The organism is Kushneria sinocarnis, assembly GCF_003633775.1.
Classification (GTDB): Bacteria; Pseudomonadota; Gammaproteobacteria; order Pseudomonadales; family Halomonadaceae; genus Kushneria; species Kushneria sinocarnis.
Map to the genome: position 1 here is coordinate 286788 of NZ_RBIN01000004.1, position 57671 is coordinate 344458.

Genomic DNA, 57671 nt, shown 5'->3' on the forward strand with positions numbered 1-57671 from the left:
CGGGCATGCCCGAGAGCACGCCTCGACTCATTCGCGGGCAGCGGCGATACCACTCTCCGGCTGCTGCGGTCTCCGGCTACAGCTCGCTCCAGAAGAACAGCCCCGGCAGTGCCGCCAGCAGCGCTGTCACAAGCAGGGCGGCCACCATCAGTACGGCAAGCAGCTTTTCATGACGTTCATGGCGCCTGTGCAGACGGCGGAACAGGGTGATGCGTGAACGCATGGAGCCACCTCCGAGTGAACCCTGGTCACCGGTAACCGGCGACTGCCCGATTGTTGCATGTCATTACCTTTACTTCACATGACGCCCGCCGTCAACGGGTAGCGTGGCACCGGTGATGTAACCGTTGTCGAGCAGATAGCGCACACTCTGCCAGATCACCCCCGGCCCGGGCGGCGCCGGAATCATCGAGCGGGCATTGAGATGCGCCAGATATTCGGCATCATCCGTTTCGTTGAGCATGATGGCCGCCGGCGCAATGGTATTGACCTTGATCTCGGGACCGAACAGCGCTGCAAACGATCGGCTCAGGTTTTCCAGCCCGGCCTTGGTGGCCGCATAGGCCACATGCCGGCGCGACCCCCGGCTGGCCGCGAAGTCGGTCATGTGGATGATGTCGCGCATCGGTTCGCGGCAGGCCATCAGCAGTTCCTGCACGTGCAGGTTGATCAGATAGGGCGCCTGCATGTGAATGCGAAACATCCGCTCGAAGGTATCTCCGGCCTGGTCATCGAAACGATCGGCTTCCCACAGCGAGGCGTTGTGAATCACCGCCCGCAGCCGCGGCGTACTCTCCCTGAGCGCCTCGATGAACCGCATGATGCCGGATTCGCTGGAGAAATCCGCCTGTAGCGCCGTGATACCGCGCCGGCGCAGCGCCTCCACGGCTTCGCGTTCACGCCGATAGGTAATGATGACCGGGTGCCCGTCATCCTGCAGCCGTTCGGCGCAGTAGCGGCCCAGCCGCTGGGCGCCGCCGGTAATCAGGATCGGCGCCTGGCTCATGGCGTCCCTCCCCGGGCGGGCTGACGCGGTGCATAGCTGAAGACATCGGAGAAGACCCGTTCGGTCAGCGGCTCCAGCGCCTCGAGGGTATCCACCACGGCGTAGACCATGCCCGGCGAGCCGGCGATGAAGATGCTGGCCTCCCGCGTGCTGCCGACCCGCTCATGCAGGGCGCGATCAATGCGCTCCACCACGCCGTCGAAGTCCTCCTCGCCGGGGAGCTCGACCACCGGTGTAAAACGCACGTTGGGGTACTCGTCGACCCAGCGGCGCACCAGCGACTCGAGATAGAGCTCCTCGCGCTCGCGACCGGCCCACCAGAGATGAATATCGTGGCCGGGGTCGTGGGCCAGCGCCGCCTCGATGATCGATTTCATCTGGGCAAAGCCGGTACCGGCGGCAATCAGCAGCAGCGGCCGCGGATCGCCGAGCTCGAAGCTGCACTCGCCGCCCGGCAGCCGAGCATCAATCATCTCGCCGACCCGCAGCCGCTCGAACAGTGTCTGCGAGTTCTCGCTGGCAGCGACATACTGCACATGCAGTTCGATCAGGCCATCGCTGCGGGGGGCGCTGGCGATCGAGAACGGCAGCCAGGCACGGCCGCTGTCGAGCTCCAGATACTGCCCCGGGGCATGGGTGACCACGGGCTGGTCGGTACGCAGGAAGACGCGATGGACATCGGCTCCCAGGGTCTCGATGGTTTCGATTCGACACGTGATCGTGATCACCCGGTTACCTCCGTCACTGCCACTGCTGATTCGCTCATGAACGCCGCTCCGGCTCGTCCAGCCACAGTTCCTGCCAGCGCGAGCTGACCCGTTCACGCACCGCCTCGTCCATCACGATCGGCCGCCCCCATTCGCGCTCGGTTTCGCCCGGCCACTTGTCGGTGGCGTCCAGCCCCATCTTCGAGCCCAGACCGCTGACCGGCGAGGCAAAGTCGAGATAATCGATCGGCGAATTGTCGACCATCACGGTATCGCGCTCCGGATCCATGCGCGTGGTGATCGCCCAGATCACATCCTGCCAGTTGCGCGCATCGATATCGGCATCGGTCACGATCACGAACTTGGTGTACATGAACTGCCGCAGGAAACTCCAGACCCCCATCATGACCCGTTTGGCATGGCCCGGATACTGCTTGTTCATGGTGACCACGGCCAGCCGATAGGAGCAGCCCTCGGGCGGCAGATAGAAGTCGACGATCTCCGGGAACTGCCGTTGCAGGATGGGCACGAACACTTCATTGAGGGCCACGCCCAGTACCGCCGGCTCATCCGGCGGCCGGCCGGTATAGGTGGAGTGGTAGATGGGATCGCGCCGATGGGTGATGCGCTCGACGGTAAAGACCGGAAAGGTGTCGACCTCGTTGTAGTAGCCGGTGTGATCGCCGAAGGGCCCCTCGGGCGCCATGTCATCGGGGTAGATGAAGCCTTCGAGAATGATCTCGCTGGAGGCGGGCACTTCCAGCTCGGCGTGTCCGCAGGCCACCAGCTCGGTCTTCGAACCGCGCAGCAGCCCGGCAAAGGCATACTCCGAGAGGGTATCCGGCACCGGCGTCACCGCCCCCAGGATGGTCGCCGGGTCGGCGCCGAGCGCCACCGCAATCGGAAACGGCTCGCCGGGGTGCGCGTGACACCAGTCACGAAAATCCAGCGCACCGCCGCGATGGGAGAGCCAGCGCATGATCAGCCGATTGCGGCCGATCTTCTGCTGGCGATAGATGCCCAGGTTCTGCCGTTCCTTGTGGGGTCCCTTCGTGACCACCAGCGGCCAGGTCACCAGCGGGCCGGCATCCCCCGGCCAGCAGTGCTGGATCGGCAGCCGGTCGAGATCGACCGCCTCTCCTTCGAGTACCACCTCCTGACAGGCCGCCTTCTTCACCCGGCGCGGCCCCATGCTCATCACCTGGCGAAAGATCGGCATCTTCTGCCAGGCATCGCGAAAGCCCTTCGGCGGCTCCGGCTCCTTGAGGAAGGCCAGCAGTTCGCCGACCTCGCGCAGCGCCTCGACGCTGTCCTGGCCCATGCCCAGCGCCACGCGCCGGGGCGTGCCGAACAGGTTGCCCAGCAGCGGCATGTCACTGCCCTTCACGTTCTCGAAAAGCAGCGCCGGGCCCTCCTCACGCAGCACCCGATCGCAGATCTCGGTGATTTCCAGGTGCGGATCGACCTCGGCGGTAATCCGCTTCAGCTCGCCCATCTCCTCGAGCCGGGCAATGAACTCCCGCAGATCGCGATACTGCATGATTGATCCTGTCCCGAAATGCAAAGGGGCAGCATAGCATGCCGCCCCGGTAGCTGTTGCCAGCGTTCCTGCCGGTGATTTCCGGACCGCGCTGCCTAGCGCCGCTTCATCGCCTCGAAGAACTCAAGGTTGGTCTTGGTATCCTTGAGCCGGTCGATCATGAACTCGGTCGCGGCCACATCCTCCATCGGGTTGAGCAGCTTGCGCAGGATCCACATGCGCTGGATCTCGTCCTCGGAGCAGAGCAGATCCTCGCGCCGGGTGCCCGAGCGGCGGATATTGAGCGCCGGGAAGACCCGCTTCTCGGCCAGCTTGCGATCGAGGTGGACTTCCATGTTGCCGGTGCCCTTGAACTCCTCGAAGATCACTTCATCCATCTTCGAGCCGGTATCCACCAGCGCCGTGGCCAGGATCGTCAGGCTGCCGCCCTCCTCGATGTTACGCGCGGCGCCAAAGAACCGCTTGGGCTTCTCCAGCGCATGGGCGTCGACACCCCCGGTCAGCACCTTGCCGGAAGACGGCACCACGGTGTTGTAGGCGCGGGCCAGACGGGTGATGGAATCGAGCAGCACCACCACATCCTTCTTGTGCTCGACCAGCCGCTTGGCCTTCTCGATCACCATCTCGGCCACCTGCACGTGGCGCGCCGGCGGCTCATCGAAGGTCGAGGCCACCACTTCGCCCCGCACCGTCCGCGACATCTCGGTCACTTCCTCGGGCCGCTCGTCGATCAGCAGCACGATCATGTAACACTCGGGATTGTTGCGGGTGATCGAGTTGGCGATGTTCTGCAGGATCATCGTCTTGCCGGCCTTGGGCGGCGAGACGATCAGCCCGCGCTGACCCTTGCCGATCGGCGAGGTGAGATCGATGACGCGCGAGGTAATATCCTCGGTCGCGCCATTGCCGATCTCCATGGTCAGCCGATCCTGCGGGAAGAGTGGGGTCAGATTCTCGAACAGGATCTTGTGACGGGCGTTTTCGGGACGCTCGAAGTTGATCTGGCTGACCTTGAGCAGCGCGAAGTAGCGCTCCCCCTCCTTCGGCGGCCGGATCTTGCCGGAGATGGAATCCCCCTTGCGCAGATTGAAGCGCCGGATCTGCGAGGGAGAGACGTAGATATCATCCGGCCCGGCCAGATAGGAGCTGTCGGCACTGCGCAGGAACCCGAAGCCATCCTGCAGGATTTCCAGCACGCCATCGCCGTAGATGTCTTCACCGCTTTTGGCGTGCTTCTTGAGAATGGCGAAGATGATGTCCTGCTTGCGCGAGCGGGCCAGATTGTCGATACCCATGTCCTGGGCAACTTCCAGCAGCTCGGGGACGGACTTTTGCTTGAGTTCGGTAAGATTCATCGGCTTTGTTCAGAATCGCTCTTGTCGACATGACAATGGCAGTGCTGCCAGGAACAGGCGGCGGCTGGCGGATCGGCGACCCGCCGGCGAAAAGGTGCCCGCTGAACGGAAGCACTCGACAGGCGGGCTCGGCGAGACGAGCTCATGAACTGAGCACGGCTGCTACGAGTCTCGTGTTGAGGAAGGTCACCCCGGATTGAAACCTGATGCTTCGTTTCGCCTGAACGCTTTCCGGCTCGACCGGCCCGTGTTCGGTGAAAAGCCTGATCGAACGAAAAGGAAGGTGCGGGCTGACCGGCGCAGGGGGGACCACATGAGCCATGCGGTCGGAAGCCTTCTGAAACAGGCGAACGCGATGATGGTAGATCAGCCATGCTGTATAATGCAACCCCCGGTGACTGCAAGGGCACGATGCACTTGCGGGCCGTATCCGGTCATGGGCAACCGGGCACAACCGGCCAGCTCCGGGGCGGGCATCATGCCCCGTGCCGTCATGGTGCGGCAATTGACAAGCTTCGGGCATCTGCGCACTCTGCCAGCTGCAGAGAGCGGACTCCATCAACCCTGAGAGGTACTTCCGGCTCATGGCGGCGTCATCCTCGCACTCCACGCCCCGGCGACTGGCAGCAGTCGACCTGGGCTCCAACAGCTTCCACCTGCTGATTGCCGATCATGTCGATGGCCGCCTGCGCGTCCTTGACCGGCGCAGCGACAAGGTCCAGCTGGCAGCCGGGCTGGACGACGAGGGCTATCTCGGCGAGGACGCCATCGAGCGTGCGCTGGCCTGTCTTGAACGCTTCAGCACCCTGCTCTCCGGTATCGCGGCACGGGACATGCGCATCGTGGGCACCAACGCCCTGCGCAGTGCCGTCAACAGCGAGCACTTCATCGAACGGGCGCAGCAGCAGCTCGGCCATGCCATCGAGATCATTGCCGGTCGCGAAGAGGCCCGGCTGATCTATCTCGGCGCAGCCCATGCGCTGGCGGAAGTTCACGGCCGCCGGCTGATCGTCGATATCGGCGGGGGGTCGACCGAGCTGATCATCGGCGAGGACTTCGACCCGCTGGCGCTGGAAAGCCTTGCCATGGGCTGTGTCTCCTACACGCGGCGCTTCTTCGGCGACGGCCGGATCAGTGAAAGGAGCATGCGCCGGGCCGAGCGGGAAGCCCTCTCCGAACTCGGCAACATTCAGCAGCCCTATCGGCGACTCGGCTGGGAGGACCCGATCGGCACCTCGGGCACGATCAAGGCGATCGCCGCCGTGATCGAGGCCGATGACCCGGGCAGTCGCGGGATGATTACCCGCGCCGGCATCGACCGGCTGCGTCAGCGACTGATCGAGTGCGGCTCGCTCGACCGGATCCGCATGAAGGGCCTCAAGGATGACCGGGCACGCATCTTTCCCGCCGGCGTCGCCATCCTGGGCGCCATCTTCGAGGCGCTCGACATCGACCGCATGCGCTACGCCAGCGGCGCCCTGCGTGACGGGGTACTGCTGGATTTCATCGGACGCGACACCCCGCACGATTCGCGACGCTTGAGCGTGGCGCAACTGGAAAGCCGCTTCAGCATTGACGGGCGTCAGGCCGACAACGTGGCCCGCACCCTCGAGCAGCTGTTCGGCCAGGTGCGCACGGCCTGGGGGCTGAGCGATGAGCAGGCCACCTTCCTGCACTGGGGGGCCCGGCTGCACGAGCTCGGTCTGACCATCGCCCACAGTCACTTTCACAAGCATGGCGCCTACCTGGTCGAGCACAGCGACCTGGCGGGCTTCTCCACCCCCGAGCAGCGGCTGCTGGCATGGCTGGTGCGCGCCCATCGCCGACGCTTCCCGAGCCGGGAACTGGACCGCTTTCCCGGGAGCGAGCGCAGCCGGGCGGCGCGCCTGGCCCGGCTGCTGCGGCTGGCCGTGGTGCTCAACCATGGCCGGCCCGATGCCCCACCCGCGCCGGTCACCCTGACCGCCGACGGCGACCGACTGCTGCTGACGCTGGAGGCCGGCCGCCACAGCAGCCTGGTGATCGATGATCTCGGCCGTGAACAGGCCTTTCAGCAGAGCGCCGGTTTCGACCTCGAGGTAACGGTCAGCGGCACCGACTGACCGCCCTCACTCGCGACAATCCATCAGCCGCCAGCCATCCGCGGCCAGTGCCATGCCCTCGCCGAGCAGTGCCACCACCTCACTGCCGCGGCGGGCGATCGCCACCCGCTCACGCCGCCACGGCGGAATCGACGCCTCCTGCAGCAGCTGCTTGACGCGCCGGTGCCGGCCGCCACGCTGCAGCCGCTCACCGCCAAGGCGCGGCCCCAGGCTGACCACCACGGCGGCACCATCCTCACGTACCAGCCGCCAGTCGAGGCGGCCTGCCGGCGTCGCGATGCCGGGCTCGCCCTGCCAGTCGCACTGCCACCCGGTCGGCAGCGGGGCCACGGGCGGCTGCAGGAAGAGCTCCCCGCGCCATACCCGGGCTTCGGCACCCGACCAGTCGAGATGAATCCGGCTGTCGCGCCGCGCTTCGGCGCACTGTTCGAGCAGGCTCTCCAGCCGTGGCCGCGACGGCAGCGGCAGCGCCAGACGACGCAGGCAGCCACGAATCAGCAGCCGCTGCCGCGGACGTGACAGCGCGACGATTCCCGCCAGCGGCAGACGCCCGGGCGCCTGCCCCAGACGGGCCAGGTCCAGACCAGCCAGTTCATCGAGCAGCTCATCGGCCTCGCCCAGCTGATCGGCGCTCTGCGCCAGACATGCCTCCGCCATCCAGCGCTCGCTCAGCGCCGGCATCACCCGGTGGCGGATATGGTTACGATCGAACCGGTCATCCCGGTTGCTCGGATCTTCCTGCCAGGCCAGGCCATGGCGGTCGGCATGTTCGGCGACTGCCGCCGCCTCCAGGCCCAGCAGGGGGCGCACGAGACGGCCGCCGCCCAGCGCCCGGGCCCGCGGCATGCCGCTCAGGCCGGTGACTCCGGCACCGCGCATCAGGCGCAACAGTACGGTCTCGGCCTGGTCACCCCGGTGGTGCGCCAGCCAGAGGACATCATCCCGACCCAGCCGCTCGGCAAAGGCGGCATAGCGGGCGCGGCGCGCGCCCGCCTCGATGCCGTCGGTGGTATCCACCGTGACCGGAACCACGCTCAAAGGGATCGCCCACTGCCGGCAGAGCGCGCGGCAGAAGCCGACGAAATCGGCCGCAGCGGGCTGCAGGCCGTGATCGACATGGAGGGCTGTCAGGGCGGGACGAAGGCGGGGGGCAAGCCGATTGCGGGCGAGCACTGCCAGATGCAGCAGCACCACACTATCGCGGCCACCGGAGAGGGCCACATGCAGCGTCCCTCCGCTCGGCAGCTCGCCCATGGCGCACCGGACAGCGCGCTCGGCAGCGGTTTCGGCGGCCATGGGGCAGGCCGATTATTCGAAGGCGCCGTAACTCATCAGCCGGTTGTAGCGCCGCTCGATCAGGGCATCCTCGTCATGCGCATCGAGTCGCTCGAGCGACGCCAGCAGGGTCTGACGGATACGGTCGGCGGTTTCCGGAACATGGCGATGAGCGCCCCCCAGCGGTTCCTCGACCAGCGTATCGACAAAGCCGAGCTCCTTCAGCCGGGTTGCGGTAATCCCCATCGCCTGTGCCGCTTCGGAGGCCTTGTCGGAACTCTTCCACAGGATCGAGGCGCAGCCCTCCGGCGAGATCACCGAATAGGTGGAATACTGCAGCATCGCCAGCTCGTCGCAGACCCCGATGGCCAGCGCCCCGCCGGAGCCGCCCTCGCCGATCACGGTCGAGAGGATTGGTGTCTTCAGCCGCGACATGACCGCCAGATTGTGGGCAATCGCCTCGCTCTGACCACGCTCTTCGGCATCAATGCCGGGATAGGCACCGGGCGTATCGATGAAGGTCAGCACCGGCATCCGGAAGCGCTCGGCCATCTCCATCAGCCGGCACGCCTTGCGATACCCTTCGGGGCGCGGCATGCCGAAGTTGCGCCGCACCTTGTCCTTGACGCTGCGACCCTTCTGGTGGCCGATCACCATCACCGGCCGGCCTTCCAGGCGGGCGATGCCCCCGACCAGGGCGGCATCGTCGGCAAAGTGCCGATCGCCGTGCAGCTCATCGAAATCGGTAAAGATGGCGTCGATGTAGTCCAGCGTGTAGGGCCGCTGGGGGTGACGCGAGAGCTGTGACACCTGCCAGGGGGTCAGGTCACGGAAGATCTGCTCGGTCAGCTTGCGGCTCTTGTCCTCCAGCTTGGCGATCTCGTCATGAATGCTGATCTGGCTGTCGTTGCCGACCAGACGCAGTTCCTCGATCTTCGCCTCAAGCTCGGCGACCGGCTGTTCAAAGTCCAGATAATTCGGATTCATAGGGCAGATTCACAGGGCTCTTGTCATCTCGGACCGCCTGGGCCCGGAGCGCAGGGGCCAGTAAATGGCGCATTATCGCATGGCACATGATGCGTGCAACCGCACCAGCATGACTCAGGACTGACGATAGGCCAATGTGACATCAGGATGGCCTTCCACTTCCGCCAGAGCCATCAGCAGATCATCACAGGGCGAGACCCGCCAGCCGCTGCCCAGCTCGAAGCAGCCGCTGGCCCGGTCATTGCTGTAGTTCAGCCGCACCGGCAGGCCGCTGTCATCGAGATGGCGCGACAGCTGCTCGCGCAGCCCGGCGGAGAAACGGCCGTTGAGCCGGCGGCCATCGATACTGAGCTCGATGGCCTCGCCGAAGCGCGCACGGGCCGCCGCCATGGGCGTGACCTCCTTGCCGCGCAGGCGCAGTCCGCCCGAGTAGTCATCCAGGCTGACCTCACCTTCCAGGATGATGACCTGATCGGGGGCCAGCTGATGGCGAACCTGATCATAGAGTTCACCGAACAGCGAGGCCTCGATGCGACCGGTGCGATCGTCCAGGGTCACGAAGGCAATGGTATCACCACGCTTCGATTTCATGGTCCGCATCGCCACGATCAGCCCGGCAACCCGTTGCGGTTCGCGGGCAGGCTTGAGATCAACGATCCGGGTCGACACGAACCGCTTGAGTTCGGCCTCGTACTCATCGATAGGGTGGCCGGTGAGATAGAGCCCGAGGGTCTCCTTCTCCCCGGCCAGCCGCTCACGATCCGGCCAGTCCCGGACCCGCCGGTAATCGGCATAGCAGTCGCTGTCATCGGATGCTGCAGCGGTATCGAAGGCCTCACCGAACATGTCGATCATGCCCGCGCTGGCATTGGCGTGACTCTGCGAGGCGGCGCGCAGGGCATCTTCCAGCGCACCGGCCAGCACCGCCCGCGACGGGCCGAGCTGGTCCAGCGCCCCGGAGCGGATCAGCGCCTCGATGGTACGCTTGTTGATCCGCCCGGCATCGATGCGCCGGCAGAAGTCGAACAGATCACGAAACGGCCCGCCGGCCTCCCGGGCCTCGACGATGGCGCCGATCGGGCCTTCGCCCACGCCACGGATCGCCCCCAGCCCGTAGACCACACGGTTGTGCTCATCGACGCTGAAGCGGTAGGCCCCGATGTTGACGTTGGGCGGCGTCACCGTCAGCCCCATGCGCCGGCACTCCTCGATCAGCGGTACCGCCTTGTCGAGGTTGTCCATCTCGGTGGAGAGCACCGCGGCCATGAACGGCGCGGGGTAGTGTGCCTTCAGCCAGGCCGTCTGATAGGAGACCAGCCCATAGGCTGCCGAGTGTGACTTGTTGAAGCCATAGCCGGCGAACTTCTCCACCAGATCGAAGAGGTTGCCCGCCAGATCCTCGTCGATGCCGTTATTCCGGCACCCTTCGAGAAAGCCGACACGCTGCTTGGCCATCTCCTCGGGCTTCTTCTTGCCCATGGCGCGGCGCAGCATGTCGGCCTGACCCAGGCTGTAACCCGCCAGCACCTGGGCGATCTGCATCACCTGCTCCTGATAGAGGATGACGCCATAGGTGGGCTCCAGCACCGATTTCAGCCACTCGTGCTGATAATCCGGGTGTGGATAAGCCAGTTCGGCACGCCCGTGCTTGCGGTTGATGAAGTCATCCACCATGCCGGACTGCAAAGGCCCCGGGCGGAACAGCGCCACCAGGGCGATCATGTCCTCCAGCGAGTCCGGCTGCAGCCGCTTGATCAGCTCCTTCATGCCGCGCGATTCGAGCTGGAAGACCGCGGTCGTTTCGGCCTTCTTGAGCATCTCGAAGGTAGGCACATCGTCGAGCGGGATGGTGCCGATATCCAGCGCTCCCTGACCTTCGCGGGCGCGTACGTCATCGACCATTTCCAGCGCCCAGTCGATGATGGTCAGGGTACGCAGGCCGAGGAAGTCGAACTTGACCAGGCCGGCTTCCTCGATATCGTTCTTGTCGAACTGCACCATCAGGCCGCTGCCATCATCGTCACACAGCAGCGGCGCAAAGTCGGTCAGCTTGGTCGGCGCGATCACCACCCCGCCGGCGTGCTTGCCGGTGCCCCGGGTGATGCCCTCCAGCCTGAGGGCCATGTCCCAGATCTCCTGGGCATCCTCGTCGGCCTCGAGATACTCGCGCAGCGCACTCTCCTGGCCGTGCGCCTTCTCCAGCGTCATGCCGACCTCGAAGGGAATCAGCTTGGAGAGCTTGTCGCCCAGCGAATAGGGCTTGCCCTGGGCGCGCGCCACGTCGCGCACCACCGCCTTGGCCGCCATGGTGCCGAAGGTCACGATCTGCGAGACCGCATCGCGACCGTAGCGGTCGGCCACGTAATCGATCACCCGGTCGCGCTTCTCCATGCAGAAGTCGACGTCGAAGTCGGGCATCGAGACACGCTCGGGATTGAGAAAGCGTTCGAACAGCAGATCATATTCGAGCGGATCGAGGTCGGTGATCTCCAGCGCATAGGCCACCAGCGAGCCCGCCCCCGACCCGCGCCCCGGACCGACCGGCACGTCGTTGTCCTTGGCCCAGCGGATGAAGTCCATCACGATCAGGAAGTAACCGGGGAAGCCCATCCGATTGATAATGTCGAGCTCGAAGTCGAGGCGCTCACGGTAGGCCGGTTCGTGCTCGGCGCGCTCGCGTCCGGGGTAGATCGGATGCGTCCCCTCGAACAGCAGCTCCAGCCGCCGCGTCAGCCCGTCATGGGAGATCTCGCGGAAGAACTGCTCCATCGACTGCCCTTCCGGGACCGGATACTCCGGCAGGAAGATTTCGCCCAGACGCACGTCGGCATTGCAGCGCGCCGCGATCATGACGGTGTTTTCGAGCGCCTCGGGGATATCGGCAAACAGCTCCGCCATCTCCTCGCCGCTGCGAAAGTACTGCTCCTCGCTGTAGCGCCGCTCGCGCCGGGAATCGTCGAGCGCCCGGCCCTCGCCGATCGCGACCCGGGTCTCGTGGGCCCAGTAGTCCTCGCGATCGAGAAAGCGCACGTCATTGGTGGCGACCACCGGAGTGCCGGTGGACGCTGCCAGCTCGACGCTGGCATGCAGGCACTCCTCGTCGAGGGCACGGCCGGTGCGCTGCAGCTCGAGATAGAAGCGATCGGGAAAGAAGCGCTGCCACTCGGTCAGCAGGGACTCGGCGGTCTCGCGGTGCTCGGCCAGCAGAAAACGCCCGATCTCCCCTTCGCGGGCGCCCGAAAGCGCGATCAGTCCCTCGCTGCGTTCGAGCACCCACTCCTTGCGCAGCACCGAGCGGCCCTGGGCCTGCCCTTCCTGCCAGCCGCGCGAGATCAGTTCGGTGAGGTTGCGATAACCGTCATTGTTCATCGCCAGCAGCGTCAGCCGCCAGGGATGGGCCTCGTCAAAAGGGTTCTGCAGCCACACATCACTGCCGATGATCGGCTTGAGACCGGCCGCACGGGCGCTCTTGTACGCCTTGACCAGCGCAAACAGGTTGCTCTCGTCGGTGATCGCCAGTGCCGGCTGACCCACCTCACGGGCTCGCGCGATCAGCGGCTTGAGCCGGATCAGCCCGTCGGTCAGGGAGTATTCGCTGTGCAGTCGCAGATGGACAAAGGGTGTTGTCATGGTGCCACTCTTGATTCACCGCCCGGCCCGCAAGACAGCACTCAAACGGCATCCGGAGCGGTCGGGCCAATGGTCATGTTCGTGTTCACAGCCGGAAAGCGATCCTGCAACCGCCGCACCGGGGCAAAGGAGCGCCGGTGCTCGGGCAGCGGCCCCAGCCGCTCGAGGGCCTCGAGATGCGCTCGGGTCGGATAGCCCTTGTGGGCGGCCAGACCGTACTCCGGGTGCTGCGCATCCAGCGCCACCATCCGGGCGTCGCGAGCGACCTTGGCGACGATCGAGGCTGCCGCGATCGCCTCGACCCGGGCATCGCCGCGCACCACGGCCTCGCCCGGCACATGATGACCCGGTAGCCGATGACCGTCCACCAGCAGGTACTCGGGCTGGATGGCCAGCCCGTCGATGGCGCGGCGCATCGCCAGATGGGTGGCGTGATGGATATTGAGCGTGTCGATTTCGGTACTGGAGGCTTCCCCCAGCGATACCGCCAGGGCCTGCTCGCGAATCAGCCGATCGAGCTCTTCGCGGCGACCGGCCGTCAGCTTCTTGGAGTCCGCCAGACCGGTAATCGGCCGCTCGGGATCCAGCATGACGGCTGCCGCCACGACCGCACCGATCAGCGGGCCGCGACCGACCTCGTCCACCCCGGCCAGCTTCCAGCCGCTATAGCTGATCGTGAAGGGCGGATCCTCGCGGCCACTCCGCGTGCTGCTCATGTCATCTCTCCGTGATTGCGGTCAGCCGTCTCATCGGCAATCGGCGCCACCATCTCCAGCACTGCCTCTGCGGCGCGGGCGCTGGCATTGCGCTGCAGGGTTTCATGCATGGTCACGAAGCGCTGGCGCAGCGCTTCACCGCTGGCCGGGTCGGCCAGCCAGCCGTGCAACGCCCCGCTGACCGCCTCGGGTGTGGCCTGCTGCTGAATCAGCTCCGGCACCAGACCTTCACGGGCAATCAGATTGGGCAGCGAGATCCAAGGTGTTTTGACCATGTAGCGAGCAATGCGGTGTGTCATGGGCGCCATGCGATAGGCCACCACCATCGGGCGATGGCAGAGCATCGCCTCCAGCGCGGCGGTGCCGGAGGTCAGCAGCACGGCATCACTGGCGGTCATCGCCGCCCAGGCCTGGCCATCGAGCAGCCGGATGCCGTGTTCAACTGCCCCCAGTGCCTCGAGCTCCTCGCGTCGCGCCGGGGTGGCAGCCGGCATCACTACCTCGAGTTCGGGCAGCGTCTGACGCAGCCGCTCGACCGCTGCCAGAAAGGTCTCGCCGAGATAACGGATCTCGCTGGCCCGCGAACCCGGCAGCACCGCCAGCAGCGGTGCCTCAACCGGCAGGCCGAGCCGATGACGGGCCGCAGCGCGGTCATCCGCCAGCGGCAGTTCTTCGGCCAGCGGATGGCCGACAAAGGTCACCGGCACCTCGTGCTCGCGATAGAAATCGGCTTCGAAGGGCAGCAGGGTGAGCATGTGATCGACCGCTGCCCGAATCGTCTCGATCCGTCCCTGCCGCCACGCCCAGACCGAGGGGCTGACGTAGTGCACGGTTTTCATGCCCTGCCGGCGCAGCTGACGCTCCAGCCCCAGGTTGAAGTCCGGAGCATCGATGCCGATCATCACGTCCGCCTGCCAGGCGAGCGCCTCGCGGCGCAGTCGGCGGCGCACTCCGATCAGCCCCGGCAGATGGCGCAGCACCTCGACCAGCCCCATGATCGACAGGGTTTCCAGCGGATAGAGCGTCGTCATGCCCTGCGCGATCATGCGCGGTCCGCCGATCCCCAGGAACTCGATCGCCCCGTGACGGCGGCGCAGCTCCTGCATCAGGGTGGCCCCCAGCAGATCACCGGAGAGTTCACCGGCCACCATGAACACGCGCAGGGTCATATCAGGCCTCCGGACCGCCTGGCTAGCGTGTAAGGCCCCGTCTGGCGGCCCTCAGCGACTCGACGAACTGCTGCATGGCCGGCGACAGTGACTGCTGGTCGAACTCCTCGAGTACCTCGGCCAGGGTGCGCCGGCTGCGGAATACCGCGCGATAGCCGCGACGCAGCTCGCTGATGGTATCGCTGTCGAAACCGCGACGCTTGAGCCCTTCGGCATTGAGTCCGTGGGTGCGCGCCGGATTGCCGGTCACCATGACAAAGGCGGCGATATCCTTGGTGATGATCGAGCCACCCCCGCACATGGCATGGGCACCGACATGACAGAACTGATGAATGGCAGCCAGCCCGCCGAGGATGACATGATCGCCGAGGGTTACATGTCCCCCGAGGGTCGCCTGATTGGCCATGATGACGTGATCGCCGATGATGCAGTCGTGCGCCACGTGGGCATAGGCCATGAACCAGCCATGATCGCCAATGGTGGTCTCGCCCCGATCCTGGACGGTGCCGCGGTGCACGGTAACCCCTTCGCGAAAGACATTGTTGTCTCCCACGATCAGCCGGGTCGGCTCACCGCGATACTTCTTGTCCTGGCACTCTTCACCCAGCGAGGCGAACTGGAATACGCGATTGTTGCTGCCCAGCGTGGTCGGCCCCTTGATGATGACATGCGAGCCGATGACACAACCGCTCCCGATCTCGACGTCGGCCCCGATTACGGAAAACGGCCCCACCTCGACATCGTCAGCCAGTCGTGCGCCGGGATCGATGATGGCGGTTGGATGAATCAAGCGACCTTCCTCTCGGCACAGATGATATCGGCTTCACAGACGACCTCACCCTCGACATGCGCGCGACAGGCAAACTTCCAGATGCCGCGCCGTGCCCTCAGCATGCGGGCTTCGAGGGTCAGCCGGTCACCCGGGAAGACCGGCCGCTTGAAGCGCACGTTGTCACTGCCGACATAGTAATAGATGTACCCATCCGCCGGTCGCTTGTCGACGGTCTTGAAGCCCAGGATGCCGGCCGCCTGCGCCAGTGCCTCGATGATCAGGACCCCCGGCATGATGGGATGACCGGGAAAGTGGCCGTTGAAGAAATGCTCGTTGTAGCTGACATTCTTCCAGGCCGTGATGCATTCACCCAGCTCGATCTCGACCACCCTGTCGACCAGCAGAAACGGATAACGGTGGGGGAGATATTCCTGGATCTCGTTGATGTCCATGACCATTGGCACGCAACCTCTGAAATAACGAAATGCCTGCCGGACCGGCAGGCATGCGATGGGCGACCGCAAGGGCCGGCCATTGTACACGGGTCTCGAAGCATCGGCAGCCGCCGCCTGTCGAGGATGTTAGTGTGACTCTCCCTTCTCCCGGGAACTGCCTTCGCCCCGTTCCAGGCGGGCCAGGCGACGCGCCATCCGATCCAGCTGCTTGAAGCGCACGGCGTTGCGTCGCCAGAGATCATTGGGCATCGAGCCGGTGCCGGAAGAGTAGACACCGGGCTCGTGGATGGAGTTGGTCACCAGGCTCATGCCGGTGATCTGCACGCCGTCGCAGAGCTCCAGATGACCGGCCAGACCGACCCCGCCGCCCAGCTGGCAGTGCCGCCCCACCCGGGTGGACCCGGCAATGCCGACACAGCCGGCCAGCGCACAGTGCTCGCCGATATGCACGTTATGGGCAATCTGGACCTGGGAGTCGATCTTGACCCCGTCGCCGATCACGGTATCGCCCAGGGCGCCGCGATCAATGCTTGAACAGCTGCCGATCTCGACATCGTCGCCGACCACCACACCGCCGATCTGCGCGATCTTGTGCCAGGCCATGCCGTCGTGGGCGAAGCCGAAGCCATCGCCGCCGACCACTGCCCCGCTGTGGATGATTGCCCGCTGACCGATGACCACGCCGTGGTAGAGCGTCACGTTGGCATGCAACAGCGAGTCGGCCCCCACCGTACAGGCCTCCCCGAGCGAGCAGCCGGCACCGATCACGGTGCGATCACCGAGGGTCACGTGATCACCGATCACGGCATTGGGGCCGATCGACACCTCGTCGCCCAGACGCGCACTGTCCGATACGCTGGCCGCGGGATGAATGCCGGGCTGATGGCCGGCCAGCGGCGGGGCGAACAGGTGCGAGAGCCGGGCGTAACCGAGATAGGGATTATCAAGCGCCAGCGCCGCTACCGGGCACTCCGCCACCAGGTCGGGTGGCAGCAGCACGGCAGCCGCGCGGGTTTCGTCGAGAAACCGCAGGTAGGCCCGGTTGGCCAGAAAGGCGATGTCATCGGGCCCGGCATCGGTAAGCGTGGCCAGTCCGCTGACCCGCTGCGTACCGTCGCCATGCAGGGTCGCCCCCAGCACCCGGGTCAGTTCCTCGAGGGTATAGGTCTGGCTAGTCATCATCTTCATCGAGTGGAAGGCAGCGCCACCTTACTGGAGCGAATTGAAGGTGCTGGTGACTTCCTTGGTCAGATCGAGCGAGTCAGCGGAGTAGACGACGCTCTGACGGTCCACCAGTACCTGTACATCATGACGCTCTACCACCTGCTCGATCGCCCTGTCGAGCTTGGGCTTGGCCTGCTTGAGAAACGCCTGTTCAGCCTGCTGGCGCTGCTGCTCGAGCTGCTGACGCTGCTGCTGGAACTGGCTGCCCTTCTGCTGCAGCTGCTGGGTCAGGTTCTGACGCTCGTTGTCGGACATCACGTCGCCGTTCTGCTGCAGACGCTGCTGGAGCTGCTGCACCTGCTGACCAAGCTGCTTGACCTGCTGCGGCTGATTGCCCAGCTGATTCTTGAGCTGGTTCATCGAGCGCTGGGCAGCCGAAGTGTTCATCAGGGCCTCACGCCAGTCGACCACGGCCACATCAGCTGCCTGGGCGGCGATCGAGACGCTCCCCAGCATGCCGGCCAGGCAGAGGGCTGCAATCTTGCGCATGTCATAACTCCTTGTGGTTCAATTCCTGCACCGGGCACCGACTGCCCGGCACCGCCATCAGAACGTCTGGCCCAGCGAGAACTGGAAGAACTGGGTATCGTCGCCACCCTTGTCCTTGATCGGCTTGGCAACCGAGAAGGTCAGCGGCCCCACCGGCGTCAGCCAGGAGAGCCCCACGCCCGCCGAGACGCGCAGGTCATTGAGATCGACCCCGGACGAGCACGACGAGCTACGACCGCTTTCCACCGGCAGGCAGTCCGACAGGTAGGTATTACCGGTATCAACGAAGAAGGAGGTCTGCACCTGGCGCCGATCCTCGATGAACGGCGTCGGGAAGATCAGCTCCGCCGAACCCTCCAGCAGGATGTTGCCGCCGAGGGTATCATCATCCCCGTCGGCACGCTCGGTGGTCGGCTGACCCAGGGTGTTGCTCTCGAAGCCGCGCACCGATCCCAGTCCGCCGGAGTAGAAGTTCTCGTAGAACGGATAGGTGTCGGTCTTGCCGTAGCTGTCGGCATAGCCCAGCTCGGTACGGAACTTGAGCGCCCACTCTTCGGTCTGGATCGGGAACAGCTTCTGACCCTGATAGCGCAGCTTGTAATACTCGGCATCGCTGCCCGGCCCGGTGGCTTCGGCGCTCGCCTTCTGATAGCTGCCCGCAGTCGGCAGGATACCGCGGTTGAGGTTGTTGCGTGTCCACGCGGTGGAGAGCTTGTAGTTGTTGAAGGAGTCACCCTCGTCATCCACATAGCGCGCGATCTCGGAGGGCGAATCGTCGTAGTCCTTGACCTCGAGATGTTCGACCCCCAGTCCGAAATTCAGCCGCGACAGCTCACTGACCGGATAACCGAAGTTGACCCCGCCCCCGATGGCATCGGTGGAGTAGGTCGAGATGTCGGCATCCTCGTAATCGGTCGAGCGATAGTAGAGGTTGAAGCCGCGCGACACGCCATCGAGCGTCCAGTAGGGATTGGTGTAACTGAAGTTCAGATTGGTGTAGTAGTCGCTCTTCTGGGCGCCGATATCGACCCGGTTGCCGGTGCCGAGGAAGTTGCGCTGGGAGAGCGAGGCCCCGTAGATCAGCCCCTCGGACTGGGCATAGCCGAGACTGGCGGAAATGCTGCCGGAGGGCTGCTCCTGGACATTGTAGGTCACGTCGAGCTGATCCGGCTCATCCGCCACCCGCTGGGTATTGACGTCCACCTGCTTGAAGAAGCCGAGCCGCTGCAGGCGCTGCTGCGAGGTCTTGATGTCATCGGTGGAGGCCGGCGCCCCCTCGAGCTGCACCATTTCGCGACGCAGCACCTCATCAGCGGTCGTGGTGTTGCCCTTGAAGTTGATGCGCCGGACATAGGCGCGGCGACCGGGCTGCACGTTGAAGGTCACGTCAACGGTCTCCCCATCATCGTTGACCTTCGGTACCGCATTCACCTGGGCAAAGGCAAAGCCGCGGGCGCCCAGCTCCCGGCGCAGCGCCTCGCTGGAAGCAGTCAGCTGCGACTGGGAGAAGATGTCGCCGGATTCGGCGGTCACCAGCGAACGGGCCTCGTCGCGACCCACCTTCAGGTCGCCGGCAAAACCGATGTCACCGATCCGGTAGCGCTTGCCCTCATCGACATTGATGGTGACATAAATGGTCGACTTGTCGGGGCTGATCGAGACCTGGGTGGAATCGATACTGAAATTCACGTAACCGCGATCGAGATAGTACGAGCGCAGCCGATCCAGATCGCCCTGCAGCTTTTCGCGGGAGTACTGATCGCTGGAGAACCAGCCGAAGAACCAGCCGGGCTTGTCCTCGAGCTCGAACTGATCGCGCAGGGTATCGTCATCGAACGCCTGATTGCCGACGACGTTGATCTGGCGAATCTTCGCCACTGCCCCTTCGTCGATGTTGATGTCCACCTGGACCCGGTTGCGGCTGAGCTGCTCGACCTGCGTTTCGATCCGGGCGCTGTAGCGTCCCTGCTGCTGGTAGACCCGCTCCAGCTGACGCTGCATCTCCTCGAGGGTCGAACGCTGCAGCACCTGGCCTTCCGAGAGGCCGGCTTCACGCAGTCCGCTGCGCAGATCCTCCTCGGGGATCTTGGAGTTGCCGTTGATCTCGATCTGGGCAATCGAGGGGCGCTCCTGGACATTGACCACCAGCACATTACCGTCGCGGCCGAGACTGACATCGTCGAACAGACCGGTACCGAACAGCGATTTGCCTACCCTGGTGAGCGCGTCGTCATTGACGGTATCGGAGGCGGAAATCGGCATCGCATTGAACACGGTACCCGCTGAAACGCGCTGCAGACCCTCGACGCGAATATCCGAAACCTTGAAGGGAGAAATAGCGAATGCCGCCTGTGAAGGAGCCAGCAAACACACCATCAGACCAATGGTTTTAATCTTCATGCCGTCATTTCGCTTTTACTGAATTCCGCCCGCTCGGGGCCCGCTTCTCGTGCCGCTAGCAACGCGCGATCCGGCTGGCGTCGTTGTATTCGGATACCCGTCATGTAACCGTTGAAACCCTGCTGCGATACGACAGGTAACACGCGCTCATCGAAGGGGTCGAGATCGTGAACACGCACCTTATACACATCGCCGCCATCCTGACAAGCACCGCCTCCTTTCGCTTGCCATCGGAAACTAGAGTCGCATCAGATCAAAATAGAAGGCCATGATCATCAGTGTGGCGACCAGCGCCGCCCCGATCCGGAATCCCACCGCCTGTGCCCGCTCCGAGAGCGGCCGACCGCGGATCGCTTCGACGGCGTAAAACAGCAGATGCCCGCCGTCGAGAATCGGTATCGGCAGCAGGTTCAGCACGCCCAGGCTGATGGAGACATAGGCCAGAAAACCGATGAAGGTTTCCAGCCCGGAACGGGCCGATTCCCCGGCTATCCGGGCGATGGTAATCGGCCCGGAGAGATTGGAAGGCGAAATCAGTCCGATCACCATCTTGTAGATCGACCCCACGGTCAGCGACGTCATCGAGGCCGTGCGATGGATGGCCTGCCCCGCCGCCGCCAGCGGCCCGTAGCGCAGCTCACGCTGATACTGCTGCGGCCACTGAACGGGATCGGCAGCCGCCCCGATATAGCCGACACTGCGGCCATCGGCCAGCTGCCGGCTGCGGGGGGTCAGATCGACCGCCAGCTCGCGCCCGTCACGCCTGATCCGCAGCTGGAGGGACTGCCCGGCCGCCGCCTGTACCCGAGCCACGAACCCGGACCACGCCTCGATGGCCGCGCCGTTCACCGAAATGACGCGATCACCGGCCCGCAGTCCGGCGGCGGCAGCCGCGCCGTCATCCAGCACCTGCCCGATGACCGGCGGCGTATCCGGACGCCAGGGCTCGAAGCCCAGCGTTGCCAGCGGCTGCGGCGGATCCTGATGGGCCAGGTAATTCGTTACCGCCAGGCTGTGCTGCTGCAGCTCCCTTCCTTCCCGACGGGTTGCGAACTGCAGTCGATCACTGCCGATGGCACCGATCAGGGCAAGATTGACTTCATCCCAGGAGCGGGTCCGCTCCCCTTCCACCCGCACGATCTCCTGGCCTGCCTCCAGGCCACCCCGGGCCGCCGGCGAATCGGGCGAGACCGAGCCGACCATCGGGGTCACCGTGGTGGTGCCCACCATGAACATCAGCCAGTACGCCATCAGGGCCAGCAGGAAATTGGCAACGGGACCGGCCGACACCACGGCAATGCGCTTCCAGACCGACTGCCGGTTGAAGGCGAGATGCTGATCGGCGGGATCGACCGCGCCCTCGCGCTCGTCGAGCATCCTGACATAGCCACCTAGCGGAATCGCGGCCAGCACGAACTCGGTACCGTGACGATCGACCCGCTTGAGCAGTGGCCGCCCGAAACCGACCGAAAAGCGCAGTACCCGAACCCCGCAGCGCCGGGCGACCCAGAAGTGACCGAATTCGTGAATCGTGATCAGCAGGCCCAGTACCACGATCACGGCGAGGATATTCTGCAGGACCCCCATCACCCGTTCTGCTCCCGACGTTCGAGTTCGGCAGTGGCCACCTCCCGCGCCCGGCGGTCCATGGCGAGAATGCACTCGAGACTGTCGGCCGGCCCGTGTTCGAGCCGGGCAAGTACACGCTCCACCAGCGTCGGTATGGCCATGAAGGGAATCCGCTCTGCCAGAAAGGCCGCCACGGCCACCTCATTGGCCGCATTCAGGGCCGCCGGGGCGGTGCCCCCGGTGCTCATCGCCTCGCGCGCCAGCCGCAGGCAGGGAAACCGCGCCATGTCGGGCGCTTCGAAATCGAGCCGGCCGGTGGCAAACAGATCAAGCGGCGCAACGCCGGTGTCGATCCGCTCCGGCCACGCCAGACCATGGCCGATTGGCGTGCGCATGTCGGGATTGCCCAGCTGGGCGATGACCGAGCCATCCACGTAGGCCGCCATCGAGTGGATCACGCTCTGCGGATGCACCACGATCTCGACCTGTTCGGGCGAGGCATCGAACAGCCAGCACGCCTCGATCAGCTCGAGCCCCTTGTTCATCATGGTGGCGCTGTCCACCGAGATCTTGCGCCCCATCGACCAGTTGGGATGAGCGCAGGCCTGATCCGGCGTTACCTGCGCCAGCTGCTCGGGCGCCCACTGACGAAAGGGACCGCCGGATGCGGTCAGCAGGAGGCGGGTAACGCCGCAGCGTTCGAGCCCGCCGCGGTGGTGGTGGGGCAGGCACTGAAAGATGGCGTTGTGCTCGGAGTCGATCGGCAGCAGGACCGCGCCGCTCTCGGCCACTTCGCGCATGAACAGCGCCCCGCTCATCACCAGCGCTTCCTTGTTGGCCAGCAGCACCCGCCGGCCGGCCCGGACCGCGGCCAGGGTCGGGGTCAGCGCCGCGGCACCGACAATTGCCGACATGACGATCTCGGCACTGGCGGCCACTTCACACAGCGCGGCCTCGCCATGGGCGACCCGGGTCGGCACATCGGCCCGGGTCAGTGCCTCCGCCAGCCAGCGGGCATCCTCGGCATGATCCAGCACGGCCACTTCCGGGCGATGGTGCCGGCACAGCTCGAACAGCGCCTGACGACTGCTGCGGGCGGTGACGGCATGAAGGCGATAGCGATCGGGATGGCGGGCAATGACATCGAGGGTACTGGTGCCGATCGATCCGGTGGCGCCCAGTACGGTAACGGTCTGCGTCATCTTTGGCTCCAGGGGCCGCAAGCGGCATCAGCCGATCCAGGGGGCCAGCAGGGCAAACAGCGGCACCGCGGCGGTAAGACTGTCGATGCGATCAAGCAGGCCACCATGCCCCGGCAGCAGCTGGCCGGAGTCCTTGATGCCGCGATGGCGCTTGAGCATGCTTTCACACAGATCCCCCAGGATCGAGGCGGCGGTCACGATCGCGGTCACGATCAGCAGCACCACGAGGTGGATGGCGTCGAAACCCTGCCACCACGCCATCAGCAGGGCCAGCACCGCCGAACCGGCCAGGGCACCGTAGACGCCGGCCCACGACTTGCCGGGGCTGACCCTGGGGGCCAGCCGGCGATTGCCGAAGGCGCGCCCGGCAAAGTAGGCGGCAATATCGGCGCCCCAGACCACGAACAGCACATAGAGCAGCCACAGCGGCTGCTCCCGCAGCAGCAGAAAACCGACCCAGCAGGGCAGCAGCACCCAGACGCCCATCGCCAGGCGCATGCCGACGCCTTCCCACTGCCAGGTAGCCTGCGGGTAGCGGACCACCCAGTAGAGGCAGAGCAGCCAGCCGATCAGGGCCAGCCACAGCGGCCAGCTCTGATGGGCGATGCCGCTCGACCAGGCCAGCGCCATCGCCGCCAGCATGGAGACCGCAAACAGCGCCTTGTCGCGCGGCTGCTCGCGCCCGGCCAGATTCGACCACTCCCAGGCCGCGCCTACCACGATCAGCCCGACAAAACCGGCGTACCAGCCGCCGCCGAGCAGAAACAGCAGCAGCAGTGACGCCGGACCGATCACCAGCGCAGTCAGAACCCGTTGTCTAAGCACCCTGCTGTACCTCGACCTGTTCGTCCGTCATGCCGAAGCGCCGCTTGCGCCTGGCAAAGGTATCCAGTGCCTCGTCGAAGGCCTCGGCGCCGAAGTCCGGCCAGTACAGTGACGAGAAGTAGAATTCGGCATAGGCCAGCTGCCAGAGCAGGAAGTTGCTGATGCGCTGTTCGCCACTGGTCCGAATGCAGAGATCGACATCGGGGACCCCGTTGCCCCGGATCTCGTCATCGAGCCGCTCCTCGTCGATATCGGCCGCGCTGAGCTCACCGGCTTCCACCCGCTCGGCCAGCCGCCGCGCCGCGCCGGTAATGTCCCAGCGACCGCCGTAGTTGGCGGCCACGATCAGCCGCAGACCGGTGTTGCCGCGGGTCAATCGCTCGGCGCGATCGATCGCCCGATTGAGCGAATGAGGCAACCGGGAGCGCTCGCCGACAATGGAGATGCGAATATTGTTCTTGTGCAGGCGTGCCACCTCGCGGCGCAGCACCAGCACGAACAGCTCCATCAGCGCACTGACCTCCTGGGCCGGACGCTTCCAGTTCTCGCTGGAGAAGGCAAACAGGGTAATGGCCTCGAGCTCGCGCTCGACGGCGCGCTGAATGACCGTGCGCACTGATTCGACGCCGGCATGATGGCCGCGGATACCGGACAATCCATGGGCCCGTGCCCAGCGATTGTTGCCATCCATGATGATCGCCACATGGCGGAGTCCGGAGTGTGGCGGATTGGGCAGAGACGTATCGGGCATGAGTACTCGCATCGGTACGCGATCATCCACATCGCGTACATCGGTCGGGATCCGGCAGTGTCAGACCTGCATCAGGTCCTTTTCCTTCTGCTCCAGTATCTGATCGATATCCGCAATCGCCTTGTCGGTCAGTTTCTGGATGGCATCCTCGGCCTGACGCTCCTCGTCTTCCGATATTTCCTTTTTCTTGAGCAGGGCCTTGGCATCATTGTTGGCGTCGCGACGCACGTTGCGAACCGCCACACGACCCTGTTCGGCTTCCTGCCGCGCCTGACGGATATAGCCCTTGCGGGTTTCCTCGGTCAGTGGCGGCATGGGCACCCGGATCACCGAGCCGGCAGTATTGGGATTGAGTCCCAGATCGGCCATCAGGATGGCCTTCTCGATCTTCGGCACCATCGATTTTTCCCACGGTACCACGGTCAGGGTACGGGCATCCTCGACGTTGACGTTGGCCGCCTGGCTCAGCGGCATCTCGGTGCCATAATAATCGACGCGCACGGCATCGAGCACGCTGGGGTGTGCCCGGCCGGTCCGAATCTTGGAAAACGCCGACTGCAGCGCCTCCACACTCTTGCGCATGCGCGCTTCGGCGTCCTGCTGGATATCGTTGATCACGATGTTCAACCTCTGACTTATTGACCTTGATCCCTGGCGACATCGATCAGGGTGCCTTCACGACCGCCCACTACCAGATTCAGCAGCGCGCCAGGGCGCGTCATATCGAAGACGCGGACCGGCATGTCATGGTCACGCACCAGACAGATGGCGGTCAAATCCATCACTCCCAGCTTCTGCGAGAGTACCTGATCGTAATCCAGATGCTCGTATTTCACCGCATCGGGGTGACTGACCGGGTCCTTGTCATACACGCCATCCACCTTGGTGGCCTTGAGCACCACATCGGCATCGATCTCGATACCGCGCAGGCAGGCCGCACTGTCGGTGGTAAAGAAGGGATTGCCGGTACCGGCGGAAAAGATCACCACGTCACCCGAGGTCATGTACCGGATCGCGGTGCGGCGATCGTAGTGCTCGACCACCCCGCTCATCTGGATCGCCGACATCACCCTTGAGCGGATACTGGAGCGTTCGAGTGCATCACGCATGGCCAGGGCATTCATGACGGTCGCCAGCATGCCCATGTGGTCACCGGTCACGCGCTCCATGCCGGCGGCGTGGAGTGCCGCCCCGCGAAAGAGGTTGCCACCGCCGATCACGATGCCGACCTGAACCCCGATGCCAACCAGCTGGCCGATCTCGAGCGCCATGCGATCAAGCACCTTGGGATCGATACCGAATTCATGATCACCGGTCAGGGCCTCGCCGGAAAGCTTGAGCAGAATGCGCTTGTACTTGACGCTACGATCGGTGGCGGGTGGCATGAACTCTCTCTCCTGAACGGGATATGCTGACAGTATTGCAGCCGCGCTGGCGTGCGGCCCATATGCATTGGCGTGCGCAAGCGCACGCCAATGCGGGATCGCTCACTTCGCGACGGCATCCATCGTATCGCGAAAGCGAGGCGGCAACTTAACCGCGTTGCGCCTGTTCCATCACTTCCTTGGCGAAGTCGACCTCTTCCTTCTCGATACCTTCGCCGACCTCGAAGCGCACAAAGCTGGCCACTTCACCGCCGGACTGCTTGACGAACTCCGCCACGCTGACGTTCTGATCCTTGACGAAGGGCTGGTTGATCAGGCTGTTCTCGGAGAGATACTTGTTGAGACGACCCTGTACCATCTTCTCGGCGATCTCGGCAGGCTTGCCGGCCATGTCCGGCTGCGCCATGATGATCGCCTTCTCCTTGTCGAGCTCCTCCTGTGCCATCTTCTCGGGATGCGACACGGAAGGATTGATTGCCGCCACGTGCATGGCCACGTCACGAGCCGCCTCGACGGTACCACCGGTCAGCACCACCACGGCACCGATCCGATCGCCGTGCACATAGGCGCCGACCACGCCACCCTCGGGCGCCTCGACCACTGACGCACGCCGCACGGTGATGTTCTCGCCGATCTTCTGCACCAGCTGAACACGCGCCTCTTCCAGCTCGCCATCCATCAGGGTGGCAATATCCTCGCTGCGCGTATCCAGCACCTTGTTGACCACTTCATTGGCAAAGCTGCGGAAATTCTCGTCACGCGCCACGAAGTCGGTCTCGGAGTTGACCTCGAGCATCACGGCAGTCCGGCCATCCTCGGAGACACGCGTCAGGATGGCGCCTTCGGCGGCCACCCGGCCGGCCTTCTTGGCGGACTTGAGACCGGCATTCTTGCGCAGGTTCTCGATCGCCTGCTCGATATCACCATCGGCTTCACTGAGCGCCTTCTTGCACTCCATCATGCCGAGCCCGGTACGCTCACGCAGTTGCTTGACCAGAGATGCGCTGATAGCTGCCATGTCATGAACCTCTGTTGGATCGGGTGAAGGCCGGATGACCGCTGCCACGGGCACCCGGCTGCATGTCTGTTCTGCCGCCCGCATTCGACGAACGGCATGATGTTCAAAAAAGGGGGCCGCAGCCCCCTTTTTTCATCAGGAGGGACCGGGCACGGCGGCCCCGATCCCGCTGACCGCTCACTCGGAAGCAGTCTGCTCGGAGGCAGCGGCCTGGGGCGCTTCGCTGCCGTCATCGACCTCGACGAACTCATCCGGGTTGCCTTCCTTCGCCTTCGCACAGGCATCGGCCACGGCAGTCACGTAGATCTGGATGGCCCGGATGGAGTCATCGTTACCCGGAATGATGTAGTCGACGCCGTCCGGATCGGAGTTCGAATCGACCACGCCGATCACCGGAATGCCGAGCTTGTTGGCTTCGTTGATGGCGATCCGCTCGTGATCCACGTCGATCACGAACAGGGCATCGGGCAGGCCGCCCATGTCCTTGATGCCCCCGATCGAGCGCTCGAGCTTCTCCTGCTCGCGGGTGACCATCAGGACTTCCTTCTTGGTCAGCTTCTCGAAGGTGCCGTCCTCGTGCATCGCCTCGATGTCACGCAGCCGCTTGATCGACTGACGGATGGTCTTGAAGTTGGTCAGCATGCCGCCGAGCCAGCGATGGTTGACATACGGCTGGCCGACGCGCCCGGCCTGCTCGCGAACGATCTTGCTGGCGGCGCGCTTGGTGCCAACGAACAGGATCTTGTTGTTGTTGGCCGCCATCCGCTCGACCACCTTGAGGGTGTCGTTGAGCGCCGGCAGGGTGTGCTCGAGGTTGATGATGTGAATCTTGTTGCGAGCACCGAAGATGTACTTGCTCATCTTCGGGTTCCAGTAGCGGGTCTGGTGGCCGAAGTGAGCACCTGCCTTGAGCAGATCACGCATGGTAACGGACATGAAAACTCTCCTGAGTCGGGTTAGGCCTCCACGCATCCCATGGGTCCGACCGCTCGCGCGGCACCCGGGACCATGTGTCGATGCGTGTGTGGGGTCACGTTTTATCGCGCTCCCGCAATGCCATGCGGCGAGATTGCAGGAAATCGCGCGGCTTTATACCATATCAGGCCTGCAAGATGAAGCCGCCAGCTGCTCGAACGCTATCCTGATGGCCCGCCGTCATCCCCGACAGGCTGCCCGTAATCCATGACTATCGAGTGACATGAACATCCCCATTTATACCGCCGAAGATATCGAGGGCCTGCGCACTGCCGGTCGCCTGGCTGCCAGCGTGCTGGAGATGATCGAACCGCATGTCGAGCCCGGCATCTCCACCGGTGAGCTCGACCGCATCTGCCAGGACTACATCGAGCGCGAGCTCGGCTGCACCTCGGCCACCATCGGCTATCACGGCTATCAGCACGCCACCTGCATTTCGCTCAATCACGTGGTCTGCCACGGGATCCCCGATTTCGACAGGAAACTCAAGAAGGGCGATATCTTCAACATCGATGTCACCCTGATCAGGGACGGCTACTACGGCGACACCAGCCGCATGTTCGTGGTCGGCAACAACATCAAGGGCGAGCGGCTCTCGCGCATCACCCAGCAGTGCCTCTACGAGGCCATGAAGGTGATGGGCCCGGGCGTCTGGCTCTCCGAGGTCGGCCGGACCATCCAGCAGCATGCCGAGAGCAACGGCTACAGCGTGGTCCGCGATTTCTGCGGGCACGGCATCGGCACCCAGTTTCATCATGATCCCCAGGTGCTGCATTATGACGGCTATGATCGCAACAATGACGCCCGCCTGGAGCCCGGCATGTGCCTGACCATCGAGCCCATGATCAATGCCGGCAAGTGGCAGACCCGGGTACTGCGCGACGGCTGGACCGCCGTGACCCGTGACAAGAGCCTGTCGGCCCAGTGGGAGCACATGATGGTCATCACCGACAGCGGCATCGAGGTCATGACCCAGCGCCACGACGAGGATCTTTCCTTCCTCGCGGCGACGGCGGACTGAAGGCCGGCAACACCGACTGCCCACCGTTTCGTCTCACCGGGAATCGACATGCTGCTGCATCACTATCGCTTTGCACCCGATGAGTCGCTGCTCGACGTCGCTGCCCTGCGCCGGGAACTGGCTTCGGGGCAGGCCCCCATCGAGACCTTGCGCCATGCCCTTGCCGCGATCCGGGAGCGGCTCGATACCCGCTTTCGCAATGGCGCCGACATCCGTGATCTGGTGTTCGGCCGAGCGTGGTGCATCGATCAGCTGCTGGCGCTGATCTGGGAACGCATCGACTGGCCGGCCGACAACATCGCGCTGCTGGCCGTCGGCGGCTACGGCCGCGGCGAGCTGCATCCGCACTCCGACATCGACCTGCTGATCCTGCTGGAAGACAGTGACGATAGCCGCTGGCGGGAGCCGCTCTCCGCCTTCATCACCCTGCTGTGGGATATCGGGCTGGAAATCGGCCACAGTGTTCGCACTCTTGACGAGTGCGAACGCGAGGCCCGGGATGACGTCACCGTCATGACCAACCTGCTCGAAACCCGCCTGCTGGCCGGCTGGTCATACCTGCGCGAACGCATGCAGGCACTGACCGCACCGCAGCAGATGTGGACGGATGTCGAATTCTTCGAAGCCAAGTGTCGCGAGCAGCTCGGTCGTCACGAGCGGTTCAACAACTCCGAGCATCACCTCGAGCCCAACATCAAGAGCTCGCCGGGCGGGCTGCGCGATATCCAGACCGTCGGCTGGATCGCCAAGCACCACTTCGGGGCGCGCGCCATCGAGGAGACGGTGGCCCAGGGCTTCATGACCGACAACGAGCTGCGCATCATGAGCCAGGGGCGCGCCTTCCTGTGGCAGGTGCGCTATGCGCTGCATCTGCTCGCCGGACGTGCCGAGGATCGCCTGCTGTTCGATCAGCAGCGCGCCATTGCCGAACTGCTGGGCTATCGCGACACGCCCGAGCGGCTGGCCGTGGAACAGTTCATGCGCCGGTACTACCGTATTGTCACGGCGCTGTCCGAGCTCAATGACATGCTGCTGCAGCACTTCGAGGAGGCCATCCTCCAGCGGGGGCATCAGCAGGGCACCGTGCAGGTTCTCAATCGCCGCTTCGAGGTCATCGGCGGCGACATCCGCATCCGCCATCCGGCGGTCTTCAAGCGCCGCCCTGCCGCCCTGCTGGAAATCTTTCTGCTGATGGCGCAGCACCCCGGGATCGAGGGCGTGCGGGCCGAAACCATCCGGGCCATTCGCGATCACCGCCATCTGATCGACGACGCCTTTCGCGGCGACCTGCGCCATCGCAGCCTGTTCATGGAGCTGTTGCGCTCCGGCGGCAATGTGCCCCGCCAGCTGGGGCTGATGGCGCGCTACGGCGTGCTGGGCAAGTATCTGCCCAGCTTCGGCCGCATCATCGGCCTGATGCAGCACGACCTCTTTCATGTCTACACCGTCGATGCCCATACCCTGCGCCTGCTCAGCGTGATCCAGCAGTTTCGCAGCACCGATGGCGAGGAGCACTATCCGCTCTGTGCCCAGCTCATCCATCAGCTGCCCCGGCTGGAAGTACTGTGGATTGCCGGGCTGCTGCATGACATCGGCAAGGGCCGCGGCGGCGACCACTCGCTGATCGGCGCCGAGGAGGCACAACTCTTCTGCGAGCAGCACGGGCTGTCACGCCGCGACACCCATCTGGTGTGCTGGCTGATCGAGCATCATCTGCTGATGTCCACTACCGCACAGAAGCGCGATATCGCCGATCCCGACGTGATCCGCGAATTCGCCGCCACGATGCATGACGAGCTGCACCTGGACTATCTCTATGTGCTGACCGTGGCCGACATCAACGCCACCAACGCCTCGCTCTGGAACGGCTGGCGGGCCGCCCTGCTGCGTCAGCTGCACGGCGAAACCCGACGCATGCTGCGCCGGGGACTGGAAAACCCGCCCGATCGCGGCATGTGGATCGAGGAGACCCGGGACGAGGCCCGCGCCCTGCTGATCGGCATGGGCAATGACCCGCAGGCGGTCGAGGCCCTGTGGCAGACCCTGGGCGACGACTATTTCCTCTACTACAGCGCCAGCGAGATTGCCTGGCACACCCAGGGCATCCTCAGCGCCGGGGACAACATCACGCCGCTGGTGCTGATCAGCGCGCCCACCGATGACATGACCGACGGCGGCACCAAGGTGTTCATTCATACCCGCTCGGTCAACAACCTGTTTGCCGCCACGGCCGCTGCCATGGAGCAGCTCGGGCTGTCGATTCACGACGCCCGCATCGCCACTTCCAGCAACCACTGGACCCTGAACACCTTCATCGTGCTCGACGAGGAAGGCGCACCGATTCGCGATCGCGGCCAGCTGGCAGCCATTCATCACCACCTGGTCGAGGAACTCGACGACCCCGATGACTACCCGCGCATCGTCTCGCGGCATACGCCGCGCCAGCTCAAGCACTTCCGGGTGCCGACCCGGGTCACCATCGAGCAGGACGATACCAACGCCCGTACCATGCTGGAGCTCATCGCGGCCGACCGCGCCGGCCTGCTGGCCCGCGTCGGCCGGATCTTCATGGAGTGCGGCGTCTCGCTGACCGCCGCCAAGATCGCCACCCTCGGTGAACGGGTCGAGGACGTGTTCTTCATTACCGATACCACAGGCCAGCCGCTGACCGATCCGGCGCGACAGCAGCAGCTGCATGTTCGGCTGTGCGAAGTACTCAATGCCCAGGCCGGTGTCACCCGGCAGTCGAACTCCGGCAGCGGCGTTTGAGCCGGCCAGCCCAACCCGCCTATAATCGCCCCCTTGTCCATTTCAAGCCCATACCACCGGATTGAGCGATGCTGACACTCTACGGTCTGCACAACTGCGACAGCTGTCGACGAGCGCAGCGCGCGCTGGAAGCGGCCGGTTTCACGATCGATTTCATCGATCTGAAGCAGCGAAGTACCGAGCACGGCCTCGATGATGCCCTGCTGGATCGCCTGCTGGAAGGCGCCGACTGGCGCACCCTGCTCAATCGTCGCAGCCACACCTGGCGCGATCTCGAGGAGGAGGAGCGCAGCGACCTGGATGAAGAGAGTGCCAGGGCGCTGATGAAAAGCCGGCCGACGCTGATCAAGCGCCCGGTGGTGGATGATGGCACTACCCTGATCGTCGGCCACGACCCGGATGGCTGGCGCAGCCTGATCGATCAATGAACCACCGCTGACATGTCTTCCGCCTCTCCGACCGTATCACTGCAGGAGCACACCACATGCTGAGTTTTGCACTGGGCATCGGCCATCAGAACAGCCGCGGCGAGTGGCTGGATGTCCATTATCCGGCCCCCCTTCACCAGCCTGCCCCCGAGCTGACCGAAGCCGCCCGTCATGCGCTGTCCGCCCCCGAGGGCAATGCCGTGGTCAGCTTCCTGCCCGAGCACTGTACCTCACTGGCCGAGGCGCTGGACGCCGCCGGTGACGAACACCAGGCCGGGATCGCCCGCGCCATGACCGACAGCCAGCGGCCGCTGGTCGCCGTCTTCCTCGACGAGGACCGCGCTCCCGAGAGCGTACCCGAGGTCTATCTCAAGCTGCACCTGCTCTCCCATCGGCTGGTCCGGCCCCACGGCATCGAGCTGGGCGGCATGTTCGCGCTGCTGAAGAACATCGCCTGGACCAGCGAAGGACCGATCGATGTCGAAGAGCTCGACACCCGCCGGCTCAAGGCCCGCCTTGCCGGCCGACCGCTGTCGGTCGACAGTGTCGACAAGTTCCCGAAGATGACCGACTACGTGCTGCCTTCCGGCGTGCGCATCGCCGATACCGCCCGCGTTCGCCTGGGGGCGTATCTGGGCGAAGGCACCACGGTGATGCACGAGGGGTTCTGCAACTTCAACGCCGGCACCGAAGGCCCCGGCATGGTCGAAGGCCGCATCTCGGCCGGCGTCATGCTCGGCAGCGGCTCCGACCTGGGCGGCGGCGCCTCGACCATGGGTACCCTCTCCGGCGGTGGCAACATTGTCATCCGCACCGGCCGCAACTGCCTGATCGGGGCCAATGCCGGACTGGGAATTCCGCTCGGCGACCGCTGCACCATCGAGGCCGGGCTTTACCTTACCGCCAGCGCAAAGGTAGCCGTGCTGGATGACCAGGGTCAGGAAGTGCGCACCGTGGCGGCCCGTGAACTGGCCGGTCAGGATGATCTGCTGTTCATCCGCCACTCGGTGACGGGCCGGCTCGAGTGCCGCACCAACCGAAGCGCCGTCGCGCTCAATGATGCCCTGCACGCCCACAACTGACCCACGAAACTGACCCGGCGGGTACCGCGCCTTCGTGAACGGTACCCGCCCGACAGGCGGATGCTTCATGACCCCAGCCCCTAGTGACACCCTTGCGCTGGCGATCGACCTGCTGTCGCGCCGTTCGCTGACGCCGGCTGATGCCGGCTGCCAGACACTGCTGGGCGAACGTCTCGAACGGCTTGGCTTCAGGCTCGAAACCCTTCATCAGGGTGAGGTCACCAACCTCTGGGCGACGCGCGGCGAGGGCGACACCCTGGTGCTGGCCGGCCATACCGATGTGGTCCCCACCGGACCCGAGCAGCAGTGGGAGTTCCCGCCCTTCGAGCCGACCCTCAATGACGCGGGCGAACTCTGCGGACGCGGCGCCGCCGACATGAAGGGCAGTCTGGCGGCGATGGTAACCGCGGTGGAACGTTTCGTGACCGCCCACCCGACACATCATGGCCGGCTGGCATTGCTGATCACCAGTGACGAGGAAGGGCCGGCGGTCGATGGCACCCGCGCCGTGGTCGAACAGCTGCGCCAGCGCGGCGAACGGGCGCAGTGGTGTATCGTCGGCGAGCCCTCATCGAACGACCTGCCCGGCGATGTCGTCAAGAACGGCCGTCGCGGCTCGCTCGGGGCACGACTGACCGTGCATGGCGTGCAGGGCCACGTGGCCTACCCGCACACCACGCGCAATCCGATTCACCAGGCCGCGCCGGCGCTGGCCGCGCTGGCTGCCGAGCAGTGGGATGCCGGCAACGATCACTTCCCGGCCACCAGCTTCCAGATCTCCAACATCCATGCCGGCACCGGTGCCACCAACGTGGTGCCCGGTGAGCTGGAGGTCGTGTTCAACTTCCGCTTTTCCACCGAAGTCACTGCCGAGACGCTCCAGCAGCGCACCCGGGAGATCCTGGACGCCCGGGGGCTGGAGTACAGCCTCGACTGGACCCTGTTCGGCGAGCCCTTCCTGACCCGGGAAGGCCGGCTGCTGGACGCCGTCATCACGTCGCTCGAAGCGGTCACCGGACGGCGGCCGCAGCTCTCCACTGCCGGCGGCACTTCCGACGGACGCTTCATCGCCGCCGGTCTGGGTGCCCAGGTGATCGAGCTCGGCCCCTGCAATGCCACCATTCACAAGGTGAACGAGCGGGTACGGGCAGGCGATCTCGATACGCTGAGCCAGGCATACGAAGCCATCATGCAACGCCTGCTGGGGTAATCATGGAGCGCTATCCGGACATCGAAATCTATCTGCAGTGCCATGATGTCGGCACCATTGCCGGCTGGCTGAGCGAGGCCCTCGACGGCCCGGCCGAGTTCCGCCCGGCGGGCCGCAACCGCTGGCGCTGCCATGTGGCCGGCAACGGCGCGACGATCCCGGTACTGCTGATCGAGAACGCCACCGAAGACTTTTCCAGCCTGTGGTTCGACAGCGACGCCACGCCCTGGCCCCGGGACGTCGACTGCGCCCGTCAGGCCAGTCAGGCCCTGAACTGCGAGGTACGCTGCTCGCTGGGCAGCTGGCAGCCGGGTGACGATCCCGATCGCTTCCTGCAGATCAGTGCCGACGGCGAGGAGCAGGTGATCGACTGGCCCGACTCCGGTCAGTAACCGGCGGCCGTCATGCAGGCGCCCCGCACAATGGCGGGGTGCGAGGGGGGAAGGGGGTGGCCGGTGGCGCGTCAGGTAATGACGGTCACGTCCTCGGCCTGCAGCCCGCGCTCGTTCTGCACTGCGTGGTAACGCACGCGCTGCCCTTCCGCCAGGGTGCGGTGCCCCTTGCCGCGGATGGCCCGGAAATGGACGAAGACATCCTCGCCCCCATCCCGCGTGATGAAACCGTACCCCTTGTTGACATTGAACCACTTGACCACGCCGATCTCGCGGTCATCGTTCTCCACCTCGGCAATATTGGCCAGCTTCGGGGTCAGCACATGCACCGCCAGGGTAGCAATCTCCAGCATGATGAACGCCGCCAGCGCCGCCAGGATATAGGCCATGACATAACCACCAGCGGCCACGGTATCGCCGAACACGCCGGCAAAGCGATCGCCGCTGAGCATGATGAGGAAAGCCGTCAGCAGCGGTGTCGGCAGCGCAAGCAACAGACTGATCAGTGTACAGCGCAACAGTGTTTTGGCACTCATGGATAGCAGACTCTGACTCTTATCGGATTATTGAAGTATCCAGACCCCGAGCGGGGTCGATGATGTCCCGGCGCTACCCGCTCCCTCGAACCGGAGCGAACGGGACGCAACAGACTGCACGGAGGAACCGTCGATGAATACGCCCCCGCAACCGGATGATTCTAACATGCACGCCGAGGGGTCGCTTGAAGCGACCCTGACACGTCTGGAGGATCTGGAAAGCCGACTGGCCTGGCAGGAGGACTGGCTGGAGCGCCTCGACGAGACGCTCAATCGTCAGGCCGCCACGCTCGATCGGGTCGAGCGCCTGTGCAACCTGATGCAGACCCGACTGCGCGAGCAGCGCAGTGCACTGGACGAGCTGCAGCACGATCAGGGCGGCGCCCCGGAGCACGACGAGCGCCCGCCCCACTACTGAGCCCGTCCGGACGCCACGGCGATGGCGGCGCGTTCGAAACGCCCCGCCATCATCACTGCTGTCGACCCGGTTTCTACCAGGCCGAGTGCGGCACCGAGGGGTCGAGATCGTCGAGAAAACGCTCGGCATCGAGTGCCGCCATGCAGCCACTGCCGGCCGAGGTGATCGCCTGACGGTAGACATGATCGGCCACGTCGCCGGCGGCAAACACGCCCGGCAGGCTGGTGGCGGTCGCGTTGCCGTCAAGCCCGGACTTCACCACGATATAGCCGTCGCGCATCTCCAGCTGCCCCTGGAACAGATCGGTATTGGGCTTGTGACCGATGGCGACGAACAGCCCCGGCGCCATCAGCTCCCGCGTCGAACCGTCCTCGGTGGACTTCAGCCGCACCCCGGTGACCCCGGAGTCATCGCCGAGCACCTCCTCGACCACGCTGTTCCAGGCCAGCTCGATACTGCCGTTGTCGACCCGATCGAACAGTTTCTGCTGCATGATCTTCTCGGCGCGCAGGCTGTCGCGCCGATGCACCAGGGTTACCTTCGAGGCGATGTTGGAAAGATAGAGCGCTTCCTCGACGGCGGTATTGCCGCCGCCGACCACCACGACCTCCTTGTTGCGATAGAAGAAGCCGTCGCAGGTGGCACAGGCCGAGACCCCCTGCCCCTTGAAGCGCTCCTCCGACTCCAGCCCCAGATAGAGGGCACTGGCACCGGTGGCGATGATCAGCGAATCGCAGCTGTAGGTGCCGCTGCTGCCCCTGAGCACATAGGGGCGCTGGCCGAGTTCGACCTCTTCGATGTGATCGAGCTGGATCTCGGTATCGAAGCGTTCGGCATGACGACGCATGCGCTCCATCAACTCGGGGCCCTGCACGCCACTGTCATCGCCCGGCCAGTTGTCGACATCCGTGGTGGTGGTCAGCTGACCGCCCATCTCCATGCCGGTAATCAGCAGCGGCTTGAGATTGGCGCGTGCGGCGTAGACCGCAGCAGAGTAGCCGGCCGGGCCGGAACCGAGAATGATCAGGCCGTGATGCTGCGTCTCGCTCATGGAATCCTCGCTTGCTTGAATCGGAATCGTCGTCACCGGCATTCCGCCCGGGGCGGGCCGGCATGATACTGGCGCACAGCTTAACGGTTGCCGCCACGATCGCCCAGCCATGCCGATCAATGGAGGCCATCAATGGCGTTGATGTAGCGGCAACCGGGCTATTCATCGCTGCCATCCTCGCGCGAGAGCCTGACCTCGGGTGTTCCGTCGATCTCGGAGAGCACGACATTGACAACAATCGGGGCGCAGCACCAGTAACAGTCATGCACGCTTTCATGACTCCCCTCGCCCGGATCGATCATCATTTCGAAATCGGCACCGCACCACGGGCAGTTCACCTCGCGTGGAATCAGTTCCTACATGACCACTCTCCCCGACCTTCGTCGCAATACACGAAATACACCTGTTATTCGAATGAGGTCATCGCATTATGCTTTCAACCTGATACCATTTGCGCTGTCGATGCGAGCCGATTTCGTGTCGACAATCCGGCAGGCGATGCAGGCACGCTCCGGCCGTGAGCGGCCGTGTCGTTCATGGCCCGACGCAGCGGTCATGCAAGCGCGCTCCCAGAGCGTTGCGACTGCAGCAGCCGGCGTCGTTTCATGACCCGTGGACCCATGACTGGCGGGCAGCGATCCGGAGTGACGGCGTGCACTCCGATGATCGCAGCCCCATGAAGAGAGGAGCAGGTGCATGAGCACTGAAGATGCCCAGAACACACTCTCCGAACTGACCGTCGGTGACAGGACGTATCACTACTACAGCCTGTCGAAAGCGGCACAACAGTTCGGGGACATCAGCCGACTGCCCTTCACCCTGAAGGTGCTGCTGGAAAACCAGCTGCGCTTCCAGGATGGCGAGACGGCCACCGCCGAGGATATCCAGGCGCTGGTCGACTGGCAGCAGGAAGGACGCTCCAGCCGTGAGATCGGCTACCGCCCGGCACGCGTTCTGATGCAGGACTTCACCGGCGTCCCCGGCGTGGTCGACCTGGCCGCCATGCGTGACGCCGTGGCCAGCCTCGGCGAGAAGCCCTCGCGCATCAACCCGCTATCCCCCGTCGATCTGGTCATCGACCACTCGGTCATGGTCGATCACTACGGCGATCCGAAGTCCTTCGAGGACAACGTCAAGATCGAGATGGAGCGCAACCGCGAGCGCTACAAATTCCTGCGCTGGGGTCAGCAGGCATTCGACAACTTCAGCGTGGTGCCGCCGGGCACCGGTATCTGCCACCAGGTCAACCTGGAGTATCTCGGTCAGGCCGTCTGGACCAAGGAAGAGAACGGCCGGACCTATGCCTTCCCCGACACCCTGGTGGGCACCGACTCCCACACCACCATGATCAACGGTCTGGGGGTGCTCGGCTGGGGCGTCGGCGGCATCGAGGCGGAAGCCGCCATGCTGGGCCAGCCGGTCTCGATGCTGATTCCCGAAGTGGTCGGCTTCAAGCTGGAAGGCAAGCTGCGGGAAGGCATCACCGCCACCGACCTGGTGCTGACCGTCACCCAGATGCTGCGTCAGCGTGGCGTGGTCGGCAAGTTCGTCGAATTCTACGGCGACGGTCTCAAGGACCTGCCGCTGGCCGATCGCGCCACCATTGCCAACATGGCCCCCGAATACGGTGCCACCTGCGGTTTCTTCCCGCTCGATGACGAAACCCTGACCTACATGAAGCTCACCGGTCGCTCCCAGCAGCAGATCGATCTGGTGAAGGGGTATGCCCAGGAGCAGGGGCTGTGGCGCGAGCCCGGCCACGAGCCGATCTTCTCCGACACCCTCTATCTCGACATGGACGAGGTCGAGGCCAGTCTTGCCGGTCCCAAGCGTCCGCAGGATCGGGTCGCCCTCACCGACATGAAGGCGACCTTCGAGAAGCTGCTCGCCGAGCAGGCCGGCAACGTGCCGAACACCGAGGATGGCCGCTGGAAGGATGAGGGTGGCACCACCGCCCCCTATGTCGCCAACAGCTTCCGCGAGAACCCCAACGTCGAGCTCAACGGCGAGAAGTTCCGCCTCGACAACGGCGCCGTGGTCATCGCGGCCATCACCTCCTGCACCAACACCTCCAACCCGAGCGTGCTGATGGCCGCCGGCCTGCTGGCGAAGAAGGCGGTCGACAAGGGACTCATGACCAAGCCCTGGGTCAAGACCTCGCTCGCCCCGGGCTCCAAGGTGGTTACCGACTACCTGGCCACGGCCGGCTTCCAGCAGCCGCTCGATGAGCTCGGCTTCAATCTGGTCGGTTACGGCTGCACCACCTGCATCGGCAACTCCGGGCCGCTGCCCGAGCCGATCGACCAGGTCATCCAGGACGAGAACCTGACCGTGGCCTCGGTCCTGTCGGGCAACCGCAACTTCGAAGGCCGCATCCATCCGCTGGTCAAGACCAACTGGCTGGCGTCGCCGCCCCTGGTGGTCGCCTATGCACTGGCCGGTAACGCCCGCATCGACCTCAGCCAGGAACCGCTGGGTCAGGATGCCAGCGGCAACGATGTCTACCTCAGGGACATCTGGCCGAGCCAGCGCGAGATCGCCGAGGCGGTCGAGCGCGTGCGGACCGACATGTATCGCAAGGAGTATGCCGAGGTCTTCAACGGCGACGAGACCTGGCAGTCGATCGACGTCACTCCGAGCGAAGTCTACGAGTGGTCGAAGGACTCCACCTACATCCAGCATCCGCCCTTCTTCGAAGGCATGAGCCGCGAGCCCGAGCCCATCGAGGATGTGCATGATGCCCGGGTGCTGGCCAAGCTCGGCGACTCGGTGACCACCGACCACATCTCCCCGGCCGGCGCGATCAAGCCGGACAGTCCGGCAGGCCGTTACCTGCAGGAGCACGGCGTGGCGGTCAAGGATTTCAACTCCTACGGCTCACGGCGCGGCAACCACGAAGTGATGATGCGCGGCACCTTCGCCAACGTGCGCATCCGCAACGAGATGCTCGATGGCGTCGAGGGGGGCTTTACCCGCCACGTGCCCTCCGGCGAACAGATGGCGATCTACGATGCCGCCATGAAGTACGCCGAGCAGAGCACGCCCCTGGTGGTGATCGCCGGCAAGGAGTACGGCACCGGCTCGTCGCGTGACTGGGCCGCCAAGGGCACGCGCCTGCTGGGCGTGCGCGCCGTCATCGCCGAGTCCTACGAGCGCATTCACCGCTCCAACCTGATCGGCATGGGCGTGCTGCCGCTGCAGTTCCCCGAGGGCGAGGATCGCAACTCGCTGGGCATGACCGGCAACGAGACCATCAGCATCAGCGGACTGGGTGATCTGAAGCCGAGCGCCAGCGTGAAGGTCTCGATCACCTTCGAGGATGGCAATACGAAGGAAATCGACGCCCTCTGCCGGATCGATACCGCCAACGAGCTGGAGTACTACCGCCACGGCGGCATCCTGCACTACGTGCTGCGCAGCATGCTCAACTGAGCCGCGTTCGCGGTTGCGGTGCACAGCACAGCGAAAGGGCGCCCCGTGGGGCGCCCTTTTTCATGCCATCACTCACCTGGTACCACTGCGTCGCTTCAGTGCCGGCCCATGCGCTTGAAGCGCCGGCGTGCCAGCAGCCAGAGTTCGACACAGGCCGCGAACATCAGCGCGTAGCCCAGCAGCTCCAGGGTCTCCTCGACCCCACTCTTGATACGATACTGATACGCCTCGCCCAGTACGGCCTCCCACAGCGCACTGCGTCCCATCAGGCGGGAGAAGACATAGGTGGCCATGAAGCCCCCCATGAACAGTCCGAAACCGGACCAGGCGAAAAAGCTGCGACACTCCTCGGCGATCTGCTCGCGCTGACGCCAGAGATGACGCACGGTAGCGATCGCCACCACGGCTACCAGCCACTGCCACAGGCCATCGAAGAGACGATCAAGCTGGAAGTCCTGTTCACGGATCAGGGAAGCCAGCAGCCAGCCGAACATCAGCGCCGTACCGGCAGGCCATGTGCCCAGTTGTCGGGTACGCCAGAGCAGGATCAGACTGACGAGCAACAGGCCACTCTGGGCCAGCTCCACGAAGGAGAGTTCGGAAAAGCGGGTGCCGGGATTCGCCAGAACACTCCAGTACTGCATCTGGCACAGCAGTGCCAGAGCGCACAGATAGACGAAATAGCGGCCGAGGATGGCAAGCGGTGCCGAGCGGAGATCGGTATCCGTTACGGAAGAAGGGTGATTCATGGTCTGACCTGATAGTGAGTCTGCTAACCATGCAGTCTACCCCAAGAAGGTTATCAACGCCTGTTCGAAAACTGATGGAGGCATGAAAAAAGCCTGCCCGGGCGGGCAGGCCTGTGCATCCGTTTGCCTGCTGGCGCTTCAGACCCCGCTGACCACGGGCCTTTTCGGCTGCCGGAAGAAGAACGGTCGCAGCTTCACCCCCAGCATGTTGCCGGCAAAGGCACACACCAGCCACAGCCAGCCGTGCAGGCTGCCGGAGGCGATACCACCGAAGTAGGCGCCGATGTTGCAGCCGAAGGCGATACGCGCGCCGTAGCCGAGCAGAATGCCGCCGATGGCCGCCGCCACCAGCGAACGCAGCGGGATGTCGAACCTGGGCGCAAAGCGCCCGGCCAGTGCCGCGGCCAGCATGGCACCGGCGATGACACCGACATCCATCACCGTGGTGACGTCATGCCAGATGCTTTCCGAGAGCGCCCGGGCATTGCCCGGCTGCTGCCAGTACGCCCACTGCCCGGGGTCGATGCCGAACAGCTGGGTGAGCTTCGCACCCCACAGCGCAAAGGCCGAGGTGATGCCCCACGGGCGCCCGGCAATTGCCAGCGTGACGAAGTTCAGCACCGCCAGCGCGACCGCCCCGAACAGCAGCGGCCAGGGGCCGCGCAGCCAGCGCGAACCGTGCTGCTGACGCGGTGCTGCAGCCCGTTCGAGCGTGCCGTGACGCCGCTTCTCGAACCAGACGGTGACTGCCGCGATGGCGCCGAACAGCAGCAGGCTGAGCATGATGCCGCCGCTGGACCCCAGGCGGGTCGCCAGCGAGACCGGCTGAAGGGCCGGCAGCGAGGTCCACCAGTCGAAGTGGATCGTGGCGAGCAGCGAGCCGATGATGAAAAAGACCAGCGTGATCATCATGCGGGCGTTGCCGCCACCGGCGGTGAACAGCGTGCCCGAGGCACAGCCGCCTCCCAGTTGCATGCCCAGGCCGAACATGAAGGCACCGGCCACGACCGACAGCCCGATCGGCGACACGAAACCGTGTACCGGGTGGCCGAACAGGGTGCCGGTCGCCAGCGGGGGAAAGAACAGCACCACGGCCACCGCCAGCAGCACCATCTGCGCCCGCAGACCGCGTCCGCGACGATCGATGATGAACACCCGCCAGGCCGAGGTGAAACCGAAGGCAGCGTGATAGAGCACCGCACCCAGTGCGCCCCCGACGAGCAGCAACGCCCCCTGGGCCGGCGAAATGGTACCGGCGAGCACCAGCGTGCCGAGCACCAGCACGGCGGCCGCCACGATGCCGGCAATCAGCGAGCTGCGCGGCAGCGCCTGGTCATCGCGCCTGGATGATACCAGTGTGGGTCCTGCCATCAGAACCTCCCGATTCAAGAAATGGGCCAAGTATTACCCCTGATTCTAGACCGGCAGCTTCTCCCGGCCCAAATCAAGCCTTTCAACGCCAGTGATTGAAGCAGCCTACGGCGCTTGCGATTCCTGCCGGCCGCCCACACATTGACCACAGCAATCGTTCATTTTCTGAATCGGGAGTGGCATGTCATGCGTCGGATGATTCACCCGGTCGGTCCTGTCATGAGCGCCGACACTGCGGCAGGTGGTGCGGCTGCGGGCAGCGGTGAAGCAGTACCGCTGATCGAGCGCGAGCGGCTGTTCGGCAACCCCCGTCGCGCCCAGGGTCGGCTCAGCCCCGATGGCCGCTGGCTGGCCTGGATAGCCCCCAGGGACGAAGTGCTCAATCTCTGGGTCGCCCCCATCGATGCCCCCGATCAGGGCCGTGCGCTGACGGCCGAGCAGGTGCGCCCGATCCGCAGCTACTTCTGGAGTCCCGACAGCCGGGCACTGCTCTACGTCAACGACAGCGGCGGTGACGAGAATTTCAGACTGTTCAGCGTGGATATCGAAAGCGGCGAGCAGCGCACCCTGACCCCCTTCGAGGACACCCGGGTACAGATCATCGGCGTCAGCCGGGAGATACGCGATCGCATCCTGGTCGGCATCAATCATCGTGATCCGCGCTGGCATGATGTCTACAGTCTCGAGCTGGCCAGCGGCGAGCTCACCCTGATACTGGAAAACGAGGGCTACGCCGGCTTTCTCGCCGATGAACATCTCGAACTGCGGCTGGCCGCCCAGCCCCTCGAGGACGGCGGCGAGGCGTTCTTCCGGATTACCGAGCAGGGCATCGAGCGCGAACCCTTCGCCACCATCGGCTTCGAGGACAGCGCCAATACCGGTCCGGTCGGTTTCACCCGGGATGGCAGCACCGTCTACTGGATCGACAGCCGTGGGCGCGATACCGCGGCGCTGACCGCCCAGGACTGGGCCAGCGGGGAGCTGCGTCTGCTCGGCCATTCGCCGAAGGCCGATATTACCGATATCCTGCTCGACCCGCGCAGCGACGAGGTACAGGCCTGGGCGGTGGACTACCTGCGCACCGAATGGACCGCACTCGACGACACCCTGGCTGCCGATCTTGCATTCCTCGATGAGCAGCTCAAGGGGGATATCGCCATCACCTCACGTACCGATGACGATCGTCGCTGGACGGTGGTCAACGACCCGGTGACCGCGCCTGCCGAAACCTGGCTCTACGATCGCGAGCAGCGCACCCTGAGCTCGCTCTACGTCAGCCGCCCCGAACTCGCGGATGCGCCGCTGGCCGGCATGACGCCGCTGGAGCTCAGTGCCCGGGACGGCCGCACGCTGGTCTCCTACCTCACCCTTCCCCACGGCAGCGACGCCGATGGCTTTCACCGTCCGGCAGCACCGCTGCCGATGGTACTGCTGGTCCACGGCGGCCCCTGGGCGCGCGACAGCTATGGCAGCAACGGCTACCACCAGTGGCTGGCCAACCGCGGCTACGCCGTGCTGTCGGTGAATTACCGCGGCTCCACCGGCTTCAGCAAGGCCTTCACCGGCGCCGGCGACGGCGAATGGGCGGGGGCCATGCATGATGATCTGCTCGATGCCGTCGACTGGGCCATCAGCGCCGGCGTGGCCGACTCCGATCGGGTGGCCATCATGGGCGGCTCCTACGGCGGTTATGCCACCCTGGTCGGCCTGACCTTTACCCCGGAGCGCTTTGCCTGCGGGGTGGATATCGTCGGCCCCTCCAATCTGGAGACCCTGCTCTCCACCATTCCGCCCTACTGGGAGGCCGGCAAGCGGCAGATGTACCGGCGCATGGCCGACCCGAACACTCAGGCCGGCGCGGCCTGGCTGAAGGAGCGCTCGCCCCTGACCCATGCCGACCGGATCACCAGGCCGCTACTGATCGGCCAGGGTGCCAACGACCCCCGGGTCAGGCAGGCGGAGAGCGACCAGATCGTCGAGGCCATGAAGCACAACGGCATCCCGGTGACCTATGTGCTCTTCCCCGACGAGGGGCACGGCTTTGCCCGGCCGGTCAACAACATCGCCTTCAACGCCGTCACCGAGGCCTTTCTGGCCGAGGCGCTGAGCGGCCGCTTCGAGCCGATCGGCGAGGCCCTGCAGCCCTCCTCCATTACCGTGCCGCACGGCGCCGAATATGCGCCCGGCGTGCGTGACGCCCTGCACGGCTGAGCACCGGCGGGCAGCTCGCCCTCCCACGGCACAGGGCGCCCACGGGCGCCCTGAATCACGTCCGATGGCAAGGCCGGCGACGGGGCAGGCTCACGGAGGCGTGGCAGAGGACCCGCTGTCGTCGCCGGTATCCTGCTCGTCGTCCAGCGGCGTCACCGGCTGCAATTGCCGGACCGAGGCGGTCGCTCGGCTACCGGTGGCGTCACCGGCCACGGACAGCGTGTCGAAGAACGTCTTCAGCAGGGGATTGGCCGGATTCATGTCGACCGTCCCCTGAAATTCCGCCCCCTCCTCGATGACCAGCCCGGGCGAGTGCAGCTCACCGTTGACGCGTGCGCCGGCGACCACCCGGATGCTTTCGGAGGCTATCAGCCGCCCCTCGACACGGCCGGCCACCGTCAGCGACTGCGCCACGACATCCCCCTCGATCACGCCGCTGACCCCGACACCGACGGCATGCCGGCTGAACGTGACACTGCCGGTAATCTCGCCTTCGACGTGCAGGTCCTCTTCCCCGGCGACATCTCCGGTGATCCGGGTCGCCGAGCCGATCAGCGAACGCTTGCCGATGCGGGCCGTGGACGAGGAGGTGCCAGCCGCGACCTCCGTCTCCGCGCTATCCGCCGCGGCAGGGTGCTCACCCGTCTCATCACTGCTTCTTGTCCTGTGAAACATGTCGATCTCCGCTGCCTCGAAACCCTTTTATACGCCATGAAGCGCACTTTAGTACGAACGGTTTCTGCTCAATTGGAATGAGGTTAACCTCATCCCCTGATCGGCACGATAACGAACTTCTTCAGTCAGGGCGATCAAGACGGGGTGCCTCCGGTCGATAACACGTCGCGACCCTTTCCCCGGTCCCGGACCACCGATTCACGATTCACAGCACGGGTAATGTCATGGACACACTGCAATGGCTGCTGCTGCCGGGCATCCTGGCCATACTGCTGATCCTGCTCGATGGCTACCGTCGTACCCGGCGGGCACCGCCCGAGGATGACGCACGGCCGGAACCGGCCGCATCTGCCGATGACGCAGCGCCACTGGATGCACCTCTCGCAGCATCACGGGCCGCGGCGCCACCCCGGCCCGCGAAGCACAGCGCGCCGCTGCCGGCTTCAGCCGAGGCGTGCAGGCGCGAACCGGCCACCACGATCGCGGACACCGGCCATGCCGGCAGCTACATCGGGCCCGGTGTTCGTATCCATGGCTGTATTCATGCAGAGCAGCCCCTGACCGTGGCCGGCCGGGTCGAGGGAGAGATCCGGCTACCCCGCCACGGCGTGGCCGTGCTGGCGCCCGGGGAGGCCGGTCCGCTGATCACGGCCCACCGTCTGGTGGCCGATGGTCGGTTGAACGGCGAGATACACATCGGCGAGAGTGCCGTCTTCCACGAGCATGCCCGTTTCACCGGCCGGCTCGTCGCCGCCCGTCTGCGCTGTGTGAAGGGCGCCACCCTCTCGGGGCAGTTCAGTATCGGCTGATGCCGGCCGGGCCATGCCGCCGCTGCCCCTGGCCCCGGCTGACGGGTCCCGGGGTCGGACGCAAGCGGTGGCGGGCCGTCTCAGACAAACCGCCCCAGGCCAACGGCACTGCGCAGTCGATCCAGCATCACGGTCGTCTCTTCGCGGGCGCGCTCGGCCCCCTGCTGCAGTACCCGCTCGATGTGTCCCGGGTCCTCGAGCAGTGCCTGATAACGCTCGCGCGGTTCGGCGAGCTGGGCATTGAGATACTCGAACAGCTCGTTCTTGGCTTCGCCCCAGCCGATGCCCTCGGCATAGCGCCGGCGCATGTCGCTGCTTTCCTGCTCCGTGGCAAACGCCGAATAGATCTGAAAGAGCGTGCAGCTGTCCGGGTCCTTGGGCTCGCCGGGCTCCAGCGAATTGGTCCGGATCTTGCGGATCAGCTTGAGCAGCTTCTTCTCGGAGACGAACAGCGGAATGGTGTTGTCGTAGCTCTTCGACATCTTGCGACCGTCGAGCCCGTTGAGCACCTGCACCCGCTCATCCACCACCGCTTCGGGCAGGGTAAAGTACTCGCCCCGGTAGACATGATTGAAGCGCCCGGCCATGTCACGGGCCATCTCGATGTGCTGGACCTGATCGCGCCCCACCGGCACCCGGTTGGCGTTGAACATCAGGATGTCGGCAGCCATCAGTACCGGATAGCCGTAGAGCCCCATGGTGATGCCGCGATCGGGATCGGGCACGCCGCCCTCCTCGTTTTCCGCGACGGCCGCCTTGTAGGCATGGGCCCGGTTCATCAGTCCCTTGGCGCAGACGCAGGAGAGCAGCCAGGCCAGCTCGGGAATCTCCGGAATGTCGGACTGGCGGTAGAAAACGGCGTTGTCGGTATCCAGCCCCAGCGCCAGCCAGGTCGCAGCGATCTCCCGTCGCGACTGCTGCATCCGGGCGGGATCGCTGGACTTGATCAGGGCGTGCAGGTCGGCCAGAAAATAGTACGACTGGACGTTCGGGTCCTGACTGGCGGCAATGGCGGGGCGAATGGCACCGACATAATTGCCCAGGTGAGGCGTGCCGGTGGTGGTGATGCCGGTTAGTACTCGAGTGCTGGTCATGAACGCAATGCTTGCTCCGGGGAAACGGGACGCCAGCGCCCGGGAAGCCGGGCGCTGCGAGTGCATTCATCTTAACGCGTGCGCCGTGCGCGGGCGACCGCCAATCCGCTCAGCCCCCGAGCATGCGGGCAACCGGTTCGAACGGCAGCCCGAACGCCTCGGCCACTGCCGGATGGGTCAGCTGCCCTCTTGCCGTGTTGAGACCGTGCTGGAAGTGGCCGTCGTTCTTCAGCGCCTCGCGCCAGCCCTGATCGGCCAGTTTCAGCACATACGGCAGCGTGGCGCTGGTCAGTGCCTGGGTCGAGGTCGGTGCCACGGCGCCGGGCATGTTGGCCACGCAGTAGTGCACGATGCCATCCACGGTGTAGATCGGCTCGGCATGGGTGGTAGGCCGACTGGTTTCGAAACAGCCGCCCTGATCGATCGCCACATCCACCAGCACGCTGCCGGGCTTCATGGTCGCCAGCATCTGCCGGGTAATCAGCTTCGGCGCGGCAGCCCCGAGGATCAGTACCGCACCGATCACCAGATCGGAGCTGCGTATCGCCGCTTCCACCGCATCGACCGTGGAGTAGACGGTACGCAGGCGCCCCTGATAGCGATGATCGAGGGCTTCCAGCCGCGTCAGCGAGCGATCGAGCACGGTGACATCGGCGCCCAGACCGAGCGCCATGCGCGCGGCGTTTTCGCCCACCACACCGCCGCCGATTACCGTCACTGCCGCCGGCGGAACACCCGGCACCCCCGGCAGCAGCACGCCCGAGCCGCCCTGGGCCTTTTCCAGCGCGTGCGCGCCTGCCTGCACCGCCATCCGCCCGGCCACGCTGCTCATCGGCGCCAGCAGCGGCAGGCCACCCCGCTCATCGGTGATGGTCTCGTAGGCGATGGAGGTGGCCCCGGTCTCCATGAGCGAGCGGGTCAGCCGTTCATCCGCGGCCAGATGCAGATAGGTGAACAGGGTATGTTCGGGCGTCAGCCGGGCGATCTCCTCCGGCTGCGGCTCCTTGACCTTGACGATCAGCTCGGCGCCGGCCCAGAGCGTTTCGACATCGCCTTCGAGCCGGGCGCCCACGGCTTCATAGGCGGCATCCTCGTAACCGGAACCGATACCGGCCCCGCACTGCACGATGACGTCATGGCCGTGTTCGATCAGTTCGCGGACACCGGCAGGCGTCAGGGCAACGCGATATTCGTGGTTCTTGATCTCGGCGGGGACAGCAATGCGCATGGGTCGGCTCCTGAAATGCGACTTCCTGTTGGCTTCGCAGGCATTACAGCACAGCTGTCCCGATAACAAACGGGGGTGATCAAAATAACGATTCTGTCTGGAAAAAGCCCGACAAGGCAGAACCAAATACCAGAAAACCCCTGATCACCAGAAAATAACCCTACCCTTCACGCAATCTCTGCCGGTGCGACGCTAGCCCATGCCGAGCAGTTCATTGCCCATCAGCACCGCGAATAGCACCAGACTCAGGGTCAGTACCAGGTTGGAGCGCCAGCTGCTGCGCAACGGCGCCTCGATGCGGTCGGAATTGAGCAGCACCATCAGCACAATGGCCAGGAAGGGCATGAAAATCGCCCCCAGCGCTCCATAGACGATGACCAGCAGCACCGGTTTGCCCAGCAGATGCAGCAGCATCGGTGGAAAGGTCAGCCACAGCACGTAGAAGCGGTAGGCGCCGGTGGTGTTGAGCACTTCCCGGGTCACATCGCGCTGGCGCATCAGACGGATGAAATCGGCCCACAGCCAGGAGACGCCGTTCCAGACCCCCAGCACCGAGGTAAAGGAAGCCGCCCAGAAACCGATCAGAAACAGCAGACGGACCACGGGATGAAGCTGGTTGCCGAGGGCACCGGCAAAGGTGACCACGCCCTGCTGGCCGCTGACGGTCATGTCGGTGCCGTAGAGGATGGCGGCCCCCATGACCAGCATCGCCAGACAGAAGATGCCGGTGATGACATAGGCGGAGAGGCAGTCCAGCCGCATGATGCGAATGTGGCTGTCGCTCTTCCAGCCCTTGGCCACCAGCCAGTAGCCGTAGGAGGCCATGGTGATCGAGCCGCCGACACCGCCGATCAGCCCCAGCGCATAGAGCAGCGAGCCGTCCGGCAGCGTCGGCAGGCCGGTTGCCATGATATCTCCGAGCCGAGGCAGCACCAGCAGCGCCGAGCCGACCACGGTGATGAACATCAGCCCCACCAGCGCGGTCACCAGCCGCTCGAAGCGCTGATAGGTATTGGTCAGCACCAGCACACAGCCGGCCAGACCGTGCAGTACCGCCCACCCCCAGAACGGTATGGCGGGGATCAGGGCGCTCATCGCCAGGGCACAGGAGGAGGTCGCCGCGGCACCGTAGCTGAAGCCCCAGATCAGCGTATAGACGCCGAAATAACCGCTGGCCCAGCGCCCCAGCGAATGGATGCCTTCCAGGATGGTACGCCCGGTTCCCAGGGTATAGCGTCCCACCCCCTCGTTGAGCGCGAACTTGAGCACCACACCGAGAGCGATCGCCCAGATGAAGGTCAGGCCGTAGCGCTGACCGGCGACCAGCGCCGCCAGCAGGTCACCCGCGCCGACCCCGGTAGCCGCCACCACCAGCCCCGGTCCGACAATCGACCAGCGTGTGGGGGCCTGCGCCTCACTTCCCGAAACCTGACTCATCGCCACTCTCCGTGCCTGAAGGAAACTTCATGCACGGTAGATGGCCAGGCGGCTGCGCCATAATGCGACCTTGGTCGCATGGGCGCCGCCATGCGGCGCCCGGCCGGAGTCACTCCCGCTCGGGACGACTGCCACCGCACTGCCAGCAGCGATCGAAGACGCCCTCATGCGCCTCGCCGCATACCGGGCACTGCCAGTCCGGGAGCCCCTCGGCGAGCGCATCGCCGCGACGCCACTGCGCGATGACGGCCTCGGCGCGCTCGGCATTGTGCGGCGCCACCCACAGCTCGGGTTCGCAGTCGATGGGCGCAAGATCGCCCATGCCGCCGGCCAGCATCCAGTTGCGGAGTTCACACGGGATGCCGGCCCGCTCGATCAGATTGCGCACATGCCCGACCAGCAGGCTGTCGGGGTGCTGGAAGATCCGGACCCGCTCGGCCATGGTGCTGCCTCAGTCGCGAAAGATGCGCACACCCAGGGTCTTGAGGTAGGCCGTTTCGGGAATCGCCGGATGAATCGGATGGTCCGGCCCCTGATGACCGTTGAAGATCAGCTGGGCATGACGGTCCTGATGGCGGGCGGCGCCGCGCACGATATCCACCAGCCGATCGTTGGCCAGATGCATCGAGCAGGAGGCCGACACCAGCAGTCCGTCGCGTCCCAGCAGCCGGATCGCCTCGCGGTTGAGCCGGGCATAGGCCCGTTCGCCGTTGGGAATATCCTTGCGCTTGCGGATGAAGGCCGGCGGATCCACCACCACTACATCGAACTGCTCCCCCTCTGCCTTGAGGGCCGCGAGCTGCTCGAAGGCATCGCCTTCGCGGGTGGTGACCCGGTCACCGACCCCGTTGAGCGCGGCATTCTCGCTGACCGCTTCCAGCGCCGGCGCCGAGCTGTCGATGCAGGTCACCGAGGAGGCACCGTGCGCTGCCGCCTGCACGCCCCAGCCACCGAGATAGCTGAACACATCGAGTACGCGCCGGCCCTCGACCAGCGGATTGAGCCAGGCGCGATTAACCCGGTGATCGAAGAACCAGCCGGTCTTCTGCCCCTCCAGCACCGGCGCGAGAAAGTGCACGCCGTTCTCCTCGAGTGCCACAGGCCCGTCGAGCGTGCCCTGCACCACCTCGACGTCGGCAGCCAGCTGCTCCAGCCGGCGCCCGGCGCTATCGCCCCGCAGCACGATGGCCCGCGGCTCGATCACCTTGTTGAGGGCATCAATGACCTCACCGCGCATGCGGTCCATGCCCAGGGTGTTGAGCTGCACCACCAGCACGTCACCGAACCGATCGACCACCAGCCCCGGCAGCAGGTCGCCCTCGCCATGCACCAGCCGATAGAAGGGCTTCCGGAACAGCCGCTGGCGCAGCCCCAGCGCCTGGTTGAGGCGATGGACCAGCAGCGAGCGATCCAGCCGGATATCGGGATCGCGGGAGACGATGCGGGCACAGATCAGCGAGTGCGGGTTGACGTAGGCTGCCCCCATCGGCTTGCCGTTGGCGGCTTCGACAATGGCCTGGGCACCCGGCTCGAAGCCCCTGAGCGGGGTGGCATCGGTATCGATCTCGTTGGAGTAGAGCCAGAGATGGCCGGCCTTGAGCCGACGATCGGCATTCTTCTTGAGGCGCAGACGTAGGGTCACGATAAAATCCGCAAGCTGTCAGTGAATCGGTCCATGATACCAGCGTACACCGGCCGGGCCGATGGTCTGGCGGGAGATCGCTGCGCGCTCCGTCAGCTCTGACAGACCGGACAGTAGACGCTCGCCCGCTGACCCAGCGTCAGCGAACGCAGTTCGGCACCGCAGGCGCGACAGGGGAGCCCGCCACGGCCATAGACATTGAGCTGCTGGGCAAAGTAGCCGGGGCTGCCACTGCCGCTGACGAAATCGCGCAGCGTGGTGCCGCCCTGGCTGATCGCTGCAGTCAGCACCTGCTTGATCGCTTCGCCGAGCCGACCGTAGCGCTTGCGGCTGATGCCGCCGGCCTCGCGGCGTGGATCAATGCCGGCCAGAAACAGCGACTCGGCGGCATAGATGTTGCCCACCCCGACGACCACGGCGTTGTCCATGATCAGCGACTTGACCGCCACCCGACGTCGGCGTGAGGCACGGAACAGATGCGCACCATCGAATGCCGTCGACAGCGGTTCCGGCCCCAGCCGGACCAGCCGGCGATCCCGGCATGGATCGCCGGAAATGAAATCGAGCACACCGAAGCGGCGCGGATCATGGTAGCGCAGCAGATAGCCGGAGCTCATCGCAAGGTCGACATGATCGTGCTTTTCCGGCGGGGTGCCGATGGCGGCCAGACGCAGGCTGCCCGACATGCCCAGGTGCCAGAGCAGATGCCCCCCGGCCACCGGCAGCAGCAGGTATTTCGCCCGGCGCTCGATGCCCCCGATCCGCTCGCCGACCAGCCGTTCGGCCAGGTCATCGGGAATCCGGGTACGCAGCTGCGGCTGACGCACGATGACTTCATTGACCACCTGGTGCTCGACCGCCGGGGCAATCCCCTGACGGGTGGTCTCCACTTCGGGCAGTTCGGGCATGAGTGGCCTACCGTTGGCCGCGCCGGCGGCGCGAAGTGCTTCAGACGCAGGAAACCCGGCAATTGCCGGGTTTCCTGACACGCATCACCCGAAGTGACGGTGTTACTTGATCTTGGCTTCGCGATAGACGACGTGCTTGCGAACCACCGGATCGTATTTCTTGAATTCGAGCTTGTCGGGCGTATTACGCTTGTTCTTCTTGGTGGTATAGAAGTGACCGGTACCGGCACTGGATACCATCTTGATCTTGTCACGCATGGGTATGCTCTCCCGTGGACAGTATGCCTGCGCATCTCATGGCGCAGGCCGTGAACGTGGCGGCGTCAGACCTGGATGTTGCGCTTCTTGAGGTCGGCAAGAACGGCTTCGATACCCTTCTTGTCGATGATGCGCAGCCCCTTGGTGGAGACCTGCAGACGCACGAAGCGCTTCTCGGATTCGACCCAGAAGCGATGCGTGTGCAGGTTGGGCTCGAAACGACGCCGCGTTCTGCGCTGGGAGTGGGAAACGTTGTTACCGGTCATCGGACGCTTGCCGGTAACCTGACAGACCTGTGACATGGAAGCCTCCAGCCGTGAGCCCCGGATGCCGGGACGCAGTAGTAAAGTGTCGGGATGATCTCGGGCAAACCGGTGAGCGTGGCAGGCGTCCGCCTAGCTGCCCCTGTTCATGGCCCGCGGGAACTCAAAGGCCGTACTTTATACCAGAGTCCCCCTTTTCGGGCAAGCACCGAAGCGTCTTCGCACACGGTGGCCGCCACGCTACAGCCAGCCCCGCTCGGCCATCGAGACGATCTCGCCATCCCCGATCACGAAATGATCCAGCACCCGGATCTCGAAAAGCCCCAGCGCCTCACGCAGGCGATCGGTAATACGCCGGTCGGCGTCGCTCGGCTCGGCCATCCCCGAAGGGTGATTGTGGGCAAAGATGACCGCCCCGGCATTCAGCGTCAGCGCCCGCCGGGCGACTTCACGCGGATAGACCGAAGCCGCATCGAGCGTGCCGCTGAACAGCCGCTCGAAGCGCAGCACCCGGTGGCGGGTATCGAGAAACAGCGCGGCAAACACCTCGTGGTCGAGATCGCGCAGGTGGGCAGAGAGAAAGCGGCGCACCACGACCGGCGAAGTGAGCGCTTCGCCGCGCTCGAGCAGGGTCTCCAGGTGGCGGCGCGACAGTTCCAGCGCGGCCTGCAGCTGGACATACTTGGCCTGACCCAGCCCGTGTGCCTGACAGAAGCGCGCCTGATCGGCGCTCAGCAGCTGACGCAGGCCGCCGAATTCACCCAGCAGATCGCGGGCCAGATCCACCGCCGAGCGACCGCGGACCCCGACCCGCAGGAAGATGGCCAGCAGTTCGGCATCGGAGAGCGCCTGCGGCCCGAGACCCAACAGCTTCTCGCGCGGCCGCTCTCCCTCGGGCCAGTGATTGATCCCCATCCTCCTCCCCTCGGCAACATCGGTATATGCTTTACAAGATAACGACGATTATTGCCGCAGCTTGAATTCGCGCATCCCTCCCGCTGCATCAGCTACGCTGTAAGTCATCAGTCAGGCGGCCTGTGGGCCGCCAGTCGAAAACGGAGCGAGTCATGAAGCGTTATATCCTGCCGAAAACCGGTGCCATCAGCGATCTGACCCCTGATGAATGCGCCACTCCGCAGCCGGGGCGCGGTCAGGTGCTGGTCAGAATGAAGGCGGCGTCGCTGAACTATCGCGACCTGATGATCGTCCAGGGGCGCTACGCCCGCGGCGGCGTTGCGGCCAATCGGGTACCGCTCTCCGACGGGGCCGGCGAAGTGGTCGAAATCGGTGACGAGGTCAGCGAGTGGCAGGTCGGCGACCGGGTCGCCGGCCTGTTCATGCAGGACTGGCTGGGCGGCGAGGTCGATGCCCGCTACGGCGCCTCGGCGATGGGCGGTGCCATCGACGGCGCCCTGACCGAATACCGGGTGTTTGACGCCCACGGCCTGGTGCGGCTGCCCGAGCACTTCTCGTTCGAACAGGGCGCCACCCTGCCCTGCGCCGCGGTCACCGCCTGGAACGCCCTCTACGCCGGTCAGCACCCGCTGAAAAGCGGCGACAGCGTACTGCTGCTGGGCACCGGCGGGGTGTCGATCTTCGCCCTGCAGCTGGCCCGGGCCGCCGGGGCGCGCATCATCCAGACCTCCTCGAGTGACGACAAGCTCGAGCGCGCCCGCGAACTGGGCGCCGATGACACCATCAACTACCGCCAGCATCCCGAATGGCAGGAGGAGGTCCAGCGGCTGACCGGTGGCCGCGGCGTCGATCATGTAGTGGAAGTCGGGGGCGCCGGCACCCTGCCCCGCTCGCTGGCCTCGAGCCGGGTCGGCGGTGCGGTCAACCTGATCGGCGTGCTGACCGGTGGCGAGATCGACCCCAGCCTGATCATGCGCAGGAGCGTCATCCTGCGCGGCATCTATGTCGGCTCGAGGGAGATGTTCGAGGCCATGAACCGGACCCTCGAACTGCATCGCATCGAGCCGGTCATCGATCGCACCTTCGCCTTCGACGAGGCCCGGGCTGCCTTCGAGCATCTCGAAAGCCAGCGCCATCTGGGCAAGGTGGTCATCCGGATCGACTGACGAACCCCGCCGCCCGGCCACGGGCGGCTTGCACCCATCCCCGCAGGAGGAACTCATGTCTCATCTGGTCATGGTGCGACACGGTCAGAGCGAGTGGAACGCAAAGAACCTGTTTACCGGCTGGGTCGACGTGCCGCTCTCCGAACAGGGCATCGAGGAAGCACGCAGCGCCGGGCGCCATCTGCAGCGCGCCGGTTATCGCTTCGACGTGGCCTATACCTCGGTGCTCAAGCGCGCCATTCATACCCTGCACCATACGCTGGGCGAACTCGATCAGGACTGGGTCGACGAGATCAAGTCATGGCGGCTCAACGAGCGCCACTATGGTGCGCTGCAGGGGCTCGACAAGAAGGCCACGGCGGAGAAGTACGGTGAGGACCAGGTCCACCGCTGGCGGCGCAGCTACGACGTGCTGCCGCCGCTGCTTGATGAAAGCGATGAGCAGCACCCGCGCTTCGATCCGCGTTATCGCGAACTCGACCCCCGGATCCTGCCGGCCGGCGAGAATCTCAAGCTGACCCTCGAGCGCGTGATGCCGTTCTGGCACGATCACATTGCGCCCGATCTGCGGGCCGGCCGCACCGTACTCATCGCCGCGCATGGCAACAGCCTGCGCGCCCTGATCAAGTACCTCGACGGCATCAGTGACGAGGGCATTCCGGGGCTGGAGCTGCCAACCGGCGTGCCGCTGGTCTATGAACTGGATGAGCAGCTTGCCGTCGAGCGCCACTATCGGCTGGAGGAGTGACGCGTGCCGGCGCCGCCCGCCGCGGCGCTACGCAACCCCGTCAGCCGAATGGTAAGCTGACCCCGCTGACCACTGCCGGAGCCTTCCATGACGCGACTGGCCGGGCGGCGCATCCTGCTGGGCATCACTGCCGGCATTGCCGCCTACAAATCCGCCGTGCTCGCCCGCCTGCTGAAAAAGGCCGGCGCCGAGGTACGCGTGGTAATGACCGAAGGTGCGCAGGCCTTCATTACCCCCCTGACCCTGCAGGCCCTGACCGGCGAGGCGGTGCGCACCTCGCTGCTCGACCCGGCCGCCGAGGCCGGCATGGGACATATCGAGCTGGCAAAGTGGGCCGAGCATATCCTGATTGCGCCGGCCACGGCCGACATCATGGCGCGCCTGGCGCACGGCCACGCCGATGATCTGTTGACCACCCTGTGTCTGGCCACCGAAGCCCGCTGCCACTATGCCCCGGCGATGAACCAGGCGATGTGGCATCATCCGGCGACCCGCGCCAACAGTCAGCGGCTGGCCTCCCTCGGCTGGCATGCCATCGGCCCCGACAGCGGCGATCAGGCCTGTGGCGATGTCGGCAGCGGCCGCATGCTCGAACCCGAGCGGATCGTGGCCGAGCTGGAACAGGCCCTCGATGCCTCCCCCGACCTGCCGGGGGCACTCCCGGTGGATGCTCCGCCGGCACACGACGACACTGCGCCGGCGCCCGATCCGCAGGCCGCCCCGGGCACCTCGGCGCTGCTCTCCGGCCTGCATGTCGCCATTACCGCCGGCCCGACCCGGGAGGCCATCGACCCGGTACGCTATCTCTCCAACCACAGCTCCGGGCGGATGGGCTTTGCCCTGGCCGAAGCCGCCGTGGCGCTGGGGGCAAGGGTGACCCTGATCAGCGGTCCGGTCTCGCTGGCAACACCGGTGGGGGTGGAGCGCATCGACGTGATCAGTGCACTGGACATGCTGGCGGCGGCCGAGCGTGTGGCCCCGCACTGCGACTGGTTCATCGGCTGTGCTGCCGTGGCGGACTACCGGCTGGCCCGGATCAGTGACCACAAGCTCAAGAAACAGTCGGATCATGGCGAACTGACGCTGAACCTGATCGAAAATCCCGATATCATCGCCACCGTCGCCGCCCGCCGGTCGCCGCCATGGACCCTCGGCTTTGCCGCGGAGACCCGGGAACTGGCGCAGTATGCCGGCGACAAGCTGCGCCGCAAGGGACTGGACATGATCGCCGCCAATGACGTGACCGCCCCGGGGGTGGGCTTCGGCGCCGAGGACAACGCCCTGACGCTCTATCACCGCAGTGATGCAGACCCGGAGCAACTGGCCAGTCACGTGCTGCCCACCCGCCACAAGCGGGCACTCGCCGAAGCCCTGCTGCGCTACGCCCACGACCGCTATCGCGCACGTCAGCCGCGCTAGCCCAGCAGTCAGACCATTCAGGAAATTCTCGAATACTGGAGCAGGCATGACCGGTCCACGACTGGAAGTGAAAATCCTTGATGAGCGAGTGCGCGAGTACCCGCTGCCGCACTATGCCACTGCCGGCAGTGCCGGCATGGACCTGCGCGCCCTGCTCGATGAGCCGCTGCATCTTGCCCCCGGCGACTGCGAGCTGGTGCGCACCGGGCTGGCGGTACACATCCGCGACCGTGCCTACGCCGGGCTGATCCTGCCCCGCTCCGGGCTGGGTCACAAGCACGGCATCGTGCTGGGCAATCTGGTCGGGCTGATTGATGCCGACTACCAGGGCGAACTGATGATCTCGGTCTGGAATCGTGGCCGCGAACCGGTCACGCTCGAGCCGTACGAGCGTATCGCCCAGTATGTACTGGTGCCGGTGATGCAGGCCGAACTGGCGATCGTGGAAGACTTCACCGGCCATGATGAAGTCTCCCAGCAGCGCGGCAGCGGCGGCTTCGGTCACTCCGGGCGCCACTGAACCACCGCAGGCCATCCATTTCATCACCACGGGGTGATCATCATGAGTTCAACGCAGGGCGCTGCCGGGCTTCCGGTGGCCGCTTCGATTTTCCGGGCCTACGACATTCGCGGGGTGGTCGATGAGCAGCTGACCGAGCAGAACGTACAGCTGATCGGCCGAGCGATCGGCAGCGCCGCGCTGGCCCGGGGCGAATCCGGCCTTGCCATCGGACGCGACGGCCGGCTCTCCGGACCGCGGCTCGCCACGGCCCTGATCGACGGGGTGCGCGCCGCAGGCTGCGATGTCATCGATCTCGGCATGGTCCCCACCCCGGTGGTCTACCTTGCCGCGGCAACGCTTGCGGAGACCCGCTCCGGGGTAGCCA

The 57671-nt window shown here is 65.2% G+C and carries 54 protein-coding genes (1 of these 54 only partly in view); 16 read left to right on the forward strand and 38 right to left on the reverse strand.

All coding sequences use genetic code 11. The annotated features are described in order from the left end of the window. Positions 1 to 76 precede the first annotated feature (76 nt). From C7446_RS16455 to rho, 5 genes are all read right to left on the reverse strand, one after another. Entirely contained in the window at positions 77 to 223 is a 147-nt protein-coding gene (locus C7446_RS16455; protein ID WP_170150029.1) for a hypothetical protein, read from the reverse strand. A 69-nt stretch (positions 224 to 292) separates the two neighbouring features. After that, on the reverse strand, positions 293 to 1006 hold the full coding sequence (gene folM, locus C7446_RS08090) for a dihydromonapterin reductase (protein ID WP_121172576.1): 714 nt from the start codon (positions 1004 to 1006) through the stop codon (positions 293 to 295). Then, positions 1003 to 1734: an FAD-binding oxidoreductase gene (locus C7446_RS08095; protein ID WP_121172577.1), complete on the reverse strand. Its 732-nt coding sequence runs from the start codon at positions 1732 to 1734 to the stop codon at positions 1003 to 1005. Before C7446_RS08095 ends, folM begins: the two co-directional genes overlap by 4 nt. A gap of 34 nt (positions 1735 to 1768) precedes the next feature. After that, positions 1769 to 3253: a 4-hydroxy-3-polyprenylbenzoate decarboxylase gene (gene ubiD, locus C7446_RS08100; protein WP_121172578.1), complete on the reverse strand. Its 1485-nt coding sequence runs from the start codon at positions 3251 to 3253 to the stop codon at positions 1769 to 1771. 95 nt (positions 3254 to 3348) lie between these two features. After that, positions 3349 to 4608, reverse strand: a complete 1260-nt coding sequence (rho, locus tag C7446_RS08105; protein WP_121172579.1) for a transcription termination factor Rho — start codon at positions 4606 to 4608, stop codon at positions 3349 to 3351. 584 nt (positions 4609 to 5192) lie between these two features. Between rho and C7446_RS08110 the strand changes: the two genes are divergently transcribed. Further along, on the forward strand, positions 5193 to 6710 hold the full coding sequence (locus C7446_RS08110) for a Ppx/GppA phosphatase family protein (RefSeq protein ID WP_121172580.1): 1518 nt from the start codon (positions 5193 to 5195) through the stop codon (positions 6708 to 6710). Positions 6711 to 6716: 6 nt separating this feature from the next. On the opposite strand, the gene tilS is transcribed toward C7446_RS08110, so the two are convergent. The 18 genes from tilS to rpsB form a co-directional block, all read right to left on the reverse strand. Continuing rightward, complete coding sequence (tilS, locus tag C7446_RS08115) at positions 6717 to 7964, reverse strand: tRNA lysidine(34) synthetase TilS (RefSeq protein WP_245977770.1); 1248 nt, start codon at positions 7962 to 7964, stop codon at positions 6717 to 6719. Positions 7965 to 8018: 54 nt separating this feature from the next. Beyond that, positions 8019 to 8972 carry an acetyl-CoA carboxylase carboxyl transferase subunit alpha gene (accA, locus tag C7446_RS08120; RefSeq protein ID WP_121172582.1) on the reverse strand — a complete coding sequence of 318 codons (954 nt, stop codon included), beginning with the start codon at positions 8970 to 8972 and terminating at the stop codon, positions 8019 to 8021. A 114-nt stretch (positions 8973 to 9086) separates the two neighbouring features. Continuing rightward, positions 9087 to 12602 (reverse strand): DNA polymerase III subunit alpha, encoded by a 3516-nt coding sequence (gene dnaE / locus C7446_RS08125; RefSeq protein ID WP_121172583.1) that lies wholly within the window; start codon positions 12600 to 12602, stop codon positions 9087 to 9089. Positions 12603 to 12643: 41 nt separating this feature from the next. After that, a complete protein-coding gene (rnhB, locus tag C7446_RS08130) occupies positions 12644 to 13318 on the reverse strand; it encodes a ribonuclease HII (RefSeq protein ID WP_121172584.1) in 675 nt (224 codons plus the stop codon). Then, positions 13315 to 14487 (reverse strand): lipid-A-disaccharide synthase, encoded by a 1173-nt coding sequence (gene lpxB / locus C7446_RS08135; protein WP_121172585.1) that lies wholly within the window; start codon positions 14485 to 14487, stop codon positions 13315 to 13317. The genes rnhB and lpxB overlap by 4 nt, the downstream gene beginning before the upstream one ends. Positions 14488 to 14509: 22 nt before the next feature. Next, positions 14510 to 15277: an acyl-ACP--UDP-N-acetylglucosamine O-acyltransferase gene (gene lpxA / locus C7446_RS08140; protein ID WP_121172586.1), complete on the reverse strand. Its 768-nt coding sequence runs from the start codon at positions 15275 to 15277 to the stop codon at positions 14510 to 14512. Next, positions 15274 to 15717 carry a 3-hydroxyacyl-ACP dehydratase FabZ gene (gene fabZ / locus C7446_RS08145; protein WP_121172587.1) on the reverse strand — a complete coding sequence of 148 codons (444 nt, stop codon included), beginning with the start codon at positions 15715 to 15717 and terminating at the stop codon, positions 15274 to 15276. The genes lpxA and fabZ overlap by 4 nt, the downstream gene beginning before the upstream one ends. A 123-nt stretch (positions 15718 to 15840) precedes the next feature. Then, complete coding sequence (gene lpxD / locus C7446_RS08150) at positions 15841 to 16902, reverse strand: UDP-3-O-(3-hydroxymyristoyl)glucosamine N-acyltransferase (protein WP_121172588.1); 1062 nt, start codon at positions 16900 to 16902, stop codon at positions 15841 to 15843. 21 nt (positions 16903 to 16923) lie between these two features. Continuing rightward, positions 16924 to 17427: an OmpH family outer membrane protein gene (locus tag C7446_RS08155; protein WP_121172589.1), complete on the reverse strand. Its 504-nt coding sequence runs from the start codon at positions 17425 to 17427 to the stop codon at positions 16924 to 16926. Positions 17428 to 17484: 57 nt separating this feature from the next. Next, a complete protein-coding gene (gene bamA / locus C7446_RS08160; protein ID WP_121172590.1) occupies positions 17485 to 19827 on the reverse strand; it encodes an outer membrane protein assembly factor BamA in 2343 nt (780 codons plus the stop codon). A 237-nt stretch (positions 19828 to 20064) separates the two neighbouring features. Then, the gene (gene rseP / locus C7446_RS08165) at positions 20065 to 21414 is read right to left on the reverse strand and encodes an RIP metalloprotease RseP (RefSeq protein WP_121172591.1); all 1350 of its coding nucleotides are present in this window, start codon (positions 21412 to 21414) and stop codon (positions 20065 to 20067) included. Then, positions 21414 to 22598: a 1-deoxy-D-xylulose-5-phosphate reductoisomerase gene (gene ispC, locus C7446_RS08170; RefSeq protein ID WP_121172592.1), complete on the reverse strand. Its 1185-nt coding sequence runs from the start codon at positions 22596 to 22598 to the stop codon at positions 21414 to 21416. Before ispC ends, rseP begins: the two co-directional genes overlap by 1 nt. Positions 22599 to 22625: 27 nt before the next feature. Beyond that, a complete protein-coding gene (locus C7446_RS08175) occupies positions 22626 to 23423 on the reverse strand; it encodes a phosphatidate cytidylyltransferase (protein WP_121172593.1) in 798 nt (265 codons plus the stop codon). Next, positions 23416 to 24174: a polyprenyl diphosphate synthase gene (gene uppS, locus C7446_RS08180; RefSeq protein WP_121172716.1), complete on the reverse strand. Its 759-nt coding sequence runs from the start codon at positions 24172 to 24174 to the stop codon at positions 23416 to 23418. The genes C7446_RS08175 and uppS overlap by 8 nt, the downstream gene beginning before the upstream one ends. Positions 24175 to 24234: 60 nt before the next feature. After that, a complete protein-coding gene (frr, locus tag C7446_RS08185; RefSeq protein ID WP_121172717.1) occupies positions 24235 to 24792 on the reverse strand; it encodes a ribosome recycling factor in 558 nt (185 codons plus the stop codon). 17 nt (positions 24793 to 24809) lie between these two features. Next, complete coding sequence (gene pyrH, locus C7446_RS08190) at positions 24810 to 25559, reverse strand: UMP kinase (RefSeq protein ID WP_121172594.1); 750 nt, start codon at positions 25557 to 25559, stop codon at positions 24810 to 24812. 148 nt (positions 25560 to 25707) lie between these two features. Next, positions 25708 to 26577 carry a translation elongation factor Ts gene (tsf, locus tag C7446_RS08195; protein ID WP_121172595.1) on the reverse strand — a complete coding sequence of 290 codons (870 nt, stop codon included), beginning with the start codon at positions 26575 to 26577 and terminating at the stop codon, positions 25708 to 25710. Positions 26578 to 26754: 177 nt separating this feature from the next. Next, positions 26755 to 27513 carry a 30S ribosomal protein S2 gene (gene rpsB, locus C7446_RS08200; protein ID WP_121172596.1) on the reverse strand — a complete coding sequence of 253 codons (759 nt, stop codon included), beginning with the start codon at positions 27511 to 27513 and terminating at the stop codon, positions 26755 to 26757. Positions 27514 to 27775: 262 nt separating this feature from the next. Between rpsB and map the strand changes: the two genes are divergently transcribed. The 6 genes from map to C7446_RS08230 all read left to right on the forward strand — a co-directional run bounded on the left by map (position 27776) and on the right by C7446_RS08230 (position 34454). Next, positions 27776 to 28573, forward strand: coding sequence for a type I methionyl aminopeptidase (gene map / locus C7446_RS08205; RefSeq protein ID WP_121172597.1), 798 nt, complete (start codon positions 27776 to 27778; stop codon positions 28571 to 28573). A gap of 48 nt (positions 28574 to 28621) precedes the next feature. After that, on the forward strand, positions 28622 to 31342 hold the full coding sequence (locus C7446_RS08210; protein ID WP_121172598.1) for a [protein-PII] uridylyltransferase: 2721 nt from the start codon (positions 28622 to 28624) through the stop codon (positions 31340 to 31342). 68 nt (positions 31343 to 31410) lie between these two features. Next, positions 31411 to 31770, forward strand: coding sequence for an ArsC/Spx/MgsR family protein (locus tag C7446_RS08215; protein ID WP_121172599.1), 360 nt, complete (start codon positions 31411 to 31413; stop codon positions 31768 to 31770). Between the two features lie 56 nt (positions 31771 to 31826). Further along, positions 31827 to 32852: a 2,3,4,5-tetrahydropyridine-2,6-dicarboxylate N-succinyltransferase gene (dapD, locus tag C7446_RS08220; RefSeq protein ID WP_121172600.1), complete on the forward strand. Its 1026-nt coding sequence runs from the start codon at positions 31827 to 31829 to the stop codon at positions 32850 to 32852. Between the two features lie 67 nt (positions 32853 to 32919). Continuing rightward, entirely contained in the window at positions 32920 to 34062 is a 1143-nt protein-coding gene (gene dapE, locus C7446_RS08225) for a succinyl-diaminopimelate desuccinylase (RefSeq protein ID WP_121172601.1), read from the forward strand. Between the two features lie 2 nt (positions 34063 to 34064). Next, complete coding sequence (locus tag C7446_RS08230; protein ID WP_211327900.1) at positions 34065 to 34454, forward strand: hypothetical protein; 390 nt, start codon at positions 34065 to 34067, stop codon at positions 34452 to 34454. 71 nt (positions 34455 to 34525) lie between these two features. Here C7446_RS08230 and C7446_RS16770 read toward each other — a convergent pair whose 3' ends face one another. After that, on the reverse strand, positions 34526 to 34990 hold the full coding sequence (locus tag C7446_RS16770) for a cold-shock protein (RefSeq protein ID WP_121172603.1): 465 nt from the start codon (positions 34988 to 34990) through the stop codon (positions 34526 to 34528). A 133-nt stretch (positions 34991 to 35123) separates the two neighbouring features. Between C7446_RS16770 and C7446_RS08240 the strand changes: the two genes are divergently transcribed. Continuing rightward, on the forward strand, positions 35124 to 35408 hold the full coding sequence (locus C7446_RS08240) for a SlyX family protein (RefSeq protein ID WP_245977772.1): 285 nt from the start codon (positions 35124 to 35126) through the stop codon (positions 35406 to 35408). Between the two features lie 73 nt (positions 35409 to 35481). On the opposite strand, the gene trxB is transcribed toward C7446_RS08240, so the two are convergent. Together trxB and C7446_RS08250 are read right to left on the reverse strand one after the other, a co-directional pair. Continuing rightward, positions 35482 to 36459 carry a thioredoxin-disulfide reductase gene (trxB, locus tag C7446_RS08245; protein ID WP_121172605.1) on the reverse strand — a complete coding sequence of 326 codons (978 nt, stop codon included), beginning with the start codon at positions 36457 to 36459 and terminating at the stop codon, positions 35482 to 35484. A 158-nt stretch (positions 36460 to 36617) separates the two neighbouring features. Next, positions 36618 to 36797 carry a zinc ribbon domain-containing protein gene (locus C7446_RS08250; protein ID WP_281272345.1) on the reverse strand — a complete coding sequence of 60 codons (180 nt, stop codon included), beginning with the start codon at positions 36795 to 36797 and terminating at the stop codon, positions 36618 to 36620. A 358-nt stretch (positions 36798 to 37155) separates the two neighbouring features. Here C7446_RS08250 and acnA point away from each other — a divergent pair, with 358 nt between their 5' ends. Beyond that, positions 37156 to 39891, forward strand: a complete 2736-nt coding sequence (gene acnA / locus C7446_RS08255; RefSeq protein ID WP_121172606.1) for an aconitate hydratase AcnA — start codon at positions 37156 to 37158, stop codon at positions 39889 to 39891. Between the two features lie 95 nt (positions 39892 to 39986). Here acnA and C7446_RS08260 read toward each other — a convergent pair whose 3' ends face one another. Continuing rightward, on the reverse strand, positions 39987 to 40640 hold the full coding sequence (locus tag C7446_RS08260; RefSeq protein WP_121172607.1) for a hypothetical protein: 654 nt from the start codon (positions 40638 to 40640) through the stop codon (positions 39987 to 39989). A 138-nt stretch (positions 40641 to 40778) separates the two neighbouring features. Beyond that, entirely contained in the window at positions 40779 to 42011 is a 1233-nt protein-coding gene (locus C7446_RS08265; protein WP_121172608.1) for a YeeE/YedE family protein, read from the reverse strand. A gap of 186 nt (positions 42012 to 42197) precedes the next feature. Here C7446_RS08265 and C7446_RS08270 point away from each other — a divergent pair, with 186 nt between their 5' ends. Next, entirely contained in the window at positions 42198 to 44222 is a 2025-nt protein-coding gene (locus tag C7446_RS08270; protein ID WP_121172609.1) for a S9 family peptidase, read from the forward strand. Between the two features lie 90 nt (positions 44223 to 44312). Here the strand turns inward: C7446_RS08270 and C7446_RS08275 are convergent, their stop codons facing one another. Then, positions 44313 to 44897, reverse strand: coding sequence for a bactofilin family protein (locus tag C7446_RS08275; protein WP_121172610.1), 585 nt, complete (start codon positions 44895 to 44897; stop codon positions 44313 to 44315). A 224-nt stretch (positions 44898 to 45121) separates the two neighbouring features. Between C7446_RS08275 and C7446_RS08280 the strand changes: the two genes are divergently transcribed. Beyond that, complete coding sequence (locus C7446_RS08280; RefSeq protein WP_121172611.1) at positions 45122 to 45706, forward strand: bactofilin family protein; 585 nt, start codon at positions 45122 to 45124, stop codon at positions 45704 to 45706. Between the two features lie 80 nt (positions 45707 to 45786). Here C7446_RS08280 and C7446_RS08285 read toward each other — a convergent pair whose 3' ends face one another. The 9 genes from C7446_RS08285 to radC all read right to left on the reverse strand — a co-directional run bounded on the left by C7446_RS08285 (position 45787) and on the right by radC (position 53451). Beyond that, positions 45787 to 46800 (reverse strand): tryptophan--tRNA ligase, encoded by a 1014-nt coding sequence (locus tag C7446_RS08285; protein ID WP_121172612.1) that lies wholly within the window; start codon positions 46798 to 46800, stop codon positions 45787 to 45789. A 109-nt stretch (positions 46801 to 46909) separates the two neighbouring features. Then, positions 46910 to 48028 carry an alanine dehydrogenase gene (gene ald, locus C7446_RS08290; protein ID WP_121172613.1) on the reverse strand — a complete coding sequence of 373 codons (1119 nt, stop codon included), beginning with the start codon at positions 48026 to 48028 and terminating at the stop codon, positions 46910 to 46912. A 192-nt stretch (positions 48029 to 48220) separates the two neighbouring features. Then, positions 48221 to 49465: an Nramp family divalent metal transporter gene (locus C7446_RS08295; RefSeq protein ID WP_121172614.1), complete on the reverse strand. Its 1245-nt coding sequence runs from the start codon at positions 49463 to 49465 to the stop codon at positions 48221 to 48223. Between the two features lie 109 nt (positions 49466 to 49574). After that, complete coding sequence (locus C7446_RS08300; RefSeq protein ID WP_121172615.1) at positions 49575 to 49907, reverse strand: putative signal transducing protein; 333 nt, start codon at positions 49905 to 49907, stop codon at positions 49575 to 49577. Positions 49908 to 49916: 9 nt separating this feature from the next. Beyond that, positions 49917 to 51107, reverse strand: a complete 1191-nt coding sequence (locus C7446_RS08305) for a class I SAM-dependent rRNA methyltransferase (protein ID WP_121172616.1) — start codon at positions 51105 to 51107, stop codon at positions 49917 to 49919. Between the two features lie 92 nt (positions 51108 to 51199). Next, the gene (gene mutM, locus C7446_RS08310) at positions 51200 to 52015 is read right to left on the reverse strand and encodes a bifunctional DNA-formamidopyrimidine glycosylase/DNA-(apurinic or apyrimidinic site) lyase (RefSeq protein WP_121172617.1); all 816 of its coding nucleotides are present in this window, start codon (positions 52013 to 52015) and stop codon (positions 51200 to 51202) included. 102 nt (positions 52016 to 52117) lie between these two features. Continuing rightward, the gene (gene rpmG, locus C7446_RS08315; protein ID WP_070978379.1) at positions 52118 to 52273 is read right to left on the reverse strand and encodes a 50S ribosomal protein L33; all 156 of its coding nucleotides are present in this window, start codon (positions 52271 to 52273) and stop codon (positions 52118 to 52120) included. A gap of 65 nt (positions 52274 to 52338) precedes the next feature. Further along, complete coding sequence (gene rpmB, locus C7446_RS08320) at positions 52339 to 52575, reverse strand: 50S ribosomal protein L28 (protein ID WP_121172618.1); 237 nt, start codon at positions 52573 to 52575, stop codon at positions 52339 to 52341. A gap of 201 nt (positions 52576 to 52776) precedes the next feature. Continuing rightward, a complete protein-coding gene (gene radC / locus C7446_RS08325) occupies positions 52777 to 53451 on the reverse strand; it encodes a RadC family protein (RefSeq protein ID WP_121172619.1) in 675 nt (224 codons plus the stop codon). A gap of 152 nt (positions 53452 to 53603) precedes the next feature. Between radC and C7446_RS08330 the strand changes: the two genes are divergently transcribed. The 5 genes from C7446_RS08330 to C7446_RS08350 all read left to right on the forward strand — a co-directional run. Then, positions 53604 to 54617 (forward strand): zinc-dependent alcohol dehydrogenase family protein, encoded by a 1014-nt coding sequence (locus tag C7446_RS08330; protein ID WP_121172620.1) that lies wholly within the window; start codon positions 53604 to 53606, stop codon positions 54615 to 54617. A gap of 55 nt (positions 54618 to 54672) precedes the next feature. Continuing rightward, positions 54673 to 55365, forward strand: a complete 693-nt coding sequence (gene gpmA / locus C7446_RS08335) for a 2,3-diphosphoglycerate-dependent phosphoglycerate mutase (RefSeq protein ID WP_121172621.1) — start codon at positions 54673 to 54675, stop codon at positions 55363 to 55365. An 87-nt stretch (positions 55366 to 55452) separates the two neighbouring features. Next, positions 55453 to 56784, forward strand: coding sequence for a bifunctional phosphopantothenoylcysteine decarboxylase/phosphopantothenate synthase (locus C7446_RS08340; protein ID WP_121172622.1), 1332 nt, complete (start codon positions 55453 to 55455; stop codon positions 56782 to 56784). 46 nt (positions 56785 to 56830) lie between these two features. Then, positions 56831 to 57304, forward strand: coding sequence for a dUTP diphosphatase (dut, locus tag C7446_RS08345; protein WP_121172623.1), 474 nt, complete (start codon positions 56831 to 56833; stop codon positions 57302 to 57304). A gap of 42 nt (positions 57305 to 57346) precedes the next feature. Next, on the forward strand, positions 57347 to 57671 hold the 5' end (the start) of the coding sequence (locus C7446_RS08350) for a phosphomannomutase/phosphoglucomutase (protein ID WP_121172719.1). 1082 nt of this gene lie beyond the right edge of the window; only the first 325 of its 1407 coding nucleotides appear in the window; its start codon is at positions 57347 to 57349; the stop codon falls past the right edge of the window.

Bases quoted from the DNA above. Each gene is read 5' to 3' on its own strand.
- pyrH (WP_121172594.1), bottom strand. From the start codon at position 25,559: ATGCCACCCGCCACCGATCGTAGCGTCAAGTACAAGCGCATTCTGCTC.
- rho (WP_121172579.1), bottom strand. From the start codon at position 4,608: ATGAATCTTACCGAACTCAAGCAAAAGTCCGTCCCCGAGCTGCTGGAA.
- dapE (WP_121172601.1), top strand. From the start codon at position 32,920: ATGACCCCAGCCCCTAGTGACACCCTTGCGCTGGCGATCGACCTGCTG.
- map (WP_121172597.1), top strand. From the start codon at position 27,776: ATGAACATCCCCATTTATACCGCCGAAGATATCGAGGGCCTGCGCACT.
- dnaE (WP_121172583.1), bottom strand. From the start codon at position 12,602: ATGACAACACCCTTTGTCCATCTGCGACTGCACAGCGAATACTCCCTG.
- tsf (WP_121172595.1), bottom strand. From the start codon at position 26,577: ATGGCAGCTATCAGCGCATCTCTGGTCAAGCAACTGCGTGAGCGTACC.
- rnhB (WP_121172584.1), bottom strand. From the start codon at position 13,318: ATGAGCAGCACGCGGAGTGGCCGCGAGGATCCGCCCTTCACGATCAGC.
- uppS (WP_121172716.1), bottom strand. From the start codon at position 24,174: ATGCCCGATACGTCTCTGCCCAATCCGCCACACTCCGGACTCCGCCAT.
- dut (WP_121172623.1), top strand. From the start codon at position 56,831: ATGACCGGTCCACGACTGGAAGTGAAAATCCTTGATGAGCGAGTGCGC.
- C7446_RS16455 (WP_170150029.1), bottom strand. From the start codon at position 223: ATGCGTTCACGCATCACCCTGTTCCGCCGTCTGCACAGGCGCCATGAA.
- dapD (WP_121172600.1), top strand. From the start codon at position 31,827: ATGCTGAGTTTTGCACTGGGCATCGGCCATCAGAACAGCCGCGGCGAG.
- C7446_RS08230 (WP_211327900.1), top strand. From the start codon at position 34,065: ATGGAGCGCTATCCGGACATCGAAATCTATCTGCAGTGCCATGATGTC.
- C7446_RS16770 (WP_121172603.1), bottom strand. From the start codon at position 34,990: ATGAGTGCCAAAACACTGTTGCGCTGTACACTGATCAGTCTGTTGCTT.
- C7446_RS08340 (WP_121172622.1), top strand. From the start codon at position 55,453: ATGACGCGACTGGCCGGGCGGCGCATCCTGCTGGGCATCACTGCCGGC.
- rpsB (WP_121172596.1), bottom strand. From the start codon at position 27,513: ATGTCCGTTACCATGCGTGATCTGCTCAAGGCAGGTGCTCACTTCGGC.
- C7446_RS08240 (WP_245977772.1), top strand. From the start codon at position 35,124: ATGAATACGCCCCCGCAACCGGATGATTCTAACATGCACGCCGAGGGG.
- C7446_RS08295 (WP_121172614.1), bottom strand. From the start codon at position 49,465: ATGAGTCAGGTTTCGGGAAGTGAGGCGCAGGCCCCCACACGCTGGTCG.
- C7446_RS08265 (WP_121172608.1), bottom strand. From the start codon at position 42,011: ATGGCAGGACCCACACTGGTATCATCCAGGCGCGATGACCAGGCGCTG.
- C7446_RS08270 (WP_121172609.1), top strand. From the start codon at position 42,198: ATGCGTCGGATGATTCACCCGGTCGGTCCTGTCATGAGCGCCGACACT.
- rpmG (WP_070978379.1), bottom strand. From the start codon at position 52,273: ATGCGTGACAAGATCAAGATGGTATCCAGTGCCGGTACCGGTCACTTC.
- C7446_RS08285 (WP_121172612.1), bottom strand. From the start codon at position 46,800: ATGACCAGCACTCGAGTACTAACCGGCATCACCACCACCGGCACGCCT.
- lpxD (WP_121172588.1), bottom strand. From the start codon at position 16,902: ATGAAGATGATGACTAGCCAGACCTATACCCTCGAGGAACTGACCCGG.
- accA (WP_121172582.1), bottom strand. From the start codon at position 8,972: ATGAATCCGAATTATCTGGACTTTGAACAGCCGGTCGCCGAGCTTGAG.
- C7446_RS08275 (WP_121172610.1), bottom strand. From the start codon at position 44,897: ATGTTTCACAGGACAAGAAGCAGTGATGAGACGGGTGAGCACCCTGCC.
- gpmA (WP_121172621.1), top strand. From the start codon at position 54,673: ATGTCTCATCTGGTCATGGTGCGACACGGTCAGAGCGAGTGGAACGCA.
- rseP (WP_121172591.1), bottom strand. From the start codon at position 21,414: ATGGGGGTCCTGCAGAATATCCTCGCCGTGATCGTGGTACTGGGCCTG.
- C7446_RS08330 (WP_121172620.1), top strand. From the start codon at position 53,604: ATGAAGCGTTATATCCTGCCGAAAACCGGTGCCATCAGCGATCTGACC.
- ubiD (WP_121172578.1), bottom strand. From the start codon at position 3,253: ATGCAGTATCGCGATCTGCGGGAGTTCATTGCCCGGCTCGAGGAGATG.
- folM (WP_121172576.1), bottom strand. From the start codon at position 1,006: ATGAGCCAGGCGCCGATCCTGATTACCGGCGGCGCCCAGCGGCTGGGC.
- lpxB (WP_121172585.1), bottom strand. From the start codon at position 14,487: ATGACCCTGCGCGTGTTCATGGTGGCCGGTGAACTCTCCGGTGATCTG.
- C7446_RS08215 (WP_121172599.1), top strand. From the start codon at position 31,411: ATGCTGACACTCTACGGTCTGCACAACTGCGACAGCTGTCGACGAGCG.
- acnA (WP_121172606.1), top strand. From the start codon at position 37,156: ATGAGCACTGAAGATGCCCAGAACACACTCTCCGAACTGACCGTCGGT.
- C7446_RS08110 (WP_121172580.1), top strand. From the start codon at position 5,193: ATGGCGGCGTCATCCTCGCACTCCACGCCCCGGCGACTGGCAGCAGTC.
- C7446_RS08210 (WP_121172598.1), top strand. From the start codon at position 28,622: ATGCTGCTGCATCACTATCGCTTTGCACCCGATGAGTCGCTGCTCGAC.
- radC (WP_121172619.1), bottom strand. From the start codon at position 53,451: ATGGGGATCAATCACTGGCCCGAGGGAGAGCGGCCGCGCGAGAAGCTG.
- fabZ (WP_121172587.1), bottom strand. From the start codon at position 15,717: ATGGTCATGGACATCAACGAGATCCAGGAATATCTCCCCCACCGTTAT.
- C7446_RS08155 (WP_121172589.1), bottom strand. From the start codon at position 17,427: ATGCGCAAGATTGCAGCCCTCTGCCTGGCCGGCATGCTGGGGAGCGTC.
- tilS (WP_245977770.1), bottom strand. From the start codon at position 7,964: ATGGGCGAGCTGCCGAGCGGAGGGACGCTGCATGTGGCCCTCTCCGGT.
- trxB (WP_121172605.1), bottom strand. From the start codon at position 36,459: ATGAGCGAGACGCAGCATCACGGCCTGATCATTCTCGGTTCCGGCCCG.
- rpmB (WP_121172618.1), bottom strand. From the start codon at position 52,575: ATGTCACAGGTCTGTCAGGTTACCGGCAAGCGTCCGATGACCGGTAAC.
- C7446_RS08300 (WP_121172615.1), bottom strand. From the start codon at position 49,907: ATGGCCGAGCGGGTCCGGATCTTCCAGCACCCCGACAGCCTGCTGGTC.
- mutM (WP_121172617.1), bottom strand. From the start codon at position 52,015: ATGCCCGAACTGCCCGAAGTGGAGACCACCCGTCAGGGGATTGCCCCG.
- bamA (WP_121172590.1), bottom strand. From the start codon at position 19,827: ATGAAGATTAAAACCATTGGTCTGATGGTGTGTTTGCTGGCTCCTTCA.
- C7446_RS08260 (WP_121172607.1), bottom strand. From the start codon at position 40,640: ATGAATCACCCTTCTTCCGTAACGGATACCGATCTCCGCTCGGCACCG.
- C7446_RS08280 (WP_121172611.1), top strand. From the start codon at position 45,122: ATGGACACACTGCAATGGCTGCTGCTGCCGGGCATCCTGGCCATACTG.
- ald (WP_121172613.1), bottom strand. From the start codon at position 48,028: ATGCGCATTGCTGTCCCCGCCGAGATCAAGAACCACGAATATCGCGTT.
- ispC (WP_121172592.1), bottom strand. From the start codon at position 22,598: ATGACGCAGACCGTTACCGTACTGGGCGCCACCGGATCGATCGGCACC.